The sequence below is a fragment of the Micromonospora sp. NPDC005203 genome, from assembly GCF_042872705.1.
GTDB lineage: Bacteria > Actinomycetota > Actinomycetes > Mycobacteriales > Micromonosporaceae > Micromonospora.
The window spans coordinates 1-56,865 of the sequence record NZ_JBIAKV010000020.1 but is presented as its reverse complement, the minus strand read 5'-3'; the positions used below and the strand labels follow the sequence as shown (position 1 = coordinate 56,865).

Below are 56,865 nucleotides of genomic sequence, written 5' to 3'. Positions count from 1 at the left end.
TGGCACCGGGACCTCAACGATCGGGGTTCCGTGTTGCCCACCCTTGAGCTGCTGGAGCGACTGGGCAAGATCCGCTTCATCCACAAGGACGCGGCCACGCGCGACGAACTGTTCTACTTCCTGGATCGTTGGCTGCTCAAGCAGTACGCCGACCACCGGGTGGGCTTCTTCGCCATGCACGGCGAGCCGAGCCGGCTCTGCCTCACCGACTGGCAGTCCGTGGAGCTGAACGAGGTCGCCGACCTGATGGCCGGCCGCGCCGAGGGACGGCGACTCTATTTCGGCAGCTGCTCGGTGCTGCGCGCCTCGGACGCGGTGTTGCGCGAGTTCCTGGAGGTCACCGGTGCCGCGCTGATCTGTGGTTTCAGCCGAGAAGTCGACTGGGTCGAATCGGCGGCGTTCGAAACCGTCCTGCTCGACGTGCTCGCCAACGGTCAGCGGCACAATGCCGCCGAGCTGCGGATGGGCTCCGCCCACTGGGCGCCGCTCGCCTCGTACCTCGGCTTCCGGGTGATCTACGCCAACGGTCGGGCCTGGCGCCCCTCCAGCCGCCCCCGGGTGCCCACCCAGGCGGTGCACCGCTCCGCGCCCCGCTGACCCGCCGTCGCCGCCGCCCTGGTAGGAACGGGGGATGGCGCGCAGCATCGCACGGAACACCCGGGTCGACCGGGACGGCCTGCTCGACTTCCTCCGGCCGCGACACCGCGTCGTGCTGATGACCACCCGGGCCGACGGCCGACCGCAGTCCTCCCCGGTCTCCGCCGGGATCGACGGACAGGGGCGGCTGGTGGTCTCCACCTACCCCGAGCGGGCCAAGGTGACGAACATCCGCCGCGACCCCCGGGTGTCGGCGTGCGTGCTCAGCGACGACTGGGACGGCCCCTGGGTGCAGATCGACGGTACCGCCGAGGTGCTCGACCTGCCCGAGGCGGTGGAGCCGCTCGTCGAGTACTTCCGCAGCATCTCCGGCGAGCACCCGGACTGGGACGACTACCGGGCGGCGATGGTGCGCCAGGGCAAGTCACTGATCCGCGTCACGATCGACGCCTGGGGCCCGATCGCCACCGGAGGCTTCCCCGCCCGCCTCGCCGACTGACCGCGGCCCCCGCTGCCCAGGTCAGTCGACCAGGGCGGAGTAGACGAGTTGGCGCAACTGGGAGCGCAGCGGGTAGGTGCTCGACGGCATCAGCTGGGCGAACAGCAGCGCGGTGACCTCCTCGGAGGGGTCCACCCAGAAGGCCGTGCTGGCCACCCCACCCCAGTAGAACTCGCCGACGCTGCTCGGCACCCGGCTGGGGATCGGGTCCTCGACCACCGCGAAGCCGAGGCCGAAGCCGATCCCGTCCAGGGTCGTCTCGGCGAAGCCGCCGGTGGACAGCGTGCCCAGGTCCTGCCCACCCGGCAGGTGGTTGCGGGTCATGAACCGCACCGTGCGCGGCCCGAGCAGCCGAACCCCGTCCAGTTCCCCACCGCGCAGCAGCAGTTGGGTGAAGCGGTGGTAGTCGGCGGCGCTGGAGATCAGACCACCACCGCCGGAGAGCAGGGCCGGCCTGCGGTACGCGTGCGCCCCGAGGCTGTCGTGCCGGACGGCCCGGCCGCTGCGCGGGTCCGGTACGTAGAGCGCGGCCAGCCGCCCGGCCTCGTCGCCGTCCATCCACCAGCGGGTGTCGGTCATGCCCAGCGGGCCGAAGATCCGGTCGGCGAAGAACGCGTCGAGGCTCTGCCCGGAGACCACCTCGACGAGCCGGCCGAGCACGTCGGTGGCGACCGAGTAGCCCCAGGCGGTGCCGGGCTGGAACAGCAGCGGCAGCTCGCCGAAGGCCGCGCAGGCGCTGGCGAGGTCGACGTCCTCCGGTGGGTGCAGGTCGAACCCGGCGGCCCGGTAGAGCCCGTCGACCACCGAGGTCTGCAGGAAGCCGTACGTCAGACCGGCGGTGTGGGTGAGCAGGTGCCAGACCCGGATCGGCTCGATCGCCGGCACGGTGAACGGCTTGAGCGCCGACCCCTTCGAGTAGACCCGCAGGTCGGCGAACTCCGGCAACCAGCGGCTGATCTCGTCGGTCAGCTCGAACCGGCCCTGCTCCCACAGCATCATCGCCGCGACCGAGGTGACCGGCTTGGTCATCGAGTAGATCCGCCACAACGTGTCGGCCTGGACCGGCGCGCCCGACTCCCGGTCGGCCAGCCCGTACGTCGAGGAGTGCGCCACCTCGCCCCGCCGGGTGACCACCACCTGCCAGCCGGCCAGCCGGCCGTCGTCGACGTACCTGCCGAAGTGCTCGTCGATCCGCGCCAACCGCGTCGGGTCGAAACCGAGCTGATCCGGGTCCGTGCTCTGAGCCACACTCACGTCGCCGAACCTACTAGCCGGTACGCCGGCCTTGGAAGGGGGCCGCCACCAGCGACGCCGGACCGTCAACTGTCGGTGGTGGGCACTAGCCTGGCCGGATGCCGGAGCTGACCGAGAACGCGACCTTCCGCAACGAGGACTGGTACGGCGAGGAGCTCGTCGACAGGCGATTCGTGGGTTGCGAGTTCTTCGACGTGGACCTGACGGAGGCGGTGAGCCGCGGTGCGGTCTTCACCGGCTGCACGTTCGGCAACGTGCGGTTCAACGCCTCCCGGCACGTCGACTCGGCCTTCCCCCGTTGCGTCTTCCGGCGGTGCAACTTCTTCGAGGCCGAGTTCACCGGCTGCAAGCTGATCGGCAGCACCTTCGTCGAGTGCGACCTGCGTCCGATGACGGTGGACGGCGGTGACTGGTCCTTCGTCGCGCTGCCCGGTGCCGACCTGCGCGGCGTCCGGCTGACCGGGGTGCGGATGCGCGAGGCGGACCTGACCAGGGCCAATCTCACCGGCGCCACCGTCACCGGCGTCGATCTTTCCGGCGCGCTGCTGCTCAACGTCCGGCTCGGCGGCGCCGACCTGCGCGGCAGCGACCTCACCGCGCTCGACCCGACGGTCGTCGAGCGGGACGGCGCCATCGTCGACGCCGAGCAGGCCATCGTCATCGCGCAGGTGCTCGGGTTCCGGATCGGCTGACGCGAGGGGCACCGACGGTCCAGCCGGTACGCCGTGCGCGCGAGGCGGAGCGTCCGGCTGCGGGGCTGGACACGTCCGCCGGTCCGGATCTAGCGTGTCGTCCACACCGGTGCAAACGTCAAACGATCCACAGTGAACGGTGCGGCGCGCGACGGTCGATGGCAGCCGGGCGGTGGAGGTGGAGGGTCGGTGACGGACGACGACCACACGAGGACGCAGACCCGCACCGGGCTGCGCCGGGTCGCCCGTGCCCGGCAGCGGCGGCGTTGGGCGGTGGAGGGGGTTGCCGTACTCGTCTGCCTGGTGCTGTTGGTCTCGTACCTCGCCAGCCGGTCCGACCCGGAGTCCGGCGACGACCAGGCGGGCCGCGCGGGAGAGGTGCCTGCCGGCGCCGCCCGTTCCGCCGCTCACCCGGCCACCGACGGGCGCACCGGCGAAGCGGGGCCGGCGATGCCGGGCCTGCGTCCGCGTCAGCGCCCACCATCGCCCGATCCGACACCCGCCACGAGCGCGCCCGTCGCACCTCCCGCACCTCCCGCACCTCCCGCGTCTCCGGGGTCGCCGGTGCTGTCGATGACCCAGGGGGAGATGCCCGCCGAGGTCGACCTCACCGCCGTCGGCACCCGGGACTGGATGCACTGGGGGCCGCGCGGGGGCAACTCGACGGTCCGCAAGCGCTCCGGCTCCGGGGAGATCATCGATGCGGGTGGCGCCGGCACGCGGGTCGGCTGGGACGGCAACCAGGAGTACGTCCGCTGGTCCGACGGCTCGTCGCAGCGGTCGACGAACGGCAGCTCCAACGGCGTCTACACCTGCGGTGCCGGCAACGGGTTCACCCTCGCCGTCGCCGGCAGCGGTGAACCGCGCACGGTGCAGGTCTATGGCGGCACCTGGATGGCTCGGGGCCGGCTGGAAGCACGCCTGTCCACCGGTGGGTCCGCCCGCACCGCCGTGCTGGAGGACCCGTACACCAGTCGGAGCGCCCAGTTCACCGTCCGCTTCGCCGCGCCGAAGAACGCCCGACTGCTGCTGACCTGGACCGTTGACAAGGTCTTCACCCCGCACTGCGGCAACGTCGGCCTCCAGGCCGTGGCGGTGCGCTGAACGATCCATCGCACCGCGGGACAGTTTGTCCGTCGCGGACCGTCGAGGAAGTCGTAACTTTCTGCTGTCCCCATCCGGCTATCCAATGTGGAGGCAGCGGAGATGAGCAGCAGCACCGCCCACCGCGTCCGTCGCGCCGTTACGTCCGGTGCCGATGAAGCGCCCGGGGAGGTGCTCCGCGACATTCCCCTGCCGCCGTACGTGACCGGCGAGGACACCCAGTTCGCGGTGCGGGCGGTGGTGGTGCACGCCCCGCAGCGGTGGTCCGGGGGAGTGGTCTGCCGCAACGACGCCAGCCCGCACCCGTGCCGCCTGCACCGTTGGGGCACCCGGGTGCTCGCCCTGCGCGGGCTGCGGGCCGCCGACATCGACGCGCTGATCGAGCGCGGCGACCCGGCGGCGGTGGTCCCTCCACCGGACCGCCCGGCCTGACCGTGCGACGGGCCGGGAGGCGTGGGTACGCCTCCCGGCACTCGCTCAGCAGGTGATCGGCTTGACCCAGGAGCACTCGACGCCCTCCGGGGTCCCGGGCGTCTCCGGCACCGCAGGTGGTGCCATCCGCGCCGTGGTGGCCGCCCCGTCCTCGCGGTATCCCGCCAACGCCACGGCGATCTGGTCCTCCAACGGCTTGACCGACGCCGTCAGGTAGTTGTTCAGCAGGATGGAGAACGCCAACAGCCGGCCGTCGGCGCTCGTGACGTAGCCGGACAGGCCGGAGACACCTGTCAGACTCCCGGTCTTGGCATGCACGTTGCCCGCTGCGGGCGTGTTCGCCATCCGGCTGCGCAGGGTGCCGCCGACGAACCGATCGGGTTGCCCGGCGATCGGCAGTGCCGAATACCAGGTGGTGAACCACGGTTCCGCGCGAACGGCGCTCAGCAGGTCGACGAACTCCGTCGCGGGGATCAGATTGCGCCGGGACAGCCCGGATCCGTCGCGCTGGCGCAGCTTCCCGGTGTCCATTCCGCTGGCGGCCACGTACCCGCTGATCGCGGTCAGTCCGGCCGTCCAGGTGCCCGAGCCGGAGAGGACCCGACCGATCTCCTTGGTCAACACCTCGGCGTGGCCGTTGTTGGAGAGCTTGAGGAACGGCGTCATCAGCTCACCCAGACTCATCGACTCGTGTTGCGCCACCGGGTTCGCCGCCTCCGGGGTGGGCTGGCCGAGCACGGTCCGGCCGAGCACCCGGACGCCGTGCCTCTGCAGCGCGGCCCGGAACACGTCGGCCGCGTACCCGGCGGGCTCCTCGACGGTCACCCAGTCGCTGGCGGGCTCGTTTCCGACGGCGATCTGACCGCTCACCACGACCGTGTTGTCGCCGTGTACGCGCTCGATCGAGATCGAGGTCGCGCCGTCGGTGACCGTGCGGGCGCGGTTGTCGACGCGTACGTACGCGGTGGGCGGGGTGGTGCTGATCACCGGCGCGGCGCCGGCTCGGGCTGCCGGGGCGACGTGCACGATCACGGTGCCCGCGTCGTAGTCGGTGTTCGGCGCCACGGTCAGCGCGGACACCTGGGCGGCGTAGTAGTAGGGCTCGTCGTCCCAGGTCCAGTCGGGGCCGAGCCGGGTGTGGTCGTAGCGGGTGTCGTCGGCGACCAGGTTGCCGGCGACCACGCGCACGCCGTCGGCGGCGACCTGCGCGGCGAGCGCGTCGTAGTCCGTGGCGAGCATCGTCGGATCACCTCCGCCGCGAAGGTAGAGGTTGCCGGAGAGCAGGCCCGCGCGGCGCTTGCCGGTGGCGCGTACGTCGGTGCTGAAGCGGTGTCCCGGGCCGAGCAGCTCGAGGGCCGCCGTCGAGGTCAGCAGCTTGGTGTTCGAGGCCGGGATCAGCCGACGGTCACCGTTGCGGTCGTAGAGCGTCTGGCCGGTGCTGGTGTCGACCACGACCACCGATGTCTGCGCGCCGGCAAGCCGGGCGTCGGCGAGGATCGTGTCGATTGTGGCGTTCAGTCGGGTCGTCGCGAGCGTGGGCGATTCGGCCGTGGCGCCGGGCGCTCCGGCGGTGGCCGCGACGGCGACGAGCGTGAGCAGCGCGAGGGCGCGAGGAAAGTGACGGCGATGCATGCGCCGATGCTGTCATGAGGTGTGTTCGCCGGAGAAGGGCCTCGGGGGCGGGTCCGCGCCGACCGGACTACGACGGTCGGCCGACCGACTTGTCGTGACCACCCCAGTAGTGTCGCTGCGCGCCCATCACCATCGGTGCGACAAGCGCCGCGAGCGCCCCGCCGAGCAGCGGGAAGACGATGAACACCCAGAGCTGCCGCAGCGCCACACCACCCTCGAAGACCGCCGGGCCGAACGCGCGGGCCGGGTTGACCGCGGCACCGGTCAGCGTCACGCCCACCAGTTGGGTGGCGGCGAGGGCCAACCCGATGGCCAGACCCGCGGTGCCGGGATTCTCGCTACGACTGGTCACCACGAGGACGACAAGCACGAAGAGGAAGGTCAGGACGACCTCCAGCACGGCCGCGCCGCCCCGGTTGATGTGCGCGCCGTAACCGTTCGTGCCCAACGCCCCGGTCTGGTCCGCGACGTCGCCCCAGCGGGTCAGCGCCCAGAGCACGAAGGCCGCCACGGTCGCGCCGACGAACTGCGCGATCCAGTACGCCACGGCACCGATCGCCGAGATCTTCCCGGAGAGCAGCACACCGAGCGTCACCGCCGGATTGACGTGGCTCCCGGACAGTGGGCCAATGGTGTAGACGAGGGCGACCATCACGAAACCGAAGGCCAGGGCGACCACCACCACGCCACCCTGGACCCGCGCGGCGACGGCACTGCCGACCCCGAAGAAGACCAGCAGCAGGGTCCCGAGGAACTCGGCCGCGTACCGACGAAAGTCGCTCATGAACTTAGCGTAAGCGCAGGCCAGGTGGCTGTTGCCGGAATGGCCGGCTGTGATCGAGACGACGGCCGGTACGGGCACAGCGGTGCTCACCGAAAGCGTTGCACCCGAGGTGGACACCCACTGCGCGGACGTCGTGGTGATCGGCGCCGGCCAGGCTGGCCTGAGCGCCGGCTACCACCTGCGCCGTACCGGCTTCGCGCCGGGCAGCGGCTTCGTCATCCTCGACGGCGACAACGGACCCGGCGGCGCCTGGCAGCACCGCTGGCCGACACTGGTCTTCGACCGGGTGCACGGCTTCCACGATCTGCCCGGCCTACCGCTGCCGCCCGCCGACCCACAGCGCCCGGCCGCCGACCAGGTGAGCGCCTACTTCGCCGCGTACGAGAGGGCATTCGACCTACCGGTACGGCGACCGGTGCGGGTCCGTGCGGTGCGCTCCCGCCCGGACGGGCGGCTGGACGTCCACACCGACGCGGACCGGTGGACCGCGCGGGCCTTGATCAACGCGACCGGCACGTGGACCCGGCCGTTCTGGCCGCACTACCCGGGCCGGTCGTCGTTTCGGGGCCGGCAGTTGCACACCGCCGACTACCGGGGCCCGGCCGAGTTCGCCGGCCTGCGGGTCGTGGTCGTCGGCGGCGGGACATCCGCCGTGCAACTGCTCGGCGAGGTGTCCACCGTCGCGGCGGCCACCACCTGGGTCACCCGCCGGCCGCCGGAGTTCCGGGACGAGACGTTCGACGCCGAGCTGGGCCGTGCCGCGGTCGCCCGAGTGGACGAGGCGGTCCGGGCCGGCCGACCACCGGGCAGCGTGGTGGGCGTGACCGGGCTGCCGGTCACCCCGGAGGTACGCCGGCTGCGCGAGCGGGGCGTCCTGGACCGGCTACCCGTGTTCGACCGGATCACACCCGACGGGGTGGCCTGGGCGGACGGGCGAAACGTGTCGGCGGACGTGATCCTCTGGTGCACCGGATTCCGCGCCGCAATCGACCATCTCGCCCCGCTGAGCCTGCGCGCGCCGGGCGGCGGTATCACGATGGACGGCACCCGGGTGGTCGCCGACGACCGGATCCACCTGGTCGGGTACGGCCCCTCGGCCAGCACGATCGGCGCCAACCGGGCCGGCCGTGCCGCCGTCAACGAGATTCGCGCCTGGTTGGCCCCGGCCCCCGCTCTCGACTGACCTGGCTCTATTTGACGGATGGGCGGCCAGCGGGCACGGTGGGAGTGACGGGGCCGTCAGCTGCCCCGATTCGATGCGACGGCGACGACCGTTCGCCCTCCTGTCGCCTCCCACGTGCGCTCGTACGCGAGCCGACCGTCCGGTCTGTGCGTCATTGCGACCGCGAGCCGAGAATCCACGAGGAGTTCCGCCCATGCTCACCATGACCGACAACGCCGTGCTCGTCATCCGCGACCTCGCCAACCAGCAGGACGTCGCCCAGGACGGTGGCGTACGCATCGCCGCCGACACCGAGGCCGGCTCGCTGACTGTGGAGTTGGTGCCCGAGCCGGTGCAGGGCGATCGCGTGGTCGACAACCAGGGTGCCCGGATCTTCCTGGACGAGGATGCCGCCGAACTGCTGGGCGACGCCTCGGTGGATGCCACCGTCGACGACGAGGGCGTCATCCAGTTCGGCTTCACCGAGCGGCAGTAGGCGCGGCCCGGAATACGGCGGCTCGGGCGTCGGCGCGGCGACCACGCTGCTCCGACCCCCGCACCCCCACACCCCACACCCCCACACCCCCGCACCCCCGCACCCCCGCACCCCCGCGATCTTGCACTTTCTGTCGTGGCATAGGGGGCATTCCACGCACATCGACGACCGAAACTGCAAGATCGGCGCGGGTGGAGCGTCTTTAGGGGCTGGGCACAAGAGCGCGCGGCGCCGTTTCGACAGTTGTCGGAACGTCGCCGCGCTCTGGCCGTCTCCCACCACCGCAGCCGTTCGGCGGTACGCCGGCGGGGACCTGGCTCGACCGGCTCTTGGTGCCGGTCCGGTACTCGATCCCCGGTCGGCGCGGATCCAAACCCGCCGACCGTGGGGAATTCCGCCATTCGCCAGTCCCGGCACCTCGACATCTCCGCCACCCGTTCAGTCCCTGCGTGACGCGCCGACGAACGGGGTATGAGCGTGGTCATGGAACATTTCACTATCGCGACAGTTGCCGAGAAGAGTCCGGATTTCCGGCGGGTGCTGTGGACCGGCGAGCACAGCCAGTTGGTCATCATGACCATCCCCGAGGGCGGGGAGATCGGCGAAGAGGTGCACGAGGACGTCGACCAGATCCTGACCTTCGTCAGTGGCGTCGGTGAGGCCCGGGTCGCCGGCTCGAAGCGGAAGGTCGTCTCCGGCGACCTGGTGGTCGTGCCGGCCGGCACCAAGCACAACTTCGTCAACACCGGCCCCAACCCGCTGGTGCTGTACACGGTGTACGGCCCCGCCGAGCACGCCGACAAGGCAGTCCACCGGACCAAGGAGGAGGCCGACGCGGCCGAGGAGGCCGGCAAGGACGAGCCGCCGACCGACTGAGCAGTTGGGCAGCGGTCTGATCCGGGCCGATGCGGGTACCCGCGGCGGGTGGAGCAGCAGCCGGCGATCTCCGACTACGGATTCCTCTCGGACTCCCGTTCGGGTGCCCTGGTCGGCAAGGACGGCTCGATCGACTGGTGGTGCCCGCACCGGTTCGACGGGGCCTCCGTGTTCGGGCGGCTGCTCGACCCGACCGCCGGGCACTTTCGGCTCGCACCGGTTGGCGCCGGTGGCCCGGGGCACCGGGTGGAGCGTGCGTACCGGCCGGGCACGTTGGTGCTGCGCACGGTGCACCACACGCCGCACGGCAGCGTGGCGGTCACCGATGCGCTCGCCGCCGAGGTCGGCGCTCGTGCCCACGAACTGGGGATGAACTCGCCCGCCGTGCTGCTCCGGGTGGTCGAGGGGCTGTCCGGGCGAGTCCGGATGGAGCTGGATTTCGCGCCCCGACCGGAGTACGGCCTGCTCACGCCGTACCTGCATGAGCAGCCGGACGGCGGGGTGCTGGCTGGCGCCGGCCCGGTGGTGCTGGTGCTGCGCGCGCCGGGCCTGCGCCTGCGGGCGGGCCGCGACCGGGTGACGCACGAGTTCGAGGTGTCCACCGGTCAGGTGGTCGGGGTGGACGTGGCGTTCGGTGCCGCGTACGGCGACCCTCCGGCCCGGCTGGATCCGGTGGCCGCGCTCGCCGAGACGACGCAGGCCTGGAACGCGTACCGGGACGTGCACGAGTACTCCGGCCGGTACCCCGACCTCGTCCGGCACAGCGCGACGGTCCTGACCGGCCTCACGTACGCCCGCAGCGGCGCGGTCGCCGCGGCGCTGACCACGTCGCTGCCGGAGCGGATCGGCGGCGACCGCAACTACGACTACCGCTACTCCTGGCTGCGGGACTTCTCGTTGACCATGCGCGCGCTGTGGGTGGCGGCCTGCCCGGACGAGGCGTCCCGGCTGTTCGCCTGGGCGTCGCGCTCGATCGGCCGGATCGGCGACGAACCGGTGCCGGTGCTCTTCGGGCTGGAGGGCGAGCGTGACCTGTCCGAGCACCAGTGCCACCACCTGCGCGGCTACCGCGACAGCAGGCCGGTCCGGATCGGCAACGACGCCTGGCAGCAGCGGCAGCTCGACGTGCCGGGTGAGGTGATGTCGGCCGTGTGGCGGCTGCGCGACTATCTCGGTGCGCCGTTCGAGGGCGAGTTGCGGGAGATGGTGCTCGGATTGACCGAGCAGGTGGCGGCGACGTGGCACCTGCCGGACCGGGGCATGTGGGAGACCCGCGACGAGGAGCGCCACTACCTGTCGTCCAAGGTGATCTGCTGGCTGACGCTGGACCGGGCGGTGGGCCTCGCCGACCGGCTCGGCGAGCGGGCGGACCCGCAGCGCTGGGCGCGGGTGCGCGACGAGATCCGCGAGACCGTGCTGCGCGAGGGGTGGAACGACCGGATCGGGGCGTTCACCGGTGCCTTCGGGTCGGCGGAGCTGGACGCCTCCGCGCTGACCCTGCCCGTGGCGCACTTCCTGCCCGCGACCGACCCGCGGATGCGCTCGACGATGGAGATGGTGGAGCGGGAACTGGGCACGGACGGCGGTCTGGTCCGACGATGGTCGACCGACCCGGGCGGGTTTCTGCTGTGTTCGTTCTGGCTGGTGGAGTGCCTGGTCATGGCGGGCGAGCCGGAGCGGGCCGAGGCGCTGTTCGAGCGGGTGGTGGGGTACGCCAACGACGTGGGGTTGTTCAGCGAGCAGATCGACCTGACCAGTGGGGAGCAGCTCGGCAACACCCCGCAGGCGCTCTCCCACGTCGGGCTGATCAACGCGGCCTGGCGGTTGACCGCGCCGGACAGCTACTGAGTCAGTCCAGCACCGGTACGCCGGACACGTCGACCGTGTCCGGATACTTCAGCCCGGAGCCGGTGTTGAGCACCACCACCCGCTCACCGGCCCGGATCCACCCGCCGGCGCGCAGTTGCCGCGCCGCGGTCAGGCAGGCCGCCCCCTCCGGGCAGAGCAGCAACCCCTCCCGGCCGGCGAAGTCCCGAAGGTCGGCCAGGATGTCCGCGTCGTCGACCGCGACAGCGGTGCCGGAGGACTCCCGCAGCGCCGCCAGGATCAGCTCGTCGCCCAGCGGGGCGGGCACGGTGATGCCGAACGCCACCGTGTGCGCGTCCGCCCAGGGCCGCGCCCGGTCCTCACCGGCGGCGAACGCCCGCACGATGGGTGCGCAGCCGGTCGACTGCACCGCCACCAGCCGGGGCAGCTTGTCGCCGATCCAGCCCAGCTCGCGCAGCTCGTGTAGTGCCTTGTGAATGCCGATCAACCCGACACCGCCGCCGGTCGGGTAGATGATCACGTCGGGCGCCTGCCAACCGAGCTGCTCGACGATCTCGTACCCCATCGTCTTCTTGCCCTCCAGCCGGTAGGGCTCGCGCAGCGTGCCGGCGTCGAAGATTGCCCCGTTCGACTCCGCGATCAGCTCGGCGACCCGCCGGCCGGCATCGCTGATCAGCCCGTCGATCAGGCGCAGGTCGGCCCCCGCGGCGACGCACTCGCGCCGGCAGATGCTCGGGGCCGCCAGCGGCATGACGATTGTCGCGCCCATCCCGGCGCGCGCGGCGTACGTCGCCCAGGCCGACCCGGCGTTGCCGTTGGTGGGCATCGCGATCCGCTCGACCCCCAGCTCGCGGGCCCGGCTCACGCCGACCGCCGCGCCGCGCGCCTTGAACGAGCCGGTCGGGATCAACCCCTCGTCCTTGACCATCAGCTCCGCGATGCCGATCTCGGCGCCGTACGCCGGGGCGCGCAGCAGCGGCGTCCAACCCTCGCCGAGCGTCGTGACGTGCCGTGGGTCGCCGACCGGCAGCACCTCCCGGTAGCGCCACAGGTCGGCCGGGCGCAACCCGAACCGTTCCGGGGTGACCGCCTTCGCCACCGCCGGCAGGTCGTAGCGGGCCAGCAGCGGGGAGCCGCACGCGCAGAGGTTGCGCAGCTCGTCGGCGGAGTGCTCCTTGCCGCAGCGCGGGCAGTCCAGGTGGGTCAGGTACACATCGCTCCTCGCCGTTTCAGACCGCGTCGATGCTCAACCAGCGCTGGCTGCGCCGCCCCGGCTCGTACACCGAGTCGAGCCGCTTGGCGACCACGCCCGGTAGGCCCTGCTCCCGCCCGGTGCGCAGGGCCTCGTCGCCCGCGCCCGGGAACCATGGCGGAGTCTGCCAGTGCACACCGGCCAAGGCCAGCCCATCGAGCAGCTCCCGGCGTTGCGCGTACGGCACGTCGACGCTGCTCACACCCTCCGGCCAGAGCAGGACGACGATCAGGTACTGAGCGCCGGCGGGCACCCGAGCGCCGCGGACCGGGCGGACCCGGCCGGCGCCGTCGATGCGCACCAGCACACGGTCGCCGCGCCGGCACCGGCTCCGGCGTACGGGCCGCGTCCCGTCGTCGCCGGTACTCCTCCAGCCGGTCGGTCACACAGGCATTCTGCGGCACACCGGATCGGTGCGCTGGGTGCCGGAGTGTCCGGTTCGCTCGGCGGGCGGGCGCTCGGCGGGGTAGAACGGACCTCATGGACCTCACCGACCAGCCCACCGTCCTGCTCCCGGGCGACGTCCGGATGCCCCTGCTCGGCTTCGGCACCTGGCAGGCCACCGGCCAGGCCGGTTACGACGCGGTGCTGGCCGCGCTCGACACCGGCTACCGGCACGTCGACACCGCCACCGTCTACGGCAACGAGCGCGAGGTCGGCCGGGCCGTACAGGAGAGCGGGCTGCGCCGGGAGGACATCTTCATCACCACCAAGCTGCCGCCGAACCGGGTAGGTCAGGAGCGGGCGACGTTGGAGGCCAGCCTGGAGGCGCTCGGCGTCGACCAGGTGGACCTCTGGTTGGTCCACTGGCCACCGTCGTCGCCGTCGGACAGCATCCCGCTCTGGCGTGAGCTGCTGGCGGCTCGGGACGAGAACCTCGTCCGGGCGGTGGGTGTCAGCAACTACAGCACCGGGCAGATCGACGAGCTGATCCAGTCGACCGAGGAGAACCCGGCGGTCAACCAGATCGAGTGGAGTCCGGCGCTGTACGACCGGCAGCGGCACGCCGAGCACCGGGACCGGGGCGTGGTGCTGGAGGGTTACAGCCCGTTCAAGACCAGCGACCTCAGCGACCCGGTGCTGACCAGGATCGCTGCCGCGCACGGAGTCTCGCCGGCGCAGGTGGTGCTGAGGTGGCACATCGACCACGAGATCGTGGCGATCCCGAAGTCGGTGACCCCGGAGCGGATCACCGCCAACTTCGACGTCTTCCACTTCTCGCTCACGGCGGAGGAGATGCGCGACATCGACGCGCTCGGCGAGGTCTGAACCGGCGATTTCCTTCAGTCAGCAACATAGGGATGAAGGCTATCGACATCGACGTTCGTGACGGTATAGCGTGCCCGTCATCACGTTCGTCGATCCGTTCGAAACCCACCGTCGCTGGAGGATCGCCATGTCCCGACCCCCGTCCATTCGCCTGCGCCGCCGTGGGGTGCTCGGCATCCCGGCCCTGGTGGTCGCCGCGCTGACCGTCGTCGCCCGGCCCACCCCGGCGAGCGCCGCGCCGAAGGCCGAGTGCCTCGCCGACCTGCTCCAGGAGGCCTGATGGCGACGATCGGATGGCTGGTGGACGTCCTACGTGCCGCCGGGGTCCAGGTCGTCGTCGAGGGGGACTGGCTCAACCGGATGCGGCCCGGCTCCTTCGACCCGATCGGGGTGCTCTGGCACCACACCGCCTCGACCTCCAGCGCCAGCAACCCGCACCCGGCCCTTGGCATCTGCATCAACGGCCGGTCCGACCTGCCCGGCCCGCTCTGCCAGGCGCTCGTCGACTACAACGGTGTCTTCCACGTCATCTCGGCCGGCCGCTGCAACCACGCCGGGGTCAGCGGCGGCAGCGGGCCGATCCCGGCGGGCGACGGCAACACCCTCATGATCGGGTGGGAGATCGACTACAACGGCGTCAGTCAGGAGATGACCGCCGCGCAGTACAGCGCGTCGCTCGCCGCCACCGCTGCCGTGCTCACCCGCCTGGGCCGGGACAGCAGCTATGCCCGGGGGCACCGGGAGACCAGCACCACCGGCAAGATCGACCCGTCGTTCATCGACCTGAACGTGATGCGGGCCGACGTGGCGGCGAGAATGGCCGGCGGCGGCACGGCCTGGTCCTCCACGGTGGACAACACCACCAGCGGCCGGTTCACCGCCAGCGCCAACTGGGGCGTGTCGTCGTACTCCGGGCAGCGCTACGGCGCCGACTACCGGTACGCGGACCCGGTCGCGGCCAGCGACGTCGCGTGGTACCGGTTCAACGTGCCGGCCACCGCCAGCTACCGGGTCGAGGCCTGGTGGCCGGCGAACTCCGGCTACAACAGCGCCGCCCCGTACATCGTCGCCACCAGCACCGGCAACCAGACGGTGCGGGTCGACCAACGGGCCACCGGCGGGCAGTGGCGCGTCCTCGGCACGTTCGCACTCCCGGCGGGCGACGCCAACCGGGTGGGCGTGAGCCGGTGGAGCAACGCCACCGGCCTGGTCATCGCCGACGCCGTACGCCTGACCCGGGTCTGACCTCGGCCGTCCGTGCTTGATCGACTCGACTTCCTGAAGGCCGGGGAGTCCCAGGGGTGATGATGCCCCGACTTCAGGTAACCCGAGTGGCTCAAATCGGGTGCCGGATGTCGGCGGATCGATCTAAGGTCGTCGCTCCACCTCAGCAAGGGAGCACAGTGATCCGCTTTTCCACAGTCCTGGCCGCCGGCATCACCGCCGCCGCCACGATCACGCTGGTCGCCGGCCCGGCGCAGGCCGACACCGTCAACCGGTCCGCGCACGCCCATTTCGACGGCGACGGCAGCATGTTCGTCGACGTGACCCGGCCGGCGGTCGGCGACACGGTTGTCGACGTCGAGTGGCAAAAAAGCGTCTGTGTCGTCAGCGACGGCGTGCGCGGCTGTGACAGCGTCTCCCGCCGCGCGTACGACGTGCCGGTCACCCGCTTCTCGTTCTCGTTGACGGGTGCGAAGCTCACCGCGACGGTGCCCTACCAGGAGTCTCGGCAGCACTGCGACTTCGTCGACGGCGACGAGATCTGCGGAGAGCGGCAGGAAAGCGCTGGCGCCACCACCCTCAAGGTCACCTGGGTGGCTCTGGACGAGCCGCTCCGGCGCGAGCGGTGGACGGGCGAGGACGGCAGCGTGCACATCAGCACGTCCGCGTGGACGACCGTCTCGGGCAGCGGTTTCGGCACCACGTACGACGGGTCGGCGACCAGCTTCGGCCAACTGACCCGGACGCGGACCATCCCGCCGGCCGCCTGAGCAGATCCGGCACCGACAGACGCCGCGGGGGCGTGACCTGAACTGTCACGCCCCCGCAGCCTGTCGAGAGCACTCAACTCCGGGAGCAGGTTGCCCCGTTGAGCGAGAAGCTGGTCGGGGACGAGTACGACCCGCTCAGCGTCCCCTGGTAGCCGAAGCTGGCCGTGCCACCGGGTGCGACCGACCCGTTGTGGCCGACGTTGCGGGCGGTCACCGTCGACCCGTTCTGGCTCACCGTGGCGTTCCAGGCGTTGGTGACCCGCTGCCCGCCGGGCAGGTTGTAGGTAAGCGTCCAACCGTTGATCGCGCTGGACCCGGTGTTGCTGATCTGCACGTCGGCCGTGAAGCCGTTGTTCCACGAGTTCGCCGTGTACTTCACCGCGCAGCTCGCGCCACCGCCCGGCGGCGGGGTCGTCGGCGGCTGGCCGCCACCGTTGACGTTTGCCGAGAACGAGGTCACCGCGAGGCCGACGCCACCCTGCCAGGGCTCGAAGCCGGCCTGGATGCTGGTCAGGTACCAGGAGTTGGTGATCGCGCCCCGGTTGCGGGTGTCGTTGATGAAGTCCAGCACGCTGAAGTTCAGGCTGGAGATCGCCGACGACGCGACGTAGGAGATGACGTTGTTGGAGCCGTTGCTGCCCCGCCAGACCTCCCAGGTGCGGCCGGCCAGGTTCGTCGTGCCGACGACCGAGCCGATGGGCTGGATCGGACCCTGCCGGTTGAGCCAGATCATGATCTCCATCTGGTTCACCCCGTCCCGCTTGGGCGACGGGTCCAGCCAGATGTCGTACGACGCGTTGTAGGTCGCCCCGCTGACGTAGCGGTAGGAGATGCTGCTGGTGGCGCTGCTGATCTGGCTCACCTGGATCGGCAGGTTCGTGCCGGGGGAGCAGTTGGTGTAGTGACAACCGAAGAAGATCGAGGGGTACGCCGTGGGCGCCCCGTTGGTGGGGCTGCTGCCGTTCAGGGTGGTGATCTCGAAGCCATTGCTGGTGGCGTTGATGCACTGCTGGGCGGTGGTGCCCCAGCGGTTGTTCTGCACCACGTAACGGCCCTGGATGACCGTCGAGCCGTACTGTTCGCAGATCTGGGTGTCGGCGGAGGCGGTGCCGCCGAAGGCCACCGCTACCAGCGAGCCGGCGAGCAGCACGCTGGCGGCGGCCAGGGCCCGAAGTTGACGTTTCATGACGCTCCTTGACTCGGCGCATGCCGGGCGCCGCGTGTGGTGGGGTGGTGCGGGAGCGCTCCCACGCTCAACGACACATTTACATGCCTGAAACTGATGCGCAACCGCACGCGGCAAACTGATGAATCGGGCGGATTGCCGTGCACCCACCGGACGGCTGTCGACGGGCGACCAGCGAAGCGGCGCGGGCACGCCGACGAGTGGAACCGCCCGGCCGATCGGGCCTGGCGTGCGTCGATCGCTCCGAGTAGCGTGTTGCCTCCAACGCGTTCCGCTCCCCCTCCGGAGGCGTACACCACCATGGGTGGCTCCCCCCTGCGCATCCTCGTCGTCGGCGCGGGCATCGCCGGCCTGGCCACGGCTCGGGCCCTGCGCCTCGCGGGCTTCCGGCCCGACGTCACCGACAAGCTGCCACCGGGGGAGTCCACCGAAGCCGGCCTCTACCTGCCCGGCAACGCCGCCCGCGCGCTGCACCGGCTCGATCTGCACCACCCGGTCCGCCCGCTCGGGCAGGTGATCCACCGGCAGCGGTTCTTCGACGCCACCGGCGCGCGACTCTGCGAGGTCGACCTCGACAACCTCTGGGCCGGCGTCGGCGAATGCCGGGCGCTACCCCGGGCCGACCTGCACCGGGTGCTGCTCAGCGGTGCCGGCGGCGCCGTCCGGCACGGTGCCGAGGTCCGCACCCTGGAGCTGCTGCCCGGCGCGGTCGGGGTCACCTTCACCGACAGCACCACCACCGAGTACGACCTGGTCATCGGCGCCGACGGGCCACGCTCCTCGGTCCGCGCGCTGGCCGCGCTCGGCGGGCCGCCGCGCCCGGTCGGTCAGGTGGTCTACCGCGCCGTGCTGCGCGACGGCCCACCCGTCACCGAGTGGACCGCCCTGCTCGGCCAACGCTCCGGGTTCCTGATGGTGCCGATGGGCGCCGGGCGGCTGCACCTCTACGCCGACGAGGCCGGCACGGAGGCGCCCGCCGACCCGCTGGGCCGGCTGCGCGAACTCTTCGCCGACTACCGCGGCCCCGTGCCGGAGGTGCTGGCGGCACTCGACAAGGTGTACGTCGGGATCACCGACGAGGTGGAGTTGGGCCGCTGGTACCGGGGACGGGTGCTCCTGGTCGGCGACGCCGCGCACGCCACCGCGCCCACGCTCTCCCAGGGCGCGGCGATGGCACTCGAGGACGCGGTGGTGCTCGCGGAATCGTTGCGCGCCGCCGGCAGCGTGGAAGCGGCCCTGGTGGCGTACGAGAGTCGTCGTCGTCCGCGTACCCGATGGGTGCGGGACCGGACCCGGGACCGCAACCGGACCAGGGACGTGCCGCCGGCGCTGCGCGACCCGCTGCTGCGCGGGCGCGGCGGCCGGATCTTCGGGGAGCACTACCGGCTACTGCTCGGCCCTCTGTAGGCCCGTAGTAGATCGTGTCACGCCACCCCACGCGGCGCTGCGACCTGCCGGGGACTATCCTCCTTGCGGATGACGGCCCGCCGATAAACAGCGTGTGCCGAGCGGGACAACCGAGAACCGGAGGCCACTCGTGACCACCGTCGCACCCAAGCCGGTCGTGACCCGGCCCTGGCCGGTCCGGGAGCCGGTCAAGGGGTCGGCCATCGCGCGGCTGCTGCGAACCACGGACGCGAAGCAAATCGGGATCATGTACATGGTCACCGCGTTCGCGTTCTTCATGATCGGTGGCCTGATGGCCCTGATCATGCGTGCTGAGCTGGCCCGACCCGGGCTGCAGTTCCTGTCGCCGGAGCAGTACAACCAGCTCTTCACGATGCACGGCACGATCATGTTGCTGTTCTTCGCGACGCCGATCGTGTTCGCCTTCGCGAACTACATCGTGCCGATCCAGATCGGCGCGCCCGACGTCTCCTTCCCCCGCCTGAACAGCTTCGCCTACTGGCTGTACCTGTTCGGCGGCACGATCGCGACCGCCGGTTTCCTCACCCCGGGTGGCGCCGCCGACTTCGGCTGGTTCGCGTACGCGCCGCTGAGCAGCGTCGAGCACTCGCCCGGCGTCGGCGCCAACATGTGGATCATGGGTCTGGCCATCTCCGGTCTGGGCACCATCCTCGGCGCGGTGAACATGATCACCACGGTGCTCACCCTGCGTGCGCCCGGCATGACCATGTTCCGGATGCCGATCTTCACGTGGAACATCCTGGTCACCAGCCTCCTGGTGATCCTGGTCTTCCCGCTGCTGGCCGCCGCGCTCTTCGCGCTCGCCGCGGACCGCATCCTCGGCGCCCACGTGTACGACCCCGCAACCGGTGGGCCGATGCTCTGGCAGCACCTGTTCTGGTTCTTCGGGCACCCCGAGGTCTACATCGTCGCGCTGCCGTTCTTCGGCATCATCAGCGAGGTCATCCCGGTCTTCTCCCGCAAGCCGATCTTCGGTTACAAGGGTCTGGTCGCCGCGACCGTCGCGATCGCCGCGCTCTCCATGAGCGTCTGGGCGCACCACATGTTCGCCACCGGCCAGGTGCTGCTGCCGTTCTTCAGCTTCCTGAGCTACCTGATCGCCGTGCCGACCGGGATGAAGTTCTTCAACTGGATCGGCACCATGTGGCGGGGTCAGGTCAGCTTCGAGACGCCCATGCTCTGGGCGATCGGCTTCCTGGTCACGTTCCTCTTCGGTGGTCTCACCGGCGTGCTGCTGGCCAGCCCGCCGATCGACTTCCACGTGTCGGACTCGTACTTCGTGGTGGCGCACTTCCACTACGTCCTCTTCGGCACCATCGTGTTCGCGGTCTTCGCCGGCATCTACTTCTGGTTCCCGAAGATGTTCGGCCGGATGCTCGACGAGCGCCTGGGCAAGGTGCACTTCTGGCTCACCATGATCGGTTTCCACACCACGTTCCTGGTGCAGCACTGGCTCGGCAACGAGGGCATGCCCCGTCGGTACGCCGACTACCTGCCCAGTGACGGCTTCACCACGCTGAACACGATCTCCACGATCGGCGCGTTCGTCACCGGTATCTCCACGCTGCCGTTCATCTACAACTGCTGGAAGTCGTACAAGACCGGCCCGGTGGTCGAAGTCAACGACCCCTGGGGCCACGGCAACTCGCTGGAGTGGGCGACCAGCAGCCCGCCGCCGCTGCGCAACTTCGACCGGATGCCCCGCATCCGCTCCGAGCGGCCGGCGTTCGACGCGAAGTTCCCGGAGCTGGCCGCCGGTCAGACTCTGGCCGGCCCGCCGGAGGGCGGCTCGAAGCCGCTCACGAGCGAGTCGGACGGCGGCGCCAGCTACCGCGAAGACACCGCGAGCGACATCGACCGGCACTGACGCTCAAGCCCAGCAGTACGACGGGCGCCGCCCCCGGACCACCGGGAGCGGCGCCCGTCGCCCTGTCCAACCCTCCCCGTCCACGTACCCCCGCCACCCCACCCGGCCCTGCCCCGCCCGCCCGGCCCGCCCGGCCCGCCCGCCCCGGTCCGGCCCGCCCGGCCCGCCCGCCCGGCCGCGCGATCTTGCCCGCCCGCCCCGCCGCGCCCCGCCCCGCCCCGCGCCGCGCCGCCCCGCCCCGCGCCGCCCCGCCCCGCGCCGCGCCGCCCCGCGCCGCCCCGCGCCGCGCGATCTTGCAGTTTCTGCCCCGGCGAAAACGGCATAAGCCGCGATTGGGCGACAGAAAGTGCAAGATCGGGAGCCGGGGAGCCGGGGAGCCGGGGAGCCGGGGAGCCGGGGAGCCGGGGAGCCGGGGAGCCGGGGAGCCGGGGAGCCGGGGAAGCCCGGGGAGCCGGGGAGCCGGGGAGCCGGGGAGCCTGGGAGCCTGGGAGTTGCGGCCTGGGAGCGCCACGTCCGCGAATGGGTGCCGGCAGGTGGACAGTCGTCAGCGGCTGGCGGGGGTGAGGTCGGCTTCGGCCGGCGGTGGGGTGGCCGCGTCGGCGCTGCGGCGGCGGAGTTCGATCGTGAGTACCACGAGGGTGACCAGTGCGCCGAGGGCGCCGGTGACCGCGAAGCCCCAGGGCGGCGAGGTGGCGTCGATCACCGCGCCGGCGAGTGGCGCGCCGATCGCGATGCCGACGGTGACCGCGGAGCCGTGCAGGCCCATCGCCTCACCGCGTACCTCGGCTGGAACCAGGCGGCTGACCGCGTCGGAGCCGGCCGCGATGCTCGGCGCGCAGAGCGCGCCGGCCGGAATCAGTGCCACGCAGAGCAGCCACCAGTGCCCTCCGCCCAGCCCGACCGGGATGGTGCACAGGGCGAGGGCGGCGGTCAGGATCAGCGGGGAGAACGAGCGGTGGACGGCTCCGTAGGCGAAGCCACCGATCAGCGAGGCGGCCGCCCAGATGGCCAGCACCGCACCGGTCCAGCCGACCTCGCCGCTGGCGCGCAGGACGGCGACCACCGCCACGTCGGTGCCACCGAGCACCAGGGTCGCGGCGCCGCTGAGCGCCAGCACGGCGAGCAGTCGAGGTGTCAGCCACTCCCGGCGAGGCGTCCGGCGCTGCGGAGCGGTGGCCTCGGCGGCGTCGCGCATCGGTGGGTTGACCAGCCACAGGGCGATCCCGGCGGAGACGATGCCGCCGCCGACCAGGTACATGGTGGTCTGTGCGGAGATCGCGGTGCACAGGGCCACCGCCAACGCCGGGCCGATCATGAAGGACAGTTCCACCGACATCGAGTCCAGCGCGTACGCGGGGCGTCGTCGGTCCTCCGGAACCAGCGCCGCGATCGACTGACGGACCACCGAGAAGATGGGCAGGGCCAGGCAGCCGGCCACGAAGGCGGCCGGCAGCAGCAGGGGGTACGGCAGTCCGGGCGCGGTCGACCAGAAGATCGCCTCGGTGATGCCGGTGAGCACGAGGACCGGGCGCAGTCCACGCCGGTCCACCAGTCGGCCGAGAAGCGGCCCGCCGATCGCCGCACCCACGGTGACGGCCGCGCCCACCAGGCCAGCGGCCCCATAGCCCCGGTCGAGGTCCAGCACCACGTGGAAGGTCAGCGTCACCCCGGTCGCGGTGAGCGGTATGCGGGCAAGGACGGCGACCACCAGGAGCGACCGCAGGCCGGGCAGGGCGAGCACCTGCCGGTAAGGCTTCATGTTCACGTGGGTCCGTACCTCCGGCGACATCCTCGACCGGCGGCGACCCGATGGCCAGCCATTTAGCGTCTTATGCGGCCCTGATCACAGGCTGGCCCTGCAGGGTGACCCCGGCGCCGTCCATGGCGCGCAGTGCCACGTCGGTGGTCGCCGGAGCGACGGCGGCGGTCAGTTCGAGCAGCACGGTGGTGGCGAACCCCTCCCGGGCGGCGTCCAACGCGGTCGCCCGGACGCAGTGGTCGGTGGCGATGCCGACCACATCCACCCGATCCACGTCGTGCCGGCGCAGCCAGTCGGCCAGGCACTCGCCGTCGTCGGCGTGCCCCTCGAACCCGGAGTACGCCGCCGCGTGCTCGCCCTTGTGGAAGATCGCCTCGACTCGATCGGTGTTCAGTTCGGGATGGAACTCCGAGCCGCTGGTGCCGACCACGCAGTGCCTCGGCCAGGACTCCACGAAATCCGGCGGATCGCCGAAGTGCGGACCCGGGTCGACGTGGTAGTCCTTGGTGGCGACCACGTGCGACCAGCGGTCCGGCTCGGCGGCGAGCAGCCGGGAGATGCCGGCGGCCACCCCCGCGCCGCCCTCGACGGCCAGCGAGCCGCCCTCGCAGAAGTCGTTCTGCACGTCCACGATGATCAGGGCGTTGGCCATTCGGGGGTTCCTCTCCTCACGGTCTGTCTGCGGCGGCGGTGCGCGACGGGTCAGTCGGCGGGTACGACGGAGACCGGGACCGCCGGGTCGCCGGCCGAGAGCTTCAGTCCCTCCCACGGGATGGAGATCAGGCATTCGCGCAGGTGCTCTCGCGACTCGTTGAGGGTGGGCAGCCGCACCGGCTCACCGGCGACCACGTACGAGTGCTGGAGCATGCGGTCGTTGGGCTGCCGGTCCGGTACGCCCTGCGGCACGATGATCTCCTCGGTGGCGGTACCGGTCGGCTTGTGCCGGCGGACCGCGACCTTCCGGCCACCGATGGTCGCCTTGTGCTCGGAGCGCTTCACCACCGGGCGTCCCTCGACCTCGACGAGCTTGTAGACCAGCCCGGCGGTCGGCGCCCCGGAGCCGGTGACCACGGCCGTGCCGGCGCCGTACATGTCCACCGGTTCGGCGGCGAGCGCGGCGATCGAGTACTCGTCGAGGTCACCGGAGACGATGATCTTGGTCTCGGTGGCGCCCAACGAGTCGAGTAACTCCCGGGACTGCTGGGCGATGACCGCCAGGTCGCCCGAGTCGATCCGTACCGCCCGCAGTTCCGGCCCGGCCACCGCTATCGCGTTGCGGATGCCCTGGCTGATGTCGTACGTGTCGACCAGCAGCGTCGTGTCCTTGCCCAGCGTGGCGACCTGCGAGGCGAACGCCGCCCGCTCGTCGTCGTGTAACAGGGTGAACGCGTGCGCCGCCGTGCCCGCCGTCGGGATGCCGTAGCGCGCACCGGCGGCGAGGTTGGAGGTGAACCGGAACCCGGCCAGGTACGAGGCCCGCGCCGCGGCCACCGCCGCCTCCTCGTGGGCCCGACGCGACCCCATCTCGATAAGCGCTCGACCCCGCGCCGCGGTCACCATCCGCGCCGCCGCCGCGGCCACCGCGCTGTCGTGGTTGAGCACGGAGAGTGCCAGCGTCTCCAGCACCACGCACTCGGCGAAACCGCCGGAGACGGTGAGGATCGGCGAACCGGGAAAGAACAGCTCGCCCTCGGCGTACCCGTCGATGTCGCCGGTGAAGCGGTAGTCGGTGAGCCAGGCCGCGGCCGCGTCGTCGACCACGCCGGTCCGTCGCAGGAAGTCGACCTCGGTGGGGTCGAACCTGAAGTCGCGGATCAGTTCGATCAGTCGGGCCGTGCCGGCGACCACGCCGTAGCGGCGGCCGCTGGGCAGCCGGCGGCTGAACACCTCGAAGACGCACCGGCGGTCGGCGGTGCCGTCCTTCAGTGCCGCACTGACCATGGTCAGCTCGTAGTGGTCGGTCAGCAGCGCGGGGCGGTTGATGCTCACCGCCCCAGCCTAAGGTTCAGTCCGCGTCGCCGTTGTCGTGGCCCGGGATCGACCGTAGCGCGGCCCACAGCTCGGCCCGTCCGGTCACGCCGAGCTTGCTGTAGATCCGCTGGAGGTGGTTTTCGACGGTGCGCGCCGAGAGGTAGAGCCGTTCCGCGATGGCCCTGCTGGACGCGCCGTGCGCGGCGAGGCGGGCGACCTGCCACTCCCGCTCGGTCAACACCGGCGCCCCCGCGTGCAGCGCTGGCGTGCGGATCAGGTCACAGCGCCCGAGCAACCCGGCCAGACGTTCCCGGGCGCCGTTGGCCGCCGTCGAGTGCTGCCGGCGCAGCCGCTGCACGGCCTGGGAGGCGGCCTCGGCGGCGTACACGGTCAGCTCCAGCGCGGCGTAGTCGTCGGCGACCGCGAGCAGATCGGCGGTGGAGTCGGTCACCGCCGCGCGGGCGTGCCGGGCCAGCAGCGGCGGGAGCACCCCGTCGACCTGCTCGGACAGCTCGGCGAGGCGCTGCGCCACCGTGCGTCGACCACCGTCGGAGCAGGTGGGACCGACCGGCATGCCGGCCTGATCCAGCCGGACGAGATCGTGCAGGACGTGCACCTCGTGACCGGCGAACCCGTCCGAGCGCAGCCGGTCCACCAGGTCGGCGAGGTGCTTGACCGCACCCGGCAGGTCACCCGACGCGGCGAGCGTCGCACCCCGGGCCTGCTCCAGCCACGGGTAGAGCACCGCCATGCCCGGTGCGTGGGTGCGGTCCGCCTCGGCCATCGCCGCGGCTGCCTGGACGGCGTCGCCGCGCAGCGCGGCCGACTGGGCTCGCTCGGCCTGGGCCAGACCGGCGTAGACCCGGCTGGTGGCCAACACCGCGCAGGCACCCAGCGAGGCGCGGGTGGCGGCGTCGCTCTGCCCACGCAGCCGGGCCGCGTACGCCTGGAGGATGGCCAGGTAGCCGGTGCCGAGCCGGAAGTCGCCGGCATCGGCGAGGTCGGCGAACTCGTCGGCCACTATCGCGTCGATCCCGGCCAGGTCGCCGGTCAGCATGAGCCGGGTGCCCCGGGCCAACTCCAGGGCCAGTTGCAGGTACGGCATGTCGGTGCGCCAGTTGGCGACGGCCGAGTGCACCTGGGCGATCGCCGTACCGCTGCGGGTCAGATGGCCCTGCGCGGCCTGGACGTACGCGATGGTGCAGCGGGCCAACTCGCGGGCGGCGACGCCTGCCGCCGGCCGGTCCAGCACCTGTTGGCTGAGCCGCACCGCGATGGTCGTGTCCATCCGGTGCAGGCGCATGATCGCCTCGAAGGCGTGTACCCGGGACCGGTCCGCCGAGTCGCTGAGCTGCTCGACGCGACTCGCGATCTCCTCCACCGTGGACTGCTGGCTCAGCCCCCAGTAGCTGACCATTCCGCGTACGGTCAGCCAGCGGCAGTATCGCCGATCGTCGCCGGGCTCGGGGGTCACCGCGTCGAGGACCTCGATGGCTTCCTCCGGCCGGTCGGCGAACATCAGGATGGTGGCCAGCAGCTCCGCTGCGTCGGAACCGCCACCGGCGTGCAACGCGGCCCGCGCCAGGCGGGTGGCCAGCGGCACGTCGTAGCGGGTGAACGCCTGGACCGCCGCGTCCACCAGCAGGGCCGGGTCCTGTGCGGTGCCCGAGTCGAGGCGCCACACCGCGACCCGCAGCAGGTCGTCGCGGCGGCGCTTGCCGACCTGTTCGAGCAGCTCGGCGAGGTGTGCCTGGAGGCGGCGGGTGCGGCTGACCGGGCAGCGGCGGCGCATCACCTCGCCGTACAGCGGATGGGCCAGCCGGACGTTCGTCCGTCGGTCGTTCTGGACCACGCTGATCAGCCCGCGCTCCTCGGCGGTCTCCACGTCCACCTGGTCGGCGGCCTGCCTGAGCAGGTGCAGACCGAGTGGTTCGCCGAACGCGACAAGCTCGACGACCGCGCGGACGCCGTCGGTGAGTTTGCCGACCCGGGTGTCGATCAGGTCGGTCAGGTTGGGCGCCAGCTCCAGTCGGCCGGTCCACTTCCAGATCCCGTAGGTCTGCTTCAACTCCGAACTGCCGTTGGCGGCGTGTACCAGCTCCCGCAGCAGCAGCGGGTTTCCGGCCGACAGTCGGCCCAGCCGGTCGGCGGAGTTCGCGTCGACCGGGCCGCCCAGGATCGCCGCCAGTAGGCCGGCGGTCTCCGCGTGCGGCATCGGGGTCAGCTCGACGTGCTCGACCAGGTCGTCGGTCCAGAGTGCGCGGATCGGCAGCGGGATCTGCTCGCCGTCGCGAAGGGTGCCGACCACTGTGGCGTTCTCCGCGCGCGCGACCAGGTGCACGAGTGCCGCCGAGGGTGGATCGAGCAGGTGGGCGTCGTCGATGGCGAGCACGATCCGTCGACCAGCAGCCTGCTGTTGCAACACGTTGAGTGCCCAGCGCAGGATCCCGGCGGGCGAGAGGCCCTGGGGCTGCTCGGCGGGAAGGACCTGCACCAGCCCGCCGAACGGTAGTGCCGCGGTGGTGGCGCTGGCCGCGATGGACCAGATCGCGAAGCGTTCGGTGGGCAACGTGCTCACGCCTTCGCGCAGCAGCCGACTCTTGCCGATCCCGGCGCTGCCGCTGAAGAAGAGCCCGCGACCAGCCTCGCCGGTCACCGCCGCCAGCAGGCGGTTGAGCTCATCGGTCCGGCCGACGAACTTCCATCGACTCATTCGGGCAGCATATCGACCGGAATCCGTCCGCGCCCGCACCGTCACTCAACGAAGTTGAGTAGCCGCACAATTACCGCTGAGTATCCGAGGTGTTCCACCTGGTTGCCGGCCCGCCCGTAGTCTTCCGACATCCGGGTTTATCGACCGGATTTCCCACCTGGCCGGGCGTCCGGCCACCTGCCCCGGGAGGCCACCTGATGAAGCAGGGCCCTCTCCCCTCGGTCGACGCCTCGGATGACGTGGTCGGCCCGTCCGAGCTGCCCACCTGCGGCCCGCTGCCAATCCAGGTCGGCGTGACCAGCCCTGGCCCGGAGGAGCCGCTCGGCGTGGTCGCGGTCGGTCCGGCCGGTGCCGAGCGACGCGCCGTGCTCGCCACGCTGCTCGGGCTCGACCCGGTCATGCTCACCGTGCCGTCGGGCAGCTGGTTGCTGGTGCGGAACGCCAAGGTGCCCACCCGGGCGGCGTACGTGCCCGGCTACCGCCAGCCACACTCGTACGGGGCCGACCGGAACGCCGCCGGCCCGGCGTTGGCCCGTCCACCCCGGCGGGTCGAGCTGAGCGTGCCCGAGCCGGTGCTGCGGCACTTCACGCTCATCGACGTACCGGACACCGCGACGCTCGGCGTGTCCGGCCGGCAGGTGCTGCTCGACGCGGTGGGCCGGGCCGGCGCGCTGCTCTTCGTGATCGCCGCCGACCAGGCGTTCACGGCCGCCGAGCTGAACCTGCTCGCCGAGGTCGCCCCGACCCCGGTGGAGGTCGTCTTCGCGGTGACCCCCGGCGCGGCAGGGTGGGCCCCGCCGGTCGACGGCGTGGCGACGACGGAGGACGCGGGGGCGTCCGTCTCGCCGGTCGGGGGTCAGGCGACCGAGATGGACGCGGCCGCGGTGACCGTGGCGGCGCACCGCGCGGCGCTGCTTGCCGCGGTGCCGGCGCTCGCCGACGCGCGGTGGTTCCCGGTCGACGCCCACTGCACCGACTCCGCCGCCGACCTGCGTCGGGCGTTGGTGGGCTGGTCGTCGGAGGAGGGGTTGCGGCGGGCCAGCATCGAACCGCCGGTGCTGCCCGGGCAACACGACCGGGTGGCCGTGGTCGCCGATCCGGGGGACTGGTCGGAGCAGCTCGACCGGCAGACCCGGACGTGCGCTCAGCGGATCCGTCAGCACCTCGCACTGGAACTGGCGAACATCCACCTGCGGGCAGTCCAGGAGATCGTGTTCGGGGTCGGCTGCGCGGGCCTACCGGACCTCCTGGATCGGGAGATGGCGGCGCTGTCGCTGTTGGCCACCGCGCAGTGCGACCGGGCGGTGCGCGGCATCGTCACCGACACCGCGGTCCGGGTGCTCGGTGCGCCGCCGGTCGAAGGAGTACGGCGGCGGATCGCCACGGCCGTGCAGTACGGCCTGGACGACCGGCCGGGCCAGGAGTTGGACAAGGTGCTGCTGATCACCAGCACTGCCGGGGTGGCCGGGTTGACCGGTCCGGAGGCGATCGACGCCCTCGCCAACTATCCGGCGGTGTTCCGCGACGAGGTGCTCCCGCCGATCGCGGTGGCGCTCTCCGGCGGGTGCTGGCAGCAGTGGCGTACGCCCGGCGGCGACGACCACAACGCGGCGCGGGCCTGGTCCCAGCGCGCGGTGCGGGAGGTCGAGCTGGGGTTGTCCCGGGAGATATCCCGACGGTTCGAGGTGATCCGCCTCTCGCTGGGCGTGGTGTTCTCCGATGCAGTCGATCACGGCATCCTGCTCGCCTGACGGTGTGGCCGCCCTCGGCTCCGGGTCCGCGCCACACCACGGGTCCGACGGCGCCCGCGGCGGATCAGAGGTGTCCCCGGTGGGCGATCCGCGCCGGGCCGGCGTTCCGGTTCCTCGGTTCCGGGAAACCGGTGGCACGATGGGGGGCATGGCGGCTCCACAGGTTGCACCGGTCGAGACGCCGGACACTGACGAGGTGCCGGCGGCTGACCGGCAATGGGTGACGATCGTGTGGGACGACCCGGTCAATCTGATGACGTACGTGACCTGGGTCTTCCAGAAGCTTTTCGGCTACAGCCGGGAGAGGGCCGAGCAGCTGATGCTGGATGTGCACCACAAGGGCCGGGCCGTGGTCTCCACGGGTGCCCGGGAGCGGATGGAGCACGACGCGTCGCAGCTGCACGCGTACGGGCTGTGGGCGACGGTGGATCGGTCGTGAGCATGTTCCATCGCCAGGCCGGCCGCTACGTCGCCACCTTCGCGGTCGACGAGGTGCGGGTGCTGCGCAAGGTCGCTTCCGAGGTGGTCGGCCTGCTCACCGATGGTTTCGACCACACCGACCCGGTCGTGGGTCGGCTCTTCCCGGCGGTCTACCCGCAGGACGCGCCGGGGACTGCCGAGTTCCGGCGGTACACCGAGGGTGACCTGAAGACCGCGAAGATCGATCAGGCGGGGGCGATCCTGGCCGCGCTGCCCGACGACACCGGTGGTGAGGTACGCCTCGACGCCGAGGCGGCCGAGGCGTGGCTGCGGGCGTTGAACGACGCCCGGCTCGCGATGGGTGTCCGGCTGGAGATCAAGGACGGCACGGACCTGGGCGAGGAGTTGGACGACGCGGTCGCCGAGGACCCGGGTTCCAGCCGGGTGTTCCAGCTCTCGGTCTACGCCTATCTCGGGTATTTGCAGGAGTCGCTGCTCAACGCCTTGATCGACTAGGCGTGACCGGCACCACTTCGGCCCGCGCTCGTCAGGCGTTAGGCTGGTCCTCGTGCTGAGCATCGACCGGTCGATCATCGACGCGATCGTCGCCCACGCGCGCCGGGATCACCCCGACGAGGCGTGCGGCGTCGTCGCCGGTCCCGTCGGCAGCGACACCCCGACCCGGCACATCCCGATGGACAACGCCGCGCGGTCGATGACCTTCTACGAGTTCGACTCGATGGAGCACCTGCGCGTGTGGCGGGAGATGGACGACCGCGACGAGGAACCCGTGGTCATCTACCACTCGCACACCGCCACCGAGGCGTACCCGTCGCGGACGGATGTCTCCTTCGCCGGTGAGCCGGGCGCGCACTACCTGCTCGTCTCGACCCGCGATCCCGACGCCGAGGAGATCCGTTCGTTCCGGATCGTCGACGGCGTGATCGCCGAAGAGCCGGTCCGGGTCGTGGAGGCCGGGGTCGACCCGCATGCCGTCCAGTCCTACATGTTCGGGCAGAGCCCGGCGACGGTCGACTACGAGTGTTCCGGCCGCTGATCCGTCAGCGTTCGCACCCGTCCCGTCCCTCACCGTAGGCACACCCGATCGAGGAGTTCGACATCATGGCCATTGAGGTTCGCATCCCCACCATCCTGCGCAGCTACACCGGCGGCGCCAAGGTCGTCGACGGCACCGGCGACACCATCGCCGACCTGCTCACCGACCTGGATTCCCGGCACGGCGGCCTGCGTGGCCGGCTGATCACCGAAGCTGGCACGCTGCACCGCTTCGTCAACGTCTACGTCAACGACGAGGACGTCCGTTTCCTCGGCGCCCTGGACGCCAAGCTCTCCGACGGTGACAGCGTCACCATCCTGCCGGCGGTGGCCGGCGGCGCGTTCGGCTTCGCCGCGGCAGCGGCGATCAGTTCGCACAGCGCCGCGGCAGCGGCGATCAGTTCGCACAGCGCCGCAGCAGCGGCTCGCTGAGGTCGGCCGCCATGGCGCGGTACGACAGCCTGCTCGACGCGTGCGGGGGCACGCCGCTGGTCGGCCTGCCCCGGCTGTCGCCGACGGTGTCCGACGGGGCCCCACCGGTACGGCTCTGGGCCAAGCTGGAGGACCGGAACCCGACCGGCAGCATCAAGGACCGCGCGGCGCTGTTCATGGTCCGTGCGGCGGAGGAGGCCGGGCGGCTCCGGACGGGTGACACCATCCTCGAACCGACGAGTGGCAACACCGGTATCTCGTTGGCGATGGTGGCCAAGTTGCGTGGCTACCGGTTGGTCTGCGTGATGCCGGAGAACGTCTCCACCGAGCGGGTCCAGTTGCTCCGGATGTACGGGGCCGAGATCATCTTCTCGCCGGCGGCCGGTGGCTCCAACCAGGCGGTCGCCACCGCCAAGGTGATCGCCGCCGAACACCCGGACTGGGTGATGCTCTACCAGTACGGCAACGAGGCCAACGCGCGGGCGCACTACGAGACGACCGGGCCGGAGTTGCTGCACGACCTGCCCAGCATCACGCACTTCGTGGCCGGGCTCGGCACCACGGGCACGCTGATGGGCACCGGGCGCTACCTGCGGGAGAAGGTCGACGGCATCCAGGTCGTGGCGGCCGAGCCGCGCTACGGCGAGCTGGTCTACGGCCTGCGCAACATCGACGAGGGGTACGTGCCGGAGCTCTACGACGCCTCGGTGCTCTCCCGGCGCTTCTCGGTCGGCACCCGGGACGCGGTGCTGCGTACCCGCCAACTCGTGGAGGTGGAGGGCATTTTCGCCGGCTTCTCGACGGGTGCCATCCTGCATGCCGCGCTCGCGGTGGCGCACGAGGCGGTTCGCGACGGTCGACGTGCCGACGTGGCCTTCGTGGTCTGCGACGGTGGGTGGAAATACCTGTCCACCGGCGCGTACGGCGGCACGCTCGCCGATGCCGAGGACGCCCTGGAGGGGCAGCTCTGGGCCTGACCGGACCGGTCTTCCGGGTACGGGCCGTCGACGTGGGTCGACGGCCCGTACCCGGTCCGGCGCACCGTGAGCAGGTGTCACGTTCGTGACAACTTCCGCCGGATGATTCTTGCCGCCGGGTACCCCAGCGTAGGCTGCGCAGCGTGACGTACGCGTCGGTAGAGATCATGGCTGAGGCGATTGTCCACACGGATGCTACTGACAGTGACAGCGAGACAACTCGATGCGACTGACTGTCCTTGGCAGCGCCGGTAGCTTTCCCGGTCCCGAGTCGCCCTGCTCGGCCTATCTCGTCGAAGCCGACGGCTTCCGTCTCCTTGTCGACTTCGGTTCCGGGTCGATGTCCAGCCTCCAGCGGTACGCGGGGCTGCACGCCCCGGACGCGATCCTGCTGACCCACCTCCACTGCGACCACATGTTCGACGCCGTCCTGTACGTCGTCGTGCGCCGGTACGCACCGGACGGCCCCTATCCACCGCTGCCGGTGTACGCCCCCTCCGGCGCACCGGACCGGCTCAGCGCCGCGTACGGCGACGACGGTTCGGTGGAGGACGTCTACCAGTTCTACGCCCTGCAGCCGGGCACCTTCCCGATCGGCCCGTTCAGCGTCACCGTGGACCGGGTCAACCACCCCGTCGAGACGTACGGCGTGCGGCTGGAGCACGACGGCCGGTCACTGTGCTACTCGTCGGACACCGCGCCCTGCGCGGCGCTGCTGCGGCTGGCCCAGGACGTCGACGTCTTCCTCTGCGAGGCCAGCTACCTCGATGGCATGGACAATCCGCCGGATCTGCACCTGACCGGCCGGGAGGCCGGCGAGGCGGCGACCAAGGCCGCGGTGGGCCGGCTGCTGCTGACCCACCTGGTGCCCGCCTGGGGAAGTGAGGCGCACACCCTGGACTCGGCAGCCGGCGCGTACGCCGGTCCGATCGACGTGGTCCGACCCGGCGCCAGCTACGACGTCTGACCCGGTGGGCGGGCCGGTTGGCTGGCCGGGGGCACCCCGGCTGAGGTGGATCAGCGCACCGCATAGGGTGCAGGGATGGCGCGACCTGACGGGCGAGGGCCCAATCAACTCCGACCGGTGACCCTGACCCGAGGCTGGAGCACCCACCCGGAGGGCTCGGTGCTCGTTGAGTTCGGCGGCACCCGGGTGCTCTGCACGGCGAGCGTCACCGAGGGGGTGCCCCGCTGGCGCAAGGGCTCCGGGCTCGGCTGGGTGACCGCCGAGTACGCGATGCTGCCCCGGGCCACCAACACCCGCTCCGACCGGGAGAGCGTCAAGGGACGGGTCGGCGGTCGTACCCACGAGATCTCCCGGCTGGTCGGCCGCAGCCTGCGGGCCAGCATCGACCTGAAGGCGCTCGGCGAGAACTCGATCGTGCTCGACTGCGACGTGCTCCAGGCCGACGGTGGCACCCGGACGGCCGCGATCACCGGTGCCTACGTCGCGTTGCACGACGCGGTGACCTGGCTCGCCGCCCGCAAGGCGTTGGCGGGTAAGCCGGAGAAGGTGATGCACCGGTCGGTGGCCGCGGTCAGCGTGGGGATCATCGCCGGCGAGGCACGACTGGACCTCTGCTACGAGGAGGACGTCGCCGCCGAGGTGGACATGAACGTGGTGTGCACCGGAACGGGCGACTTCGTCGAGGTGCAGGGCACCGGCGAGGCGGGCGTGTTCGCCCGTGACCAGCTCGACGCCCTGCTCGACCTGGCCGTCGCGGGTTGCGCGGATCTGGCCGAAGCCCAGCGGAAGGCACTCGCGTGAGCGTGAGCGCGAGCAGTGAGCTTGCGAGCCCCGCAGTCGCGAACAGAGGTGTTTCAGCGTGAACAAGGTCCTGCTCGCCACCCGTAACCGTAAGAAGCTTGTCGAACTCCAGCGCATCCTGGACGGCGCGCTCGGCGCGCAGCGGATCGCCCTGCTCGGGCTGGACGACGTCGAGCAGTACCCGGAGCTGCCGGAGACCGGCCTGACCTTCGGCGAGAACGCGCTGATCAAGGCGCGGGAGGGGTGTCGGCAGAGCGGACTGCCGACCATCGCCGACGATTCCGGGCTCGCGGTGGACGCGCTCAACGGGATGCCGGGGGTGTTCAGCGCCCGCTGGTCCGGCCGGCACGGCGATGACCGCGCCAACCTCCAGCTGGTGCTGGACCAGATCGGCGACGTGCCCGACGAGCAGCGGGCGGCCTCGTTCGTCTGCACGGTGGCGTTGGTGCTGCCCGGCGGCAAGGAACACCTCGTCGACGGTCGGCAGTCCGGTCGGGTGCTGCGGGCTCCGCGCGGTGACGGCGGCTTCGGTTACGACCCGATCTTCCTGGGCGACGGACAGGACCGGACCAACGCCGAGCTGACCCCGACGGAGAAGGACGCGATCAGCCACCGGGGCAAGGCGTTGCGCGAGCTGGCCAAGTTGGTCGCCAAGGTGTTGCCACCGGCCGCCTGAGCAGCAGCGGGTGCGGTGGCGCGCTCGGCCGTCACCAGTGCTTGGTGATCAGGTCGCCGCCCAGCTCGTCGATCGGTACGCGGTCCTCCGTCGCGAGCACGGTGAGCATCCGCTCGGCCTCGGCCACGGTGGCGATCCGGCCGGTCGAGGTGGCCCGGTCGGTGTCCAGCTCCTCCAGCCACAGCCCGTCGCGCTCCCAGGCCACCTGCACGCAGCCGCCGGAACGGCCGAAGGCGGTCAGGTAGTCCCTGCTCAGCGGGCGAATCGCGCGGAGCAGCAGGCATGCCTCGGCCGCGTCCACTGGCACGCCCCTGCGGGTGTCGTCGCGGTGCTGGTAGGTCACCTCGAGGAAGTCGGGCGAGGCCGGCAGGGCGACCGCGGGCAGTTGGCTGCCGGTCGGCTGTCGGATGAGGTCCAGGCCGTCGTGCCGGTCGACGGTCAGCTCCTGCCCGTCCCGCTCGCCGACCAGGTTCGGCCCCTCGCGCCGAACGACGAGGACAGTGTCCTCGGATGCCAGCCGGATCCGCACTCCGGCCGGCAACCAGGGCAGGTGCAGGCCGGCGAGCCGGGCAGCCGACGACGGCCCGTCGGTGGGGGCGGACGACCCCGTCCACTGGTCCAACAGCTCGACGTCGACGTCCACGTCGTGGTCGACCGGGGTGGGCAGCGCAGCCAACCGGCCGACCCGGCGTCGCTGCCACGTCAGCGGAACCTTGATCCGGGTGCCGGTGTGGCCGTCCCAGTGCACCGTCAACCCTTCGGCGCGCAGCGCCTCCGCGATCTCTGCACCGACGTCGGCCGTCCCGGGCTGCCCGAAGACCCCGTACGTCAGGTGGACCCCGGAGCCCTCCACACCGCACTCGGCGTCCTGCCGGTGGTAGAACACGTACCCCCGGGTGGTGCGCCCGCGCGGCACCTCGTCACCGATCTCCGCGATGCCGCAGTTCTGGCAGCAGCTGAAGTCCTCGCGGGCCACCAGCCCAGCGGCCGAGAGCGCCCGGAAGGCCGCGGTGAGCCGGTCGCTGTCGGTGACCTCCGGCCACCGCGCCTGGGCGGCCAGGTGCGCGCCCAACTCGTCGGTCACCGTCGGCCAGGCGCGGGCCTCGACCTCGGCCGGGTCTGCCTCGCCGTGCAGGTAGTCCACCGTCTCGGCGACTATCGCCGCCGGCGGCAACTCGGCCAACGCCACCAAACGGCCGACGAAGTCCCGGATCTGCTCGTCCAGGTGCGGTGTCTCGATGCCCACGGCGGCGAACGCTAACAGCACCGGCGGACAGGTGGGAGGACGCGGCCGCCCGCCGCCTGACCCGCGGCGGACGACAGCGACCGATGGAGGTCAGCCCAGCGGGCCGACCTCCCGTTCGATGGCGGCGCGCAACTCCGGCCCGCCGACGACCGCTCGGGCCGCCTCCATCACCGGGGCGAGGAACACGTCCGGGCCGGGTTCGCCCGCCGCGCCGCCGAGCGCGGCGACGGCGGCCCGGCCGGCCGGGGACGGCTCCAGCGGGGCGCGCAGTTGCAGACCGCGTACGCCGGCCAGCAGCTCCACCGCCAGCAGGCTGGTGAGGTTGTCCAGCACGGTGCGTAGCTTCTTGGCCGCCGCCCAGCCCATCGACACGTGGTCCTCCTGCATGCCGCTGGTGGGCAGGGAGTCCACCGAGGCGGGGGCAGCCAGCCGACGGTTCTCGGCGACGATCCCCGCCGCCGTGTACTGGGCGATCATCAGCCCGGAGTTGACCCCGGCGTCGGGGGAGAGGAACGCCGGCAGTTCCCGGGAGCGGGTGACGTCGAGCAGCCTGTCCACCCGCCGCTCGGCGATCGCGCCCACCTCGGCGGCGGCGATGGCGAGGAAGTCCGCGGCGAAGCCGAGCGGCGCGCCGTGGAAGTTGCCTGTCGACTCGACCCGCCCGTCCGGCAGCACCACCGGGTTGTCCACCACGGACACCAACTCCCGGCCCGCGACCGTACGGACGAAGTCCAGGGTGTCGCGGGCCGCGCCGGCGACCTGCGGGGCGCACCGCATCGAGTACGCGTCCTGCACGGCATGGGCCAGGTCGTCGCGGTGCGAGTCCATCACCCGGGAGTCCTGCAACAGCCGGTGGATGTTCGCCGCCGACGCCGCCTGACCGGGGTGCGGCCGGATCGCGTGCAGCTCCGGCAGGAACGGCCGCTCCGAGCCGAGCATCGCCTCGATGGCCAGCGCGGCCGTCACGTCGGCCATGGCGAACAGGTGCGCCGCGTCGTGGATGGCCAGCAGCAGCATGCCGAGCATGCCGTCGGTGCCGTTGATCAGCGCCAGCCCCTCCTTGGCGGCCAGCTCGATCGGCGTGAGCCCGGCGGCGCTCAGCGCGTCGGCCGCGTCCTGCCGCTCGCCGGCCGGGCCGAGGACCCAGCCCTCACCGAGCAGCACCAGCGCACAGTGCGCCAGCGGCGCCAGGTCGCCGGAGGCGCCCAGCGAGCCGTGCTCCGGCACCCACGGGGTGATGTCGTGGTTGAGCAGGTCGACAAGGGCCTCCGCGACCAGCGGCCGGACCCCGGAGCGGCCCAGCGCGAGGGACCGGACCCGCAGCAGCATCATGGCCCGGACCACCTCGCGCGGCATGGGCGCGCCCACCCCGGCGGCGTGCGAGCGGATCAGCGCGTGTTGCAGCTCGGCCCGCCGCTGCGGGGCGATGAAGGTGTTGGCCAGCGCTCCGAACCCGGTGGAGACCCCGTAGACGGGCCGGCCGGACGACTCGATGCCGTCCACGATGGCCCGACTGGTCGCCATGGCCTCGGTGGTGGCCGGGGCGAGGACGACCGTGGCGGTGCCGCGGGCCACCGCGAGCACGTCGTCGGCGGTGATCCCGCTGGGCTGGATGGTCACGTTCGTCATTGCGGAACTCCGTTGCGTATTACCTGGCGGATCAGCGGGACACCGGGCCGGTAGGCCAGGTGCAGGTACGACGGCGCGTCCAGGACCACGAGGTCGGCCCGAGCGCCGGGGGTGAGGACACCGATGTCGTCGCGGCGCAGCGCCCGGGCGCCACCGGCGGTGGCGGCCCAGACCGCCTCCGCCGGGGTCATCCCCATCTCGCGGACCGCGAGGGCCACGCAGAACGCCATCGACGAGGTGTACGACGAGCCGGGGTTGCAGTCCGTCGCCAGCGCCACTGTCACACCGGCGTCGAGCAGCCGGCGGGCGTGCGGGTAGGGGGAGCGGGTGGAGAACTCCGCGCCGGGAAGCAGGGTCGCGACGGTGGTGCTGTGCGGGCCCTCGTGGCACATAGAGTCGACCAGGGAGGACGCGAGCGCGTCGACGTCGCCGTCGGACAGGTAGGTGCAGTGGTCCACGCTTGCCGCGCCCAGCTCCACGCCGAGCTGCACGCCCGGTCCGGGGCCGAGCTGGTTGGCGTGCACCCGCACACCGAGCCCGACGGCCTGCCCGCAGGCCAGGATGGCCCGGGCGTGGTCCACGTCGAAGGCACCCCGCTCACAGAACACGTCGATCCACTTCGCGTGCGGCGCGGCGGCGGCCAGCATCGGCCCGCAGACCAGACCCACGTAGTCGTCCGGGCGGTCGGCGTACTCGGCGGGTACCACGTGCGCGCCGAGATAGGTGGTGTCCTCGGTGAACTCGGCGGCGATCCGCAGTGAGCGGGCCTCGTCGGCGACGGTCAGCCCGTACCCACTCTTGATCTCCATGGTCGTGGTGCCCTGGCGCAGCGCCTCCCCCCGCAGCCGGCGCACGGTGGCTCGCAACTCGTCGTCGGTCGCGGCCCGGGTCGCGCGGACCGTGGTGCGGATGCCGCCGCCGGTGTAGGGCTGACCGGCCATCCGGGCGGCGAACTCGTCCGCCCGGTCCCCGGCGAAGACCAGGTGGGCGTGGCTGTCCACGAAGCCGGGCAGGACGGCGGCCCCGCCGACGTCGAGTCGCCGGTCGGCGGCCGGTGCGGTCGCGGACGACCCCACCCAGGCCACGCGGCCCTCCTCGATCAGCACGGCCGCGTCGCGGAGGATGCCGAGGGGGCGCGTACCGGGGCCGTTGGTGACCAGCTCTCCGATGGTGTCGACGAGCAGACTGTCGCTCATTGGGGTGTCACCGCCTCGATGGCGGCGCCCAACTCGGCCGGCACGTCCACGCTCAGGTGCTGGCCCTCGGCCACCACCACCCGGCCGTCCACCAGCACCTGCTCGACGTCCCCCGGGGTGGCCGCGAAGAACGCCCCCACCGGTGGCACGCCGGCGGTGCGGGGGCTGTCCAGCCGTACCGTCACCAGGTCGGCGCGGGCGCCGACGGCGATCCGGCCGGCGTCGGCCCAGCCCAGGGCGGCGTGCCCGGTGACGCTGGCCGCCGTCAGCAGGTCGACAGGCGCGAAGTGGCCCCGGCGGCGGGTGCGCAGCCGCTCGTCCAGCTCCACCGCACGGGCCTCCTCGAACAGGTCGATGACGGCATGGCTGTCGCTGCCCAGGCTCAACCGGATTCCCGCGTCGGCCATCCGCCGGGCTGGGCCGATCCCGTCGGCGAGGTCCCGTTCGGTGGTCGGGCAGAGGCACACCCCGGTCCGGCTGTCGCCGAGTAGGGTCAGGTCGGCGCTGGTCGGGTGGGTGGCGTGCACGGCGGTAGTGTCCGGCCCGAGCACACCGTGCTCGGCGAGCAGCGCGGTGGGCGTACGCCCGTGCACCGCCCGGCACTCGTCGTTCTCGGCGGGCTGCTCGGAGAGGTGCACGTGCAGCGGTGTCCGCCGATCCCGGGCCCAGCCGGCGACCGTGCGGAGCTGGTCTGCCGGAACCGCCCGTACCGAGTGCACGGCCGCGCCGACCCGGACGTGGGCGTCCGTCGGCTGGAAGGCCGCCGCCCGCTCGGCCCAGCGGGCCGCGTCGCCGTCACCGAAGCGGCGCTGCGGCCCGGCGAGGGCCTGACCGTCCACGCCGGAGGTCAGGTAGCAGGCGTCCAGCAGAGTGAGCCGGATCCCGGCGTGCGCGGCAGCCTCCACCAGCGCCGCGCCCATCGCGTTCGGGTCGTCGTACGCGCCGCCGTCGGGCCGGTGGTGCAGGTAGTGGAACTCGCCCACGCCGGTGATCCCGGCGAGCGCCATCTCGGCGTAGACGGCACGCGCCAGGGCCAGGTAGGTGTCCGGGTCCAGCCGGTCCGCGACGGCGTACATCTGGTTGCGCCAGGTCCAGAAGTCGCCCCGGCCGCCCTGGGTACGCCCGCGCAGCGCCCGGTGGAAGGCGTGCGAGTGCACGTTGGCCAGGCCGGGCAGGGTCAGACCGGGCAGCGGCGTCGCGTCGGCGTACACGTCGACCCCGGCCGTCGGCCTGCCGCCGGGGGTCAGCGGCGTCACCGCCGTGATCCGGCCGTGCTCGACCTCGATCAGCACGTCGGGTGTGGGTTCGGCGTGCTCGGGCAGCCAGGCGTACTCGGCGAGCCAGCGGGTCGGTGTCATCGGCATGTCAGCTCCTCCAGCACCCGGGCCAGCGCGCGGACCCCGGCGGCGCAGTCGTCGTCGGTCGCGGCCTCGGCGGGGGAGTGCGACACCCCGCTCGGGTTGCGGACGAACAACATCGCGGTGGGCAGGTGCGCGGCGAGCACCCCGGCGTCGTGGCCCGCACCGGTGGGCAACACCGGCGCGTCCAGCAGCGTGGCCAGCCGTCCGGCCAGACCTCCGTCGAAGGCGACGAGCGGCGTCGCCGACTCCTCGGTGACCGTCACCACCGTGCCGTCGCGGCGGGCGCGCTCGGTGAGCTTGCCCCACACCGCCTCGACCAGCCCGGACAGCGTCTGCGGGTCGGCGGCGCGGGCATCCAGCCACCCGGTCACCTTCGACGGGATCGCGTTCGTGGCGTTCGGCTCGACGGCGACCCGGCCCACGGTGGCGTGCGCGTCGCGCAGCCGGGCCTCCTTGTTGGCCGCCAGTACCGTGAACGCGTAGGTGAGCATCGGGTCGCGCCGGTCGGCCATCCGGGTCGTACCCGCGTGGTTGCCCTCGCCGACGACGTCGAAGCGCCACCGGCCGTGCGGCCAGATCGCGCTCGCCACCGCGACCGGCGCGTCCGTGTCGACGAGCGCGCGGCCCTGCTCGACGTGCAGCTCCACGAAGGCGCCGAACCGGCCCAGCAACTCCGGGCGGGCGCCCGCCGGCCGGTCACCCAGCGCCTCGGCGAAGCTCACCCCGGCCGCGTCGCGCAGGTCGGCCGCGCGGTCGGCGGACAGCGCACCGGTGAGCAGCCGAGACCCCAGGCACGGTACGCCAAAACGCGCACCCTCCTCCTCCACGAACGCGCCCAGCACCAGCGGCCGATCCGGGGTGACACCGGCGGCGCGTAGCTCGTCCACGGCGAGGAACGCGCTGACGATGCCGAGCGGCCCGTCGTACGCCCCGCCGTGCGGCACCGAATCGAAGTGGCTGCCGGTGAGCACCGCGTCGGACGCCTGCGGGTCACCCCAGTGGGCGAAGAGGTTGCCGTTGCCGTCCTCGCTGACGGGCAGGGCGCGGCGCTCGGCCTGTGCCCGGAACCAGGCGCGCAGCTCCCGCTCCGGCTCGGTCAACGCGTACCGCAGATAGCCGCCGCTGTCGGCGTCCCGCCCGACCGGCGCGATCTCGTCCCACAGCGCCCGGAACCGCCCGGTCAGGTCGTCGCTCATGGTCACGCTCTGCTCCTGTTGTTCGCGACTGCGGGGCTCCGCTGCGCTGCACTCCTCGCGCTCACGCTGCACCCTCGGCCATGGGCGTGCGGAGGCCGGTGCGGTCCGCGACGTCGCGGGCGATGTCGTAGCCGGCGTCGACGTGCCGGATCACGCCCATCGCCGGGTCGTTGGTGAGCACCCGCTCGATCTTCTGCCCGGCGAGGGCGGTGCCGTCGGCGACGCACACCTGCCCGGCGTGGATCGACCGGCCGATGCCCACCCCGCCGCCGTGGTGGATGGACACCCAGGAGGCCCCGCTGGCCGTGTTGACCAGGGCGTTGAGCAGTGGCCAGTCGGCGATGGCGTCGGAGCCGTCGGCCATCGCCTCGGTCTCCCGGTACGGGCTGGCCACACTGCCGGCGTCCAGGTGGTCCCGCCCGATGACGACCGGGGCGGAGAGTTCGCCCGAGGCGACCATCTCGTTGAACCGCACGCCCGCCCGGTCCCGCTCGCCGTAGCCGAGCCAGCAGATCCGGGCCGGCAGGCCCTGGAAGGCGACCCGCTCGCCGGCCAGCCTGATCCACCGGGCCAGCGGCTCGTTCTCCGGGAACAACTCCAGGATCGCCCGGTCGGTGGCCGCGATGTCGGCCGGATCGCCGGAGAGCGCCGCCCACCGGAACGGCCCCCTGCCCTCGGAGAACAGCGGCCGGATGTACGCGGGCACGAAGCCGGGGAAGTCGAAGGCGCGCTGGTATCCGGCGAGCTGTGCCTCGCCGCGGATCGAGTTGCCGTAGTCGAAGACCTCCGCGCCGGCGTCCAGGAAGCCGACCATCGCCTCGACGTGCGTCGCCATCGACGCGCGGGCCCGGTCGGTGAACTCGGCCGGCTTCGCCTGCGCGTAGTCACGGGCGTCGGCCAGCTCCACCCCCACCGGCAGGTACGACAGCGGGTCGTGGGCGCTGGTCTGGTCGGTCACGACGTCGACCCCGACACCGCGCCTGAGCAACTCGGGGAAGACCTCGGCGGCGTTGCCGACCACGCCGACGGAGAGCGCGCGCCGGTCCCGCTTCGCGGCGAGCACCCGTCGCACCGCATCGTCCAGCGAGTCGGCGACCTCGTCCAGGTAGCGGTCGTGCACCCGCCGGTCGAGCCGGGTGCGGTCCACGTCGACGATCAGGCAGACGCCGCCGTTCATGGTGACCGCGAGTGGCTGGGCACCGCCCATTCCGCCGCAGCCGGCGGTCAGGGTGAGCGTGCCCGCGAGGTCGCCTCCGCTGAGCCCCTGCCCGTCGCCGCGGGCGCCGGCGATCTTCGCGGCCACCGCCGCGAACGTCTCGTAGGTGCCCTGGAGGATGCCCTGGGTGCCGATGTAGATCCACGAACCGGCGGTCATCTGCCCGTACATGGTCAGGCCGAGCTGCTCCAACCGGCGAAACTCCGGCCAGGTCGCCCAGTCGCCGACCAGGTTGGAGTTGGCCAGCAGCACCCGGGGCGCCCACTCGTGGGTACGCAGCACGCCCACCGGGCGGCCGGACTGAACCAGCATCGTCTCGTCCTCGCGCAGGTCGGTGAGCGTGCGGACCAACGCGTGGTACGACGGCCAGTCCCGGGCCGCCTTGCCGGTGCCGCCGTAGACGACCAGGTCGTCGGGGCGCTCGGCGACCTCCGGGTCGAGGTTGTTCATCAACATCCGCAGGGCGGCCTCCTGCTGCCACCCGCGGGCGGTGAGCTGGTTGCCCCGTGCGGCACGGACGGGCTGGGTCATCTCGGGTCTCCTCCGGTCATCCGCGGAACAACTGACGGCGGGCCGCGGAGGCCTCGAACGCCTCCAGTCGGCGTTGGGTGTCGGCCGGTGCGGCGTCGCAGATCGCCTGTAACAACACCATGGCCAGGGTCATCGGGGCGGTGTGCAGGTCAAAGACGAGCTGCGCGCCGACCGCCGCGGGCAGCACCACGTCGGAGTGCTCGGTGGCGGGGCTGACCGGTGAGTCGGTGATCGCCACCACGGTGAGCCCGGCGTCGCGGGCGTCGCGGAGCGCGTCCAGGGTCTCCCGGGGGTAGCGGGGCAGGACGAAGGCGAGCAGCGCCGACGCCCCGGCCGCGGCCGCCTGCTCCAGGCGGTCGGTGAGCAGGCTGCCGCCGTCGTCGAGCACCCGAACGTCCGGGTGCACCTTCGCCGCGAAGTAGGCGAAGTACGCGGCCAGCGGCGCGGCGGCGCGCAGGCCGAGCACCGGCAGTGGGCGGCTCCGGGCGAGCATCCGCCCGGTCTCGGCGATCCGGTCGGTGTCGGCGAGCTGAACGGCCAGCCGGTCCAGGTTCTCCATCTCCGCGCGTACCGCCTGCTGTAGTTCGTTGCCGGCGTCGTCCGGTCCGGTGCCCTCGGTGGGGCCCGCCTCCCGCAGCCGACGGCGGAGGGCGGGGTAGCCGTCGTATCCGAGCGCCATCGCAAACCGGGTCACCGACGGCTGGCTGACCCCGGCTATCTCGGCGACCTCCGCCGCGGACAGGTAGGCCGCCGCTCTGGCGTGCTGCACCAGGCAGTGCGCGATGCGGCGCTGGGTGGGGGTGAGTCGTACGCCGTGGAAGAGGTCGAGCAGGTGGTCGGTCGATTCCGCACCGCCGTCATTCATGGCGCGACTTTATGCATGAAAAATTTCAACGGCAAGGTCTGCGCTGTCGAATCGGTCGGTCCGGCCTATGCAATACTGCCGATCCGGCGCGGGGGATCAGCGGAGGTAGTGTCGTGACAAGCGTGGAACAGGGCCAGCACATCGCGACCATCCACGACGACACACCACCCCCGGAATCGCCTTCGGCTGTCGACTCCACCCACAGGCCCACGCCGGGAGGCTGGCTGAGTGGGCTGGCCTGGCAACGGTGGTTGGCGGACAACGTCTTCCCCCGCACGCTCACACCGCCGGCGACCGACCGCAGGACCGTCCTCGGCTACGTCGCGGCCTTCCTGCTCGCGGTGACCTACCAGTTGGTGATCCCGCAGGGCCGAACCCACCTGACGCACATGTGGGCGGAGGACGGTCGGATCTTCTTCGACGGGGCGGTGGCCAAGAGCTTCCCGCTGGTGCTCGTCGAGCCGTACGGCGGCTATCTGCACGTGCTGCCAAGACTCTCCACCGAGTTGGCCACCCACCTGCCGATCGGCTGGTGGGCCGCGGTGGTGGCGATCGCCGCAGCGGTGGTGCGTGCCGCGGTCGCGTTGCTGGTCTTCACCGCGGCCTCCGGTCATCTGCCGTCCCGCAGGCTGCGAGCGGTGTTGGCCGCTGCGGTCGTCCTGCTCCCGGCGGGAAACAGCGAGGCCCTGAACAACCTTGCCAACCTGCACTGGTTCGTCATCTTCGGCGCCTTCTGGGCACTGCTCTGGCGGCCGACCACCCGCTGGCAGAACGGGCTCAGTGCCGTTGCGCTCCTGCTCGCCGCGTTGACGAGCCCGTTGGGAATGCTGCTCGTTCCGTTGGCCGCCGCACGACTCGCGCTGCCCCGACGACGTGATCGGGTTCCGGCGTTCGCCTTCATCATCGGCTCGGCGATGCAGATCGTGCCGCTGCTGGGGTCGACCTCGGAGCGGGGCGGTGAACCGTTCGACGTGCTGCAGGGACTGTCCGCGGCCGCGGCCCGCGTGCCCCTGGTGCTGTTTTTCGGGCCGGAGTGGACCGCGGAGATCTACCCCCATGCGCTCAGGTTCTACTCGGACTTCTACGCCTGGCCGGCGGCGCTCGCCGCGGTCGTCGCTCTGGCCATCGCCGGGTATGGCCTGCGCAACGGGACCTCGGGCCGGCGGTTCCTGGTGATCACGAGCCTGCTCCTCTCCGCAGCGTTCATCTCCGCGGAGCTCTACATGAACTGGTCCTTCCTGCTTCGCCTCGACGCGCCGAACGTCGTCATTCCCGTGCAGCGCTACAGCGCGGCACCCTGTCTGTTCCTGTTCACTGCCGTGCTCGTGGGCCTGGCACGGGCTCCCCGACCTCAGTTGCGGCACCTGCTGACCGTGGCGCGAGTCGGCGTCGCAGCGATAATTCTCATCGGCATCGGTTACCAGTGGCAGTCCACGACTGGCCTGGTGCGCCTCGACGGCCCCACGTGGCAGCAGAGTCTCGCGGTTGCCGAGCAGCAGTGCGCCGCCGGTGCGACGGAGGTCCGCGTCGACATCAATCCAGCCTGGTTCGTGCCCCTCACCTGCGAGTACCTGACCAAGGCGAGGTAGCGCAGGGCCAGCAGGCCGCCGCCTGCGACAGCACCCACCGGCAGGATGCGCAGGTTGCTTCTTTCCGGTAGAACAGCCGCAGGTGCGCCGCTGCCGTCCGGACAGTGGCCTCAAGCACACGTTTACGGGGCAGCCCCCGGTCGGTGGTGATCTGTACTATCCGCACGGCGGTACGACGGAGGAGCGCGCATGCAGCCGGACAGTCCCTACAGGTTCACCCGTGCACTCGGCGGGTCGCTGGTGGGAAAGGCATGGGCCGCCGTCGACGAGCGGGGGCGACCCAGGACGGTCATCCTGCTGGAAGGGCCGGCGGCGGCGGACCCGCGCTGGCGAGACGCCTTCGCTCACGCCGTCAGGATGTTGATGCAGGCGCCTGGCAACCACCACTACGCCGAGGCCGACCTGTCCGCGACGAACCCATGGGTGGCGTACGAGGGCGAGCAGCCTGATGTTCCGGGGCAGCTCTTCCGGCTCCTGCAGCTCGACTACCGGTCGGAGGACCCCGCTGCGCCGGTGAGTGGTCCAGCCGCTCCGGTCAGCGGCATCCCCGTGTCGGCGGGCCCGACTGGGGACCTGGCGGGTGACGACGTCACAGGCGCGCCGGCGGAGCCGACGCAGCAGATTGCCCTGTATTCGCAAGCGCCGTGGACCGCACAGTCGTCCCAACCGATCTCGGCGGCGCCCTCGTCCGCCGCGCCGGCCCCTTTCGACCAACAGTTCGCAGCGCCCGGCCGACGGATCGCACCGGTCCAGGTCGTCCGGAGGGGCGTGAACTGGATCTGGGTCGTCGTCGGCGGGTTGGCGCTCACCCTCGTCGCCGGTGTCGCGGGGTACGCCCTCGGTGGACGCGGCGACTCGGACGAGCCGCCGCCCGTAACCGCCTCCCTCTCGCCCTATCAGGCGACCCAGCTCTCCATCAACAAGTCGAAGTTCACCGGCGAGCTGGCGCAGATGGGCGAACTGTGGTTGGCCGACGTCAGCGGCTGCGTGGTCTACGGTCGCGGCGGCCCCGCACTGGCGGAGAACGAGGAGGCCCACGTCTTCTGCCCCAACGGCGCACTGCAGGTGCACTTCTCGCTGTTCCGCGAAGTAGCCCTGAAGATCGCGGGGCGCGCGCAGCGTGAAGAACTCGGCCGCACTGCCAACGCGTTCGCCCCTGGCGTCCGGGAGGCGACCCGCACGACGGGCGGCGTGACAGGTGTGCCCGGTAGCTACGTCGAGTACGGCTTCCTGTTCGAGGGCCAGGCATACTGCGGTGTCTGGTGGGACCGGGACGACTCCAACGCCGTCATGGTTCTCGAAACCCCCTGCATGGCCGGCATCGCGGGCAACTGGGACGCGCTGCGCGACATGTGGCGTCGCCACAGCTGAGGCTCTGGCACAACTACTACCTGGCCGGGCTGGGCGTTGCGAACGGCCCAGGAGCGCCGCCGCGCTGACTACGGGGTCTTGCGCCGAGGAGGCAGCACGTCCTCCTGCGGCTGACCGCGCAGTGCCCCCACCCCTTGAACAGAATGGTACTGATGAACGACATCACTGGTCTCCGTGGCCGGGCCACCCGCGCCGGCGGGAGATTCGTCCGTAGCATCTGGCTCTTCCCGGCGCTGTTGACGGTCGCACTGCTGGGGCTGACGGCTCTGCAAATCAACGGTTCCTCAATGGGCATGGTCCACAAGACGCTGTACGGCGCGCAGCAGGACCCGGACCTCCTGTTCAACAGCCCGCAGGGGATCCGGTCGGACGAGTGGAACGTCAACACTCAAATGACCGTCGCCCAGGATGCGGCCGGTTACCCCCGGATCAACCCGAACGTGGGGGAGGAAGGCGAGGATGTCTCCCTGGTCAGGGACGTCCCGTACAAGGAGTGGTCGGTCGCCTTCAAGCCGCACAACCTGGCCTTTCTGGTGCTGCCGTTCGACTTTGCCTTCGCCTTCAAATGGTGGCTGATGGGCTATCTGCTCATCCTGAGTTGTTATTTCTTCGTGCTGGCTCTGATGCCCAGGCAACGATGGTTCGCCGCCGGGCTCTCCCTGGCGCTGTTCTTCAGTCCGTTCGTGCAGTGGTGGTACCAGTACGTGACGTTGTCGTCGATGTACTACGCCCTGTTCGCAGCTACGGTGCTGATTCTTCTGGTGCGTTCGAAACGGCTGCTCGTCACAGTTGCCTGGGGGGCGCTCCTGGCCTACCTGCTCACCTGCTTCGCGCTCGTGCTCTACCCGCCGTTCCAGATCGCCTGCGTCCTGGCGGTGACGCCGTTCGCCATCGGCTACCTGATCGAGCAGGGCCGGATACTGCAGCGCAGACTGCTGCTGCGGCAGCTGAGCATCGTCGCCGCATCGCTTGCGGTTGCGGGTGCAGTGATCGGTGCGTTCATCGCGACCCGGCTGACCGTCATCGAGACCATGCAGAGCACGGTCTATCCGGGTGAGCGCGTCGTGGAGAGCGGCGGGTTCGATCTGCTGCACCTGTTCTCCGGGCACACCAGCCTCGGACTGCAGTTCGCCGAGAAGGCCGAGCTCTACCAGGTCATGGACAATCAGAGTGAGAACTCCAATTTCCTGCTCGTATTCCCGTACCTGGTAGTGCCCAGCATGATCCTGCTGTACCTGTTGTACCGCGCCCAGCGGGCCATTGACTGGCCACTGCTGCTCGCCAATCTCACGCTTCTGGGGGCACTGGTCTGGCTGTCCGTCCCCCATCTCGACCTTGTCGGCAAGATCCTGTTCCTCAGCCTGGTGCCGCACACGCGGTTGCTCATCGGCATCGGTCTGCTCAGTGTCATCGGGGTGGTGCTTGTTGTCCGGCGGCTACAGGACGAGCGATCGACCAAGCCGGGTTTCAAGGTCGTCGTCGGATACGCCCTCGTCGTCCTGCTCGTTCAGGTGCTGCTCAGCCTGCACGTGCAGCGGGCGTTCCCCGGCTTCATGCAGTCGCGCGGCTTCCTCCTGTCGATCATCCCGATTCCGCTGGTCGTGTTTCTGCTGCTCCGTCAGCGTTTCACCTGGGCCGTATCCGTCCTGCTGGCCTTCTCGGTTGCCATGACGGTGTTCATCCACCCGCTCTACCGCGGCACCGCAGCACTGACCCGCACGCCGCTGGCGGAGTCGATCCGAACCATCAATGCCGAAGACCCCGGCGCCGCCTGGGTGACCGATGTGGGAAGCATTCAGAGCTTCGCCTCCATGAGCGGCGCCCGCTCGTTGTCCGGCGTCTACGCCTACCCCCAACTGGATCTCTGGCGGACTGCAGACGAGCAGGGCGAGCAGGACGCGGTGTACAACCGTTACGCCCACGTCTGGTTCGTGTTCGACCGGGACCCCGCCCGCGACTCACCGACGACCTTCGACCTGCCGACGCCCGACCATTTCGAGGTCGCCACCGAACCGTGCGGCAGCTTCCTCCAGCAGCATCAGGTCCGGTACCTGGTGACAGCGACGGCGCTCGACGAGCCGTGTCTGGAACTTCGCGAGACAGTCCGCTATCCGGCTGCCACATTCCTCATCTACAAGATCCGTTAGGCCCGCCCGGAGGCGGAGATTCGCCCGGATGCACCATCGATATCTGGACGAATCTCCGCCTCGCCGAACCGCCGCCGGCCTCCACCCCGGCTCAAGCCACGTCGAGCAGGAGAATCGCGCCGATCTTGCACTTCCTGTCGCCGATTTAAGCGGTAATGCACCCTAATGTCGGGGCAGGAAGTGCAAGATCGCGATGCAGGCTCGCGGGGGGGGGGGGGGGGGGGGGTTATCTCTTGCTGATCAGCAGGACCGGTTCCACACCACCGGTAACCTGCTCGACCCGGTAGTCGGTGAACACCTTCTGCCAGTCCTCCGTCTCCCACATCACGTGGGTGCGGATCAGCCACACGCGCCCGCCACCGCGCTGCGCTGCCAACGCCAGCGCCTCATCAATCTTGGCGTGTATGAGTGCGATGTCGTGGCGGGGAATCACGATGACGTCGGACCGGGTGGGCATTTCGACCTGCCAGCCGACGGTGTTGTCGGCTGGTGCGACAAGCTTGACCTTGTCGGACCGCGAGTAGTACGAAAAGCCGTACCACGCCAGGTCGTTCATGACGATGGCATCGTTGGCCGACCGATGGGTGTTCACGTATTCCGTCGCCGAACGGATGTCCGTCGCGCCGATGGCGGTGAAGTAGAACCCCGGGTCGTTGCCGTCGAACCGGTACCAGCGGCCGTTGTTGATGCCGAAGAGCGTGAGCAGGACGGCGCAGATCGCCGCGGTCAGGACCGTCGACGGCACGCGAGGAACCCCGCGGGCAACGAGCGCGGCCACCGCGTGCGCCAGTCCGGCGACACCGAGGCCGGCGACCGCAGCCGTCGTGACGAGCAGGAAGTGCGAGGTACGCAGCTCCAGTAGCGGATAGAACTTGCCGACCCCCAGCGTTGTCACCGCCACCGGCAGCAGGAGCACCGCGATCGCCGACGCGGGCCGGCCCTGCCGGGCGAGGGTGACGACACCTGCGATGAACAACCCGCCGACGACCAGAGCGGACGCGCCAAGCATCGGGACCAGGTCGCCGATCTGCCGGCTGAGGTAGGCGGGCAACTCGGTCAGGGTCGGGAAACTGTCGACCCAGAATTCCCGCATCGCGTCATTGTTGCCCCGCGCGGAGATGCCGAAGTAGACGGCGACGATGACAGTCATTGCGCCGAGCCCCGCCACGACGACGTCCCGGAGCCGCGCCCACTGGCGTTGCAGCGCGGTGACCAGCAACAACCCGCCGAACACGGCGGGGGTGGCGATGGCGGTAACGTGGCTGAGGAAGATGCCTGTGGCGGCCACGGCCGCGACCACGCCAAGCCGTCTCCGTGACCAGGTCTGCTCGGTCCACGCGCCCAGAGCGAGCAGGACCACCGTGACGGCGGCATCAGCGGTGTACTGCTTGAGGTCGTGACGGATCTGCTGCGCCGGCAGGAGCAGGACCGCCATGGCACAGACGAAGCCTGCGACAACTCCGAGCCACCGAGTCGGCCACCGCAGCAACCGCCCGAGCCCGTACGCGGCGACGACACCCAGGCAGAGGAAGGCAAGCGGCACCACACGTAGGTAGTCGGCGTCCGGCACCAGCCGCAGCAGGAGGGTCCACCCGATCGGGGTAGACGCGGTCGCCACCGGCAGGTCGCCGAGCGGGAGCCGGACCGAGAGCGCCACCCACGCCTCGTCGAGCCAGTACGACGCCGTGAGCATCGTCTTGACGTCGTGGATCACCGCGACGAGGGCCAGCAATACGGCAATGGCGACCCAGTCCGCGGAGGTGGGGCGGCGCCTCGTTGTCGGCGCCGCTGGGGCGTCCGACGGGCGCACGTTCTCGAGTAAGAGTTGTCCGGCCACGCCAATTCCCATCCAGAGTGCGAAACGACCATGCTTCACCCCGGCGACATCGTCGGTGAGAGCGAATTCGGTTTCGACCGAGCCTGTCGTGCCGTCGAGGTGAAGCAGGGTGCCGTCAGTTGCCCCCTGCTTGGCGACCCGGCGTGGGCAGCGACTCACCCGTACGTCGTTGCGTGGGCACCGGGGTACCGATCAGGCGTGCCGCCTGCGGGTTGCGCCGGGAGGCCGACGGCAACCCGATGACAAATTCAGGGAACAGGCCGAAGAAGGTCTTGGCGCTCTGCAGTTCCAGGGTGTGCGCCCGCGACCACTGGAACGAGTTCGTCGCACGGGCCCAGTGGTGGGTCCACCGCACGTCGCCGAGCAGCACCACGGGCATGTCGTGCCGCCACGCCCGCAGACCGAGCTCGTGGTCCTCGTAGTAGAGGAAGAACTGTTCGTTCCATCCGCCCATGGCGATGAAGTCGGCGGTACGGGCGGCGATTGCGGCACCCATGGCCCAGGCGACGTAGACCGCTTCACCGGGGTTCGCCACCACCCGGTAGGTCGCGTGCATCCGGGACAGCGGCCAGATCTTCCGGTTGCCCAGTTTGGCGGTGGCGTAGGGGAAACCGCGTCCGTTGGGCTGGGGAGTGCCGTCCGTCGCGAGCAGCTGAGGAGCTACCAGACCGCCGTGGACGTCGAGGTGCCGCTTGAGCACGTCGAGACCGTCCGGGTCGATCTCAAGATCGGGGTTGGCGAATACCACGTACTCGCTCGCCGCTTGGCGCACGCCGACGTTGTTGGCCTTGGCGAAGCCGACGTTCTCCGGCAGGCGAATGACCCGGGCACCCAACTCCTCCGCCACCGCGACCGAGTCGTCGGAGGAGGCGTTGTCGACGACGATCCACTCGTAGGGCTTGGCTCCCCGCCAGCACCTGCGGAGCGTCTCCGCCGAGTTGTAGGTGACCGTTACGACACTCCACTGGTGTCCTGCCATCATGCTCTCCGAACTGTCAGGTAGCTGTAGAGGGACGCGAAGCCGAATCGCTTGCCGTTCCACTGCCGTCGGGCGGCCGGGCTCTCCGCCAGGCCACGTCCGACGCCACGGAGGAACGGCCACAGCAGGCCTTGACGGACACGACGGGCGGCGAGCGCGAGGTGCGCCAGGGCCAGTACCGGCATGGCGAGGAGCATCAGCGGCCAGGTGAAGACCCGGGCCGCGACCAGAAGCCGGTTTCGGGCCAGCAGGAAGGCACGAAAGCCTTGGAGCTTGTTGTCGCCCTCGACGCTGTGCCCACCCGCGTGGGGGAGCACGAGATCGAGCGCGCGGGTCCGGTATCCCGATGCGTAGAGACGGTAAGCCAGGTCAGCGTCCTCGCCCCAGGCGAATAGGTGCTCGTAGAACCCCCCGAACTGGTGGAACAGTTCGGTCGGGAAGACGGCGGCACCCCCCGACGGACCCAATGGTCCCCGCGCTGCGGTGGCGGTCCGGTCGATGAAGAGCGAGACCGGATTGACGTCGATGCCGATGTACTCCCCACCGTGCATGGCCAGACCGACCGCGATCGGTGTGCCGGGGTCCTCGGCGATGGCGGCGCACATACGCGCAAGCGCGTCATCGGGCAGCCACACGTCGGGGTTGAGCAGCAGCACGTGGTTCGTCCTCGCGGCCGCGACCGCGCGGTTGCAGCCCGCCGCGAACCCCGGATTCGAGGAGTCGGGGAGGTACTCGTACCGCTCTTCGTCCAGCCAACCGGCAACGACCTTCTCGCAGCCGTCCTCGGGCCAGTTGTCGGCGAAGATGAACCGCACCGGAAGTCCCTCGGCGCTGCGCACCCAGGTAGGCAGCGTCTGGGTCAACATGTCGCTCGAACGGTAGAGAACGGTGACGATTGTCAGCGCTTCATCCACTCCGGGATCCACCTCATCGGTTTGCTGAGCAGGTAAAGGGCAACGAGGCCAGGGGCGAGCGCCAGCCAGAAGGGTTGCACCACGGGATAGAACTCGTAGACACCAAAAGTCGCGAAATAGATCACGAACGCCCGGGTCAGTTGGTGGGCAGGGCTTGACGTGTATGTCAGCCGCCGATCGATGACCCCGACGCAGAAGCCCAACAGTGAGAGAAAGAGCACCGCGCCGATCGGCCCATAGTCGAGCAGAGGTATGGCCACGAACGTCGCGGTGTTCATGTAGAACGGTTTGCTCAGGCCCGCGGTGATCTTGTAGATGTCGGCCGGACCGAGCAGGCGATCGCCCAACGAACCCGTGAAGGTCAAGGTGTATCGACCCCAGGTCGGCGGGTGCTGCTCGCGCACCTGCCACAACCGACCGAAGGTCTCGACGGAACTGCTCAGCGACAGGTCCAGCGACCCGACACTGGCGTACAACGGGCTGGCGCCATATTGCGCTCGGAACTGGTCCTCGAACTGCCCGGTGCCGGCCAGCGTCCGTTGGCCGCCGAGGAAGACTGCCGCACCCATTGCGAGAGCTCCGATCACCAGCACCACGAGCGACACCCGCAGCCGGTTCTTCCGGCTGATGGTCGCCGATCGGCGTACCGAGAGAGCGGCGACCAGCGGCGGCACGATCCCCAGCAGAACGGAGTTCTTGCTCGCGCCCAGCGCCGCGCCGAACGCGAAGATAACGACGAAGACGACGTAGCTCCACCGTCCCTCCGCCTTCCCGGTGAGCGCCCGAAGCAGCGAGATCGCCAATCCGATCCCCCAGAACTCCGAGAACAGCCCGGTAAGGAGGTTGGAGCGCAGTCGTACCGCCTCGCGTGCGGCGTCCGGGTTGTCGGCGAACAGCGGCGGTACCTCACCGCGGAACTTCATCGCCGCACCGATGAGAGCGAGCAGAAGGAGGAAGAGTACGAAGGGCCGGAGCCGACTTTCGGCGGGCCAGCGCAGTTCGGCCCGAGCCGACTCGACGCCCGCTCGGTCCATCGGCGGACGCGTCGTCACGGCCGGCATGACGACGGTGACCGCGGACTCCGTCCGCACGGCTGGCATGACGACGGTGTCCTCGGTCGCCGTCGACTGTTCCGGGCGACGCTTGTTGGCTGCCAGTCGACGACCGAAATACCAGGCGGCGAGGAACCAGGCCGCGTAGATCCCCAAAATCGGCACTGCGGCGCGACCGGCCGAAGAGTCGTACGGCCCCGGGATGGTGAGGACGGCGAGGAAGACAAAGCCCCAGGCGGCCGTGCAGATGGCGAGCCACGTGTGAGCACGGAAGATCAGGGCCGCCACGGCGAGGAAGGCGGCGGCGACGCCGAACTCGGTGTCCCAGAGGAGGACCGCCAGGACGATGACGACCGCCACCACCCAGGGCACCAGGGTCCGATAAAGGGTGGGGCTGCTGGCCCTGGTTGTTGTGGTCACAGAAGAGACCTGTACAAGCTCTGCCACCGCTCGACACACCGATCGAAGGCGTACTCCTGGGCGTACCACTCGGCCACCCGCTGGCCCTCGTCGATGGCGCGGTGGCCGACGGCATCCCGGATGGCGGCGGCGAGCGCGGCGGGCGCGAGGTCCGCCTGGAACGCCAGGGTGCCCGTGGCGTGGCGGGTGACCTCGGCCAGACCGCCGGCCCCGGTGTGCGCCACAGGTACGCCGAGGGACAGCGCCTCCAGTGCGCTGAGCCCGAACGACTCGACCCGGGACGGCACCACCAGGCAGTCGATCTCCTGGAGGAAGTCCGCAGCCGTGACCCGACCGACGAGGTCGAGGTTGGGCCTGGGGTCAATCGCGATGGAACCCGCCCCGGCGACCTTGAAGTCCACGTCTGGGAGGAGGGAGGCGATCTCGGGCAGGAGATCCGCGCCCTTCTCCTTCTCCAGTCGGCCGAGATAGCCGACCACCGGCCGTCGACCCGGCTGTGGGGTGCGCGGCTTCGGGCTCGGCCAGGTGACGGGCAGCGGATTCGGGATCAGGTGGATGTTCTTGACGCCACCACGGTCGCGTAGCTCGGCGGCCTCGAACTCGGACACCGCCACCGTCGCGTGTGGACGGGCCCGACGCATGGCCAGGTCCAGCGTGATGTTGGACTGGATGAGCGCCTTCTGCTGGAACGATCCGGCGGTGTCCCGGTACTGCCACAGGCTGTTGTGCAGGGTGACGACGAGCGGGATCCGCCGGCGTCCCATGCTCAGCGCCGCCCGGGAGTGCATGGCGGCGGACAGCAGGTGGGCGCAGACCACGTCCGGCTGCACCTCGTCGACCAGGCGGCGGATCTCCCGCGCGTACGCGAGGTCGACCCGGCTGGTCGCGCTGAGCCCGACCCACGGCACCCCGGCCTCGCGCAGCGCGTGGCCCACCTCGTCGTCCGAGGTGGCGGCGATGACGTCCAGGCCCGTTCGGGCGTGCGCCGGGATGATCTCGGTCAGGATGCGCTCGGCGCCACCGAGCTGCCGCCGCCCGGAACCACCGGTGGTGCAGACGAACAACACCTTCACGAGGTACGCAGCCCCTCGACGGCGCCCTTCGCGATGGCGCGGCGAACCGGGTTACCGCCCACCGCGGCGCGCAGCAGCACCCCGCCCACGTACGCCGTCGTGGCGATGCGGCCGCGCGTGCCACCCATGCTCCGGCTCGCCCGGATGAACTCCCGGGTCCGGCGCTCGGAGATCTCCTCCTCGGACCAGCGCCGCTTCGCGGTCGCGTCGTCCTCGTGCATGATCACGGCCTCCGGCACGTACGCCAGCCGCAGACCCTGCTGACGGACGGCCCAGCAGAGCCGCATGTCCTCGGAGTAGAAGAACGAGGTCTCGTCCACGCCACCGATGGCGTCGAAGGTCTCGCGGCGCATGGCGACGAAGGGGCCGGTCAGCCAGTCCGCCTTCTCCGGCGGCGCGACGATCCGCAGGTTCGGCAGCACCATGCTCAGCCCGGTGGCGTGGGCGAAGCCCACGCCCAGGCCCAGGAACCGCCCACCCTCGGTCTGCGACACACCCGACGGGGTGACCACGCCCGGGAACGCCGCGCCCACCTGCGGGTCCTCCAGGGCGGTCAGCAGGCGGCTGACGGCGTCCTCGTGCACGATGATGTCGTTGTTGGAGAGGATCACGTTCGCCCGGCTGGTGTGGCGCACGCCGAGGTTCATCCCCCGCGCGTACCCCAGGTTCGAGCCGGACTGGACGTACCGGACACCCTGCTCGGCGCAGAACGCGCTCAGCGACTCCTGAATGTGCATCGAGCTGCCGTTGTCGACGACAACGATCTCCGCCTCCGCCGGCAGCGACAGGACGCAGGCGCGCGTCCGCTCAAAGTCCTCCCAGGCGAGGACAACAATCGAGACATCCATGTCAAACCGTCCCATGATTCGGCAACTGCGCTCGTCGCAGGCTTGCTCTGGAGGCGAAGGCGTGTACGGCGTAGGCGAGCGTCGAGGCGATTGCCGCCCCGATCACACCCGCCCACGGGATGATCGCAAAGTATGCGGGAATCGCGAACCCGAGGGTGATCAGTGCGACCACCGTCGTCGCCCGCTCGCCCCGCCTCTTCAGCAGCAGGGCGCTCCAGCTCTTGCCGGCCGCGGTGGCCAGTGAACCGGGCAGCAGGACAAGGCCGAGGATCCAGGCGTAGCGGTACTCCGGCTGGAGGTAGCCCAGCACACCGAGCCCGAGGACGGCGGCCAGGGCGACCGGCAGAGCAGCGGTGACCACTGCCCGGGTGGGGTCGGGGCCGCCGTCGCCGTCCCGGCTGGCCAGGATCCGCTGTGCCCGTACGACGGCACCGGCCTGGGCGAACTCCAGCGCGGCGACCGCCAGCGCGTACACACCGAGTGGGCCGGCGCCGACGAATCTGGCCACCAGGATCTGGTTGAACCGCAGCGTCATCATCTGGGCGAAGATCCCCAGGTGCAGGTTGCCGACGGCGGCCATGTCGGCGCGGTAGTCCACCGCGGTCGCCTCCGGCCGTGGTGCCGGCCCGATCCGCCGAAGCATCCCCAGCACCAGGGCGCACACGGACAGCGCGCTGACCCACTGGACGACCAGCCACACCATGCTCCACAGGCCGCCGTCCAGGTAGCCGGCGAAGTACAGCGCCACGTAGCCGCCGACCAGGACGGCCCCGCTCGCCGCGCGCATCGCGTAGACGACCAGGAAGCTCTTCTGGCGCAGCGCGATCGACGAGACCGTGTTGAAGATCGTCAGACCTGCCGCGGACCCCATGCCGACCAGGTAGCTGCCGAGCCCGGCCACCGTGGTGAGCACCGCGGCGGCGACGACGGAGAGGAGAACCGAGGCCCCCAACATGGCGAGGACCCAGGGGCGTCCCCGGGAGAAGACCCAGCCGCCCGGACGGGACAGCAGGAAGGTGTCCAGGGACAGCCCACCGACGGCCGCACCGAGCGTCGCGCTCACCATGTTCGCGGACAGTTCACCGCGCTCCGCCGGGGGCAGGGCCACCGACAGGACCGCCGCCAGCCCGGTCAGGCCGAGAGCGCCGATGTAGAGACGCTCGGGTGCGACGAGCTTGCGCAACAGGCCCAGTACGCGGCGTCCGGGTGATGGTTTCGTGCCGGGGCTCGGCGATTCCCGAGCAGTATTGACCAGCGACACGCCGTTCACTCGCCCCCCATAGATGCGATACGTGCGGGCACGACGAGTCGTACTTCGCTGGCACTTTCTACCCGAAGCCCGCTACACCTGCAATCGCCCGGGCGGCCCGAACCGATAATGCCGAAACACCTGCCGTCGCCGCCAGTCGGCCGGCGTAGACTCTCGGACCCGTGAGGATCCTCGTCACCGGCGGAGCCGGATTCATCGGGTCGGAGTACGTTCGCCTGCTGCTGGGCAAGCCCCTCGGCAGTGCCGACGGC

General features: G+C 71.0%; 51 protein-coding genes and 1 pseudogene (1 of these 52 only partly in view). 28 read left to right on the top strand and 24 right to left on the bottom strand.

Going from position 1 to position 56,865, the window contains the following annotated elements; translation table 11 throughout:
• Both ACFYPM_RS29975 and ACFYPM_RS29970 read left to right on the top strand, forming a co-directional pair.
• Positions 1-597, top strand: partial view of a DUF6642 family protein gene (locus ACFYPM_RS29975; RefSeq protein ID WP_387204016.1) — the 3' portion only. The gene continues 36 nt to the left of window position 1, outside the view; the window shows 597 of its 633 coding nt (coding positions 37-633); the start codon falls outside the window, past its left edge; its stop codon occupies positions 595-597.
• Positions 598-631: 34 nt separating this feature from the next.
• Positions 632-1,096, top strand: coding sequence for a PPOX class F420-dependent oxidoreductase (locus ACFYPM_RS29970; RefSeq protein WP_387204013.1), 465 nt, complete (start codon positions 632-634; stop codon positions 1,094-1,096).
• A 21-nt stretch (positions 1,097-1,117) separates the two neighbouring features.
• Here ACFYPM_RS29970 and ACFYPM_RS29965 read toward each other — a convergent pair whose 3' ends face one another.
• Positions 1,118-2,350, bottom strand: coding sequence for a serine hydrolase domain-containing protein (locus tag ACFYPM_RS29965; protein WP_387204010.1), 1,233 nt, complete (start codon positions 2,348-2,350; stop codon positions 1,118-1,120).
• A gap of 98 nt (positions 2,351-2,448) precedes the next feature.
• Here ACFYPM_RS29965 and ACFYPM_RS29960 point away from each other — a divergent pair, with 98 nt between their 5' ends.
• From ACFYPM_RS29960 to ACFYPM_RS29950, 3 genes are all read left to right on the top strand, one after another.
• Entirely contained in the window at positions 2,449-3,042 is a 594-nt protein-coding gene (locus ACFYPM_RS29960; protein ID WP_387204007.1) for a pentapeptide repeat-containing protein, read from the top strand.
• A 189-nt stretch (positions 3,043-3,231) separates the two neighbouring features.
• Complete coding sequence (locus tag ACFYPM_RS29955; RefSeq protein ID WP_387204004.1) at positions 3,232-4,146, top strand: hypothetical protein; 915 nt, start codon at positions 3,232-3,234, stop codon at positions 4,144-4,146.
• A 102-nt stretch (positions 4,147-4,248) separates the two neighbouring features.
• Positions 4,249-4,578, top strand: a complete 330-nt coding sequence (locus tag ACFYPM_RS29950; RefSeq protein WP_357242315.1) for a hypothetical protein — start codon at positions 4,249-4,251, stop codon at positions 4,576-4,578.
• 45 nt (positions 4,579-4,623) lie between these two features.
• Here the strand turns inward: ACFYPM_RS29950 and dacB are convergent, their stop codons facing one another.
• Both dacB and ACFYPM_RS29940 read right to left on the bottom strand, forming a co-directional pair.
• Positions 4,624-6,210: a D-alanyl-D-alanine carboxypeptidase/D-alanyl-D-alanine-endopeptidase gene (gene dacB, locus ACFYPM_RS29945; RefSeq protein ID WP_387204001.1), complete on the bottom strand. Its 1,587-nt coding sequence runs from the start codon at positions 6,208-6,210 to the stop codon at positions 4,624-4,626.
• Between the two features lie 67 nt (positions 6,211-6,277).
• Positions 6,278-6,994 (bottom strand): MIP/aquaporin family protein, encoded by a 717-nt coding sequence (locus tag ACFYPM_RS29940; RefSeq protein ID WP_387203998.1) that lies wholly within the window; start codon positions 6,992-6,994, stop codon positions 6,278-6,280.
• Between the two features lie 49 nt (positions 6,995-7,043).
• Between ACFYPM_RS29940 and ACFYPM_RS29935 the strand changes: the two genes are divergently transcribed.
• The 4 genes from ACFYPM_RS29935 (at position 7,044) to ACFYPM_RS29920 (ending at position 11,376) form a co-directional block, all read left to right on the top strand.
• Positions 7,044-8,177: an NAD(P)-binding domain-containing protein gene (locus ACFYPM_RS29935; protein ID WP_387203995.1), complete on the top strand. Its 1,134-nt coding sequence runs from the start codon at positions 7,044-7,046 to the stop codon at positions 8,175-8,177.
• A 193-nt stretch (positions 8,178-8,370) separates the two neighbouring features.
• The gene (locus ACFYPM_RS29930) at positions 8,371-8,652 is read left to right on the top strand and encodes an adhesin (protein ID WP_355032899.1); all 282 of its coding nucleotides are present in this window, start codon (positions 8,371-8,373) and stop codon (positions 8,650-8,652) included.
• Between the two features lie 483 nt (positions 8,653-9,135).
• On the top strand, positions 9,136-9,528 hold the full coding sequence (locus ACFYPM_RS29925; RefSeq protein ID WP_357242327.1) for a cupin domain-containing protein: 393 nt from the start codon (positions 9,136-9,138) through the stop codon (positions 9,526-9,528).
• 48 nt (positions 9,529-9,576) lie between these two features.
• On the top strand, positions 9,577-11,376 hold the full coding sequence (locus ACFYPM_RS29920; RefSeq protein WP_387203990.1) for a glycoside hydrolase family 15 protein: 1,800 nt from the start codon (positions 9,577-9,579) through the stop codon (positions 11,374-11,376).
• Between the two features lies 1 nt (position 11,377).
• Here ACFYPM_RS29920 and ACFYPM_RS29915 read toward each other — a convergent pair whose 3' ends face one another.
• Positions 11,378-12,568 carry a threonine synthase gene (locus ACFYPM_RS29915; protein WP_387203987.1) on the bottom strand — a complete coding sequence of 397 codons (1,191 nt, stop codon included), beginning with the start codon at positions 12,566-12,568 and terminating at the stop codon, positions 11,378-11,380.
• Positions 12,569-12,584: 16 nt separating this feature from the next.
• A pseudogene (locus ACFYPM_RS29910) lies at positions 12,585-12,920 on the bottom strand (ATP-dependent DNA ligase); the annotation flags it as partial.
• A gap of 167 nt (positions 12,921-13,087) precedes the next feature.
• Between ACFYPM_RS29910 and ACFYPM_RS29905 the strand changes: the two are divergent.
• The 4 genes from ACFYPM_RS29905 to ACFYPM_RS29890 all read left to right on the top strand — a co-directional run bounded on the left by ACFYPM_RS29905 (position 13,088) and on the right by ACFYPM_RS29890 (position 15,870).
• Positions 13,088-13,876, top strand: a complete 789-nt coding sequence (locus tag ACFYPM_RS29905; RefSeq protein WP_387203984.1) for an aldo/keto reductase — start codon at positions 13,088-13,090, stop codon at positions 13,874-13,876.
• A gap of 127 nt (positions 13,877-14,003) precedes the next feature.
• Positions 14,004-14,156: a hypothetical protein gene (locus tag ACFYPM_RS29900; protein WP_387203981.1), complete on the top strand. Its 153-nt coding sequence runs from the start codon at positions 14,004-14,006 to the stop codon at positions 14,154-14,156.
• Complete coding sequence (locus tag ACFYPM_RS29895) at positions 14,156-15,121, top strand: N-acetylmuramoyl-L-alanine amidase (RefSeq protein WP_387203978.1); 966 nt, start codon at positions 14,156-14,158, stop codon at positions 15,119-15,121. The genes ACFYPM_RS29900 and ACFYPM_RS29895 overlap by 1 nt, the downstream gene beginning before the upstream one ends.
• Positions 15,122-15,279: 158 nt before the next feature.
• Positions 15,280-15,870: a hypothetical protein gene (locus tag ACFYPM_RS29890; RefSeq protein WP_387203975.1), complete on the top strand. Its 591-nt coding sequence runs from the start codon at positions 15,280-15,282 to the stop codon at positions 15,868-15,870.
• 73 nt (positions 15,871-15,943) lie between these two features.
• Here the strand turns inward: ACFYPM_RS29890 and ACFYPM_RS29885 are convergent, their stop codons facing one another.
• Positions 15,944-17,056 carry a cellulose binding domain-containing protein gene (locus tag ACFYPM_RS29885; protein ID WP_387203972.1) on the bottom strand — a complete coding sequence of 371 codons (1,113 nt, stop codon included), beginning with the start codon at positions 17,054-17,056 and terminating at the stop codon, positions 15,944-15,946.
• A gap of 300 nt (positions 17,057-17,356) precedes the next feature.
• Between ACFYPM_RS29885 and ACFYPM_RS29880 the strand changes: the two genes are divergently transcribed.
• Together ACFYPM_RS29880 and ctaD are read left to right on the top strand one after the other, a co-directional pair.
• Complete coding sequence (locus ACFYPM_RS29880; protein ID WP_387203970.1) at positions 17,357-18,463, top strand: FAD-dependent monooxygenase; 1,107 nt, start codon at positions 17,357-17,359, stop codon at positions 18,461-18,463.
• 130 nt (positions 18,464-18,593) lie between these two features.
• Positions 18,594-20,351, top strand: a complete 1,758-nt coding sequence (gene ctaD, locus ACFYPM_RS29875; protein WP_387203968.1) for a cytochrome c oxidase subunit I — start codon at positions 18,594-18,596, stop codon at positions 20,349-20,351.
• A 544-nt stretch (positions 20,352-20,895) separates the two neighbouring features.
• Here the strand turns inward: ctaD and ACFYPM_RS29870 are convergent.
• From ACFYPM_RS29870 to ACFYPM_RS29855, 4 genes are read right to left on the bottom strand one after another with little or no spacing between them, the layout of a single operon-like run.
• Positions 20,896-22,140 (bottom strand): MFS transporter, encoded by a 1,245-nt coding sequence (locus ACFYPM_RS29870; protein ID WP_387203965.1) that lies wholly within the window; start codon positions 22,138-22,140, stop codon positions 20,896-20,898.
• Between the two features lie 40 nt (positions 22,141-22,180).
• The gene (locus ACFYPM_RS29865; protein ID WP_387203961.1) at positions 22,181-22,762 is read right to left on the bottom strand and encodes an isochorismatase family protein; all 582 of its coding nucleotides are present in this window, start codon (positions 22,760-22,762) and stop codon (positions 22,181-22,183) included.
• A gap of 50 nt (positions 22,763-22,812) precedes the next feature.
• Positions 22,813-24,099 (bottom strand): nicotinate phosphoribosyltransferase, encoded by a 1,287-nt coding sequence (locus tag ACFYPM_RS29860; protein ID WP_387203958.1) that lies wholly within the window; start codon positions 24,097-24,099, stop codon positions 22,813-22,815.
• Positions 24,100-24,115: 16 nt separating this feature from the next.
• Positions 24,116-26,794, bottom strand: coding sequence for a LuxR C-terminal-related transcriptional regulator (locus ACFYPM_RS29855; RefSeq protein WP_387203955.1), 2,679 nt, complete (start codon positions 26,792-26,794; stop codon positions 24,116-24,118).
• A 197-nt stretch (positions 26,795-26,991) separates the two neighbouring features.
• Between ACFYPM_RS29855 and ACFYPM_RS29850 the strand changes: the two genes are divergently transcribed.
• The 9 genes from ACFYPM_RS29850 to rdgB all read left to right on the top strand — a co-directional run bounded on the left by ACFYPM_RS29850 (position 26,992) and on the right by rdgB (position 33,874).
• On the top strand, positions 26,992-28,545 hold the full coding sequence (locus ACFYPM_RS29850) for a hypothetical protein (protein WP_387203952.1): 1,554 nt from the start codon (positions 26,992-26,994) through the stop codon (positions 28,543-28,545).
• A gap of 148 nt (positions 28,546-28,693) precedes the next feature.
• Entirely contained in the window at positions 28,694-28,984 is a 291-nt protein-coding gene (gene clpS, locus ACFYPM_RS29845; RefSeq protein WP_110565539.1) for an ATP-dependent Clp protease adapter ClpS, read from the top strand.
• A 2-nt stretch (positions 28,985-28,986) separates the two neighbouring features.
• Positions 28,987-29,481 (top strand): DUF2017 domain-containing protein, encoded by a 495-nt coding sequence (locus ACFYPM_RS29840; protein ID WP_357256025.1) that lies wholly within the window; start codon positions 28,987-28,989, stop codon positions 29,479-29,481.
• 52 nt (positions 29,482-29,533) lie between these two features.
• A complete protein-coding gene (locus ACFYPM_RS29835; protein ID WP_387203949.1) occupies positions 29,534-30,022 on the top strand; it encodes a Mov34/MPN/PAD-1 family protein in 489 nt (162 codons plus the stop codon).
• A 65-nt stretch (positions 30,023-30,087) separates the two neighbouring features.
• Positions 30,088-30,453: a MoaD family protein gene (locus ACFYPM_RS29830; protein WP_387203946.1), complete on the top strand. Its 366-nt coding sequence runs from the start codon at positions 30,088-30,090 to the stop codon at positions 30,451-30,453.
• A gap of 11 nt (positions 30,454-30,464) precedes the next feature.
• Positions 30,465-31,430 (top strand): PLP-dependent cysteine synthase family protein, encoded by a 966-nt coding sequence (locus ACFYPM_RS29825; RefSeq protein WP_387203943.1) that lies wholly within the window; start codon positions 30,465-30,467, stop codon positions 31,428-31,430.
• Between the two features lie 223 nt (positions 31,431-31,653).
• Positions 31,654-32,397 carry an MBL fold metallo-hydrolase gene (locus ACFYPM_RS29820; protein WP_387203940.1) on the top strand — a complete coding sequence of 248 codons (744 nt, stop codon included), beginning with the start codon at positions 31,654-31,656 and terminating at the stop codon, positions 32,395-32,397.
• 75 nt (positions 32,398-32,472) lie between these two features.
• On the top strand, positions 32,473-33,198 hold the full coding sequence (gene rph, locus ACFYPM_RS29815; protein ID WP_357255986.1) for a ribonuclease PH: 726 nt from the start codon (positions 32,473-32,475) through the stop codon (positions 33,196-33,198).
• 58 nt (positions 33,199-33,256) lie between these two features.
• On the top strand, positions 33,257-33,874 hold the full coding sequence (gene rdgB / locus ACFYPM_RS29810; protein WP_387203936.1) for an RdgB/HAM1 family non-canonical purine NTP pyrophosphatase: 618 nt from the start codon (positions 33,257-33,259) through the stop codon (positions 33,872-33,874).
• 31 nt (positions 33,875-33,905) lie between these two features.
• Here the strand turns inward: rdgB and ACFYPM_RS29805 are convergent, their stop codons facing one another.
• The 7 genes from ACFYPM_RS29805 to ACFYPM_RS29775 form a co-directional block, all read right to left on the bottom strand.
• Positions 33,906-35,120, bottom strand: coding sequence for a DUF6891 domain-containing protein (locus tag ACFYPM_RS29805; RefSeq protein WP_387203933.1), 1,215 nt, complete (start codon positions 35,118-35,120; stop codon positions 33,906-33,908).
• Between the two features lie 90 nt (positions 35,121-35,210).
• Positions 35,211-36,749 carry a histidine ammonia-lyase gene (gene hutH, locus ACFYPM_RS29800; protein ID WP_387203930.1) on the bottom strand — a complete coding sequence of 513 codons (1,539 nt, stop codon included), beginning with the start codon at positions 36,747-36,749 and terminating at the stop codon, positions 35,211-35,213.
• On the bottom strand, positions 36,746-37,945 hold the full coding sequence (gene hutI, locus ACFYPM_RS29795) for an imidazolonepropionase (RefSeq protein WP_387203927.1): 1,200 nt from the start codon (positions 37,943-37,945) through the stop codon (positions 36,746-36,748). Before hutI ends, hutH begins: the two co-directional genes overlap by 4 nt.
• Positions 37,942-39,303, bottom strand: a complete 1,362-nt coding sequence (locus ACFYPM_RS29790; RefSeq protein ID WP_387204087.1) for a formimidoylglutamate deiminase — start codon at positions 39,301-39,303, stop codon at positions 37,942-37,944. The genes hutI and ACFYPM_RS29790 overlap by 4 nt, the downstream gene beginning before the upstream one ends.
• A complete protein-coding gene (locus ACFYPM_RS29785) occupies positions 39,300-40,502 on the bottom strand; it encodes an allantoate amidohydrolase (RefSeq protein ID WP_387204084.1) in 1,203 nt (400 codons plus the stop codon). Before ACFYPM_RS29785 ends, ACFYPM_RS29790 begins: the two co-directional genes overlap by 4 nt.
• Before the next feature lie 61 nt (positions 40,503-40,563).
• Positions 40,564-42,249, bottom strand: coding sequence for a urocanate hydratase (hutU, locus tag ACFYPM_RS29780; RefSeq protein WP_387203925.1), 1,686 nt, complete (start codon positions 42,247-42,249; stop codon positions 40,564-40,566).
• 16 nt (positions 42,250-42,265) lie between these two features.
• Positions 42,266-43,114: a MurR/RpiR family transcriptional regulator gene (locus ACFYPM_RS29775; protein WP_387203922.1), complete on the bottom strand. Its 849-nt coding sequence runs from the start codon at positions 43,112-43,114 to the stop codon at positions 42,266-42,268.
• A gap of 113 nt (positions 43,115-43,227) precedes the next feature.
• On the opposite strand from ACFYPM_RS29775, the gene ACFYPM_RS29770 reads away from it, so the two are divergent.
• From ACFYPM_RS29770 to ACFYPM_RS29760, 3 genes are all read left to right on the top strand, one after another.
• A complete protein-coding gene (locus ACFYPM_RS29770; protein WP_387203919.1) occupies positions 43,228-44,703 on the top strand; it encodes a hypothetical protein in 1,476 nt (491 codons plus the stop codon).
• A gap of 189 nt (positions 44,704-44,892) precedes the next feature.
• Positions 44,893-46,074, top strand: a complete 1,182-nt coding sequence (locus ACFYPM_RS29765; RefSeq protein WP_387203916.1) for a hypothetical protein — start codon at positions 44,893-44,895, stop codon at positions 46,072-46,074.
• Positions 46,075-46,226: 152 nt separating this feature from the next.
• Positions 46,227-48,221, top strand: coding sequence for a hypothetical protein (locus tag ACFYPM_RS29760; RefSeq protein ID WP_387203913.1), 1,995 nt, complete (start codon positions 46,227-46,229; stop codon positions 48,219-48,221).
• 226 nt (positions 48,222-48,447) lie between these two features.
• Here the strand turns inward: ACFYPM_RS29760 and ACFYPM_RS29755 are convergent, their stop codons facing one another.
• The 7 genes from ACFYPM_RS29755 to ACFYPM_RS29725 form a co-directional block, all read right to left on the bottom strand.
• Complete coding sequence (locus ACFYPM_RS29755) at positions 48,448-49,953, bottom strand: hypothetical protein (RefSeq protein ID WP_387203910.1); 1,506 nt, start codon at positions 49,951-49,953, stop codon at positions 48,448-48,450.
• Positions 49,954-50,173: 220 nt separating this feature from the next.
• A complete protein-coding gene (locus ACFYPM_RS29750) occupies positions 50,174-51,040 on the bottom strand; it encodes a glycosyltransferase family 2 protein (protein ID WP_387203907.1) in 867 nt (288 codons plus the stop codon).
• Positions 51,037-51,963 (bottom strand): glycosyltransferase family 2 protein, encoded by a 927-nt coding sequence (locus ACFYPM_RS29745; RefSeq protein WP_387203905.1) that lies wholly within the window; start codon positions 51,961-51,963, stop codon positions 51,037-51,039. Before ACFYPM_RS29745 ends, ACFYPM_RS29750 begins: the two co-directional genes overlap by 4 nt.
• Complete coding sequence (locus tag ACFYPM_RS29740) at positions 51,936-53,423, bottom strand: O-antigen polymerase (RefSeq protein WP_387203902.1); 1,488 nt, start codon at positions 53,421-53,423, stop codon at positions 51,936-51,938. The genes ACFYPM_RS29745 and ACFYPM_RS29740 overlap by 28 nt, the downstream gene beginning before the upstream one ends.
• Positions 53,420-54,496 (bottom strand): glycosyltransferase family 4 protein, encoded by a 1,077-nt coding sequence (locus ACFYPM_RS29735; protein ID WP_387203899.1) that lies wholly within the window; start codon positions 54,494-54,496, stop codon positions 53,420-53,422. Before ACFYPM_RS29735 ends, ACFYPM_RS29740 begins: the two co-directional genes overlap by 4 nt.
• On the bottom strand, positions 54,493-55,344 hold the full coding sequence (locus ACFYPM_RS29730) for a glycosyltransferase (RefSeq protein ID WP_387203896.1): 852 nt from the start codon (positions 55,342-55,344) through the stop codon (positions 54,493-54,495). Before ACFYPM_RS29730 ends, ACFYPM_RS29735 begins: the two co-directional genes overlap by 4 nt.
• 1 nt (position 55,345) lies before the next feature.
• Entirely contained in the window at positions 55,346-56,527 is a 1,182-nt protein-coding gene (locus tag ACFYPM_RS29725; RefSeq protein ID WP_387203893.1) for a hypothetical protein, read from the bottom strand.
• A 248-nt stretch (positions 56,528-56,775) separates the two neighbouring features.
• Between ACFYPM_RS29725 and ACFYPM_RS29720 the strand changes: the two genes are divergently transcribed.
• The coding region (locus tag ACFYPM_RS29720) for an NAD-dependent epimerase/dehydratase family protein (protein ID WP_387204081.1) at positions 56,776-56,865 on the top strand (90 nt) is incomplete at its 3' end.

What these genes read in the sequence shown, in the direction of transcription:
- ACFYPM_RS29970 (WP_387204013.1), top strand. Translation starts at nt 632, where the DNA reads ATGGCGCGCAGCATCGCACGGAACACCCGGGTCGACCGGGACGGCCTG.
- ACFYPM_RS29960 (WP_387204007.1), top strand. Translation starts at nt 2,449, where the DNA reads ATGCCGGAGCTGACCGAGAACGCGACCTTCCGCAACGAGGACTGGTAC.
- ACFYPM_RS29950 (WP_357242315.1), top strand. Translation starts at nt 4,249, where the DNA reads ATGAGCAGCAGCACCGCCCACCGCGTCCGTCGCGCCGTTACGTCCGGT.
- dacB (WP_387204001.1), bottom strand. Translation starts at nt 6,210, where the DNA reads ATGCATCGCCGTCACTTTCCTCGCGCCCTCGCGCTGCTCACGCTCGTC.
- ACFYPM_RS29940 (WP_387203998.1), bottom strand. Translation starts at nt 6,994, where the DNA reads ATGAGCGACTTTCGTCGGTACGCGGCCGAGTTCCTCGGGACCCTGCTG.
- ACFYPM_RS29930 (WP_355032899.1), top strand. Translation starts at nt 8,371, where the DNA reads ATGCTCACCATGACCGACAACGCCGTGCTCGTCATCCGCGACCTCGCC.
- ACFYPM_RS29925 (WP_357242327.1), top strand. Translation starts at nt 9,136, where the DNA reads ATGGAACATTTCACTATCGCGACAGTTGCCGAGAAGAGTCCGGATTTC.
- ACFYPM_RS29905 (WP_387203984.1), top strand. Translation starts at nt 13,088, where the DNA reads ATGGACCTCACCGACCAGCCCACCGTCCTGCTCCCGGGCGACGTCCGG.
- ACFYPM_RS29900 (WP_387203981.1), top strand. Translation starts at nt 14,004, where the DNA reads ATGTCCCGACCCCCGTCCATTCGCCTGCGCCGCCGTGGGGTGCTCGGC.
- ACFYPM_RS29895 (WP_387203978.1), top strand. Translation starts at nt 14,156, where the DNA reads ATGGCGACGATCGGATGGCTGGTGGACGTCCTACGTGCCGCCGGGGTC.
- ACFYPM_RS29885 (WP_387203972.1), bottom strand. Translation starts at nt 17,056, where the DNA reads ATGAAACGTCAACTTCGGGCCCTGGCCGCCGCCAGCGTGCTGCTCGCC.
- ACFYPM_RS29880 (WP_387203970.1), top strand. Translation starts at nt 17,357, where the DNA reads ATGGGTGGCTCCCCCCTGCGCATCCTCGTCGTCGGCGCGGGCATCGCC.
- ACFYPM_RS29870 (WP_387203965.1), bottom strand. Translation starts at nt 22,140, where the DNA reads ATGTCGCCGGAGGTACGGACCCACGTGAACATGAAGCCTTACCGGCAG.
- ACFYPM_RS29865 (WP_387203961.1), bottom strand. Translation starts at nt 22,762, where the DNA reads ATGGCCAACGCCCTGATCATCGTGGACGTGCAGAACGACTTCTGCGAG.
- ACFYPM_RS29855 (WP_387203955.1), bottom strand. Translation starts at nt 26,794, where the DNA reads ATGAGTCGATGGAAGTTCGTCGGCCGGACCGATGAGCTCAACCGCCTG.
- ACFYPM_RS29850 (WP_387203952.1), top strand. Translation starts at nt 26,992, where the DNA reads ATGAAGCAGGGCCCTCTCCCCTCGGTCGACGCCTCGGATGACGTGGTC.
- clpS (WP_110565539.1), top strand. Translation starts at nt 28,694, where the DNA reads ATGGCGGCTCCACAGGTTGCACCGGTCGAGACGCCGGACACTGACGAG.
- ACFYPM_RS29840 (WP_357256025.1), top strand. Translation starts at nt 28,987, where the DNA reads ATGTTCCATCGCCAGGCCGGCCGCTACGTCGCCACCTTCGCGGTCGAC.
- ACFYPM_RS29830 (WP_387203946.1), top strand. Translation starts at nt 30,088, where the DNA reads ATGGCCATTGAGGTTCGCATCCCCACCATCCTGCGCAGCTACACCGGC.
- ACFYPM_RS29825 (WP_387203943.1), top strand. Translation starts at nt 30,465, where the DNA reads ATGGCGCGGTACGACAGCCTGCTCGACGCGTGCGGGGGCACGCCGCTG.
- ACFYPM_RS29820 (WP_387203940.1), top strand. Translation starts at nt 31,654, where the DNA reads ATGCGACTGACTGTCCTTGGCAGCGCCGGTAGCTTTCCCGGTCCCGAG.
- rph (WP_357255986.1), top strand. Translation starts at nt 32,473, where the DNA reads ATGGCGCGACCTGACGGGCGAGGGCCCAATCAACTCCGACCGGTGACC.
- hutH (WP_387203930.1), bottom strand. Translation starts at nt 36,749, where the DNA reads ATGACGAACGTGACCATCCAGCCCAGCGGGATCACCGCCGACGACGTG.
- hutI (WP_387203927.1), bottom strand. Translation starts at nt 37,945, where the DNA reads ATGAGCGACAGTCTGCTCGTCGACACCATCGGAGAGCTGGTCACCAAC.
- ACFYPM_RS29790 (WP_387204087.1), bottom strand. Translation starts at nt 39,303, where the DNA reads ATGACACCGACCCGCTGGCTCGCCGAGTACGCCTGGCTGCCCGAGCAC.
- ACFYPM_RS29785 (WP_387204084.1), bottom strand. Translation starts at nt 40,502, where the DNA reads ATGAGCGACGACCTGACCGGGCGGTTCCGGGCGCTGTGGGACGAGATC.
- hutU (WP_387203925.1), bottom strand. Translation starts at nt 42,249, where the DNA reads ATGACCCAGCCCGTCCGTGCCGCACGGGGCAACCAGCTCACCGCCCGC.
- ACFYPM_RS29775 (WP_387203922.1), bottom strand. Translation starts at nt 43,114, where the DNA reads ATGAATGACGGCGGTGCGGAATCGACCGACCACCTGCTCGACCTCTTC.
- ACFYPM_RS29765 (WP_387203916.1), top strand. Translation starts at nt 44,893, where the DNA reads ATGCAGCCGGACAGTCCCTACAGGTTCACCCGTGCACTCGGCGGGTCG.
- ACFYPM_RS29760 (WP_387203913.1), top strand. Translation starts at nt 46,227, where the DNA reads ATGAACGACATCACTGGTCTCCGTGGCCGGGCCACCCGCGCCGGCGGG.
- ACFYPM_RS29750 (WP_387203907.1), bottom strand. Translation starts at nt 51,040, where the DNA reads ATGATGGCAGGACACCAGTGGAGTGTCGTAACGGTCACCTACAACTCG.
- ACFYPM_RS29730 (WP_387203896.1), bottom strand. Translation starts at nt 55,344, where the DNA reads ATGGATGTCTCGATTGTTGTCCTCGCCTGGGAGGACTTTGAGCGGACG.